Source organism: Streptomyces pratensis, assembly GCF_037137275.1.
Lineage (GTDB): Bacteria > Actinomycetota > Actinomycetes > Streptomycetales > Streptomycetaceae > Streptomyces > Streptomyces pratensis_B.
This window is the reverse complement of the sequence record NZ_JBBBEN010000089.1, coordinates 228,807-276,805: the sequence shown is the minus strand read 5'-3', so window position 1 is coordinate 276,805 and position 47,999 is coordinate 228,807. Positions and strand designations below refer to the sequence as shown.

Here is a 47,999-nt window from a genome sequence, read left to right as displayed (position 1 = left end):
AGGAGAGCCGGCGTGAGCTTGAGGATCGTTGTCTGTGTGAAGTACGTGCCCGACGCGACCGGTGACCGGCGTTTCGCCGATGACCTGACGTTGGACCGTGAGGATGTGGACGGTCTGTTGTCGGAGCTGGACGAGTACGCGGTCGAGCAGGCGTTGCAGATCGCGGACGGGGCGGACGGTGCGGAGGTCACCGTGGTGACGGTGGGTCCGGAGGATGCCAGGGACGCGTTGCGCAAGGCGTTGTCGATGGGGGCGGACAAGGCGGTTCACGTCGAGGACGGTGCTGTGCACGGCAGTGATGTGATGGGGACGTCGCTGGTGCTGGCGAAGGCGGTGGAGAAGAGCGGGTATGACCTGGTGGTCTGTGGGATGGCTTCCACGGACGGGGTGATGGGGGTGCTTCCGGCTCTGCTCGCGGAGCGTCTGGGTGTTCCGCAGGTGACGTTGGTGTCGGAGGTCGCGGTGGCGGGGGGTGTGGTGACGGGGCGGCGTGACGGTGACACGGCGACGGAGTTGCTGGAGGCGTCGTTGCCGGCGGTGGTGTCGGTGACCGATCAGTCCGGTGAGGCTCGTTACCCGTCGTTCAAGGGGATCATGGCGGCGAAGAAGAAGCCGGTGGAGTCGCTGGATCTGGAGGATCTGGGTCTGGAGGCCGGTGAGGTGGGTCTGGCGGGTGCGTGGACGGCGGTGGACTCGGCCGTGGAGCGTCCGGCGCGTACGGCGGGCACGGTCGTGACGGACGAGGGCGAGGGCGGCCGGCAGCTCGCGGAGTTCCTCGCGGGCCAGAAGTTCATCTAGTGCCCGGGCCTGTTCCCGTGTCCGTGTCGGGGTCTGTTCCGGTGTCCGTGCCCGGTTCGGCGCCGGTGTGGGTGGGGTGGCCGGGTGCGGGTGTGTGTGCGGTTGTGTCTTGTCTTCCTGTGTCTTCTCTGTCTGGAGTGCGTTGTCATGGCTGAAGTTCTGGTTCTGGTCGATCATGTGGACGGTGCGGTGCGCAAGCCGACCCTGGAGCTGCTGACGCTGGCCCGTCGGGTCGGTGATCCGGTGGCGGTGGCGCTGGGTGCGGGGGCGCGGGAGACCGCCGGGGTGCTGGGTGAGCACGGTGCGGTGCGGGTTCTGGTGGCGGAGGCCGCGGAGTTCGGGGAGTATCTGGTGGTGCCGAAGGTGGACGCGCTGCAGGCTGCTTTCGGGGTGGTGGCTCCGGTGGCGGTGCTGGTGGCGTCGTCGGCCGAGGGCAAGGAGGTCGCGGCGCGTCTGGCGTTGCGGGTGGGGTCGGGTGTGATCACCGATGCCACGGATCTGGAGGCCGGTGAGCAGGGTCCGGTCGCCACGCAGTCGGCGTTCGCGGCTTCGTTCACGACGAGGTCCCGTGTCTCGCGGGGGGTGCCGGTGATCACGGTCAAGCCGAACTCGGCGCCGGTGGAGCCGGCCGCGGCGGCCGGTGCGGTGGAGGAGCTGGCGGTGTCGTTCGGTGACGCGGCCAGGGGCACGAAGGTCACCTCGCGTACGCCGCGGGAGTCCACGGGGCGCCCGGAGCTGACCGAGGCCGCGATCGTGGTGTCCGGCGGGCGGGGGGTCAACGGTGCGGAGAACTTCCCGCTGATCGAGGCGCTCGCCGACAGTCTGGGCGCGGCGGTGGGCGCTTCGCGCGCGGCGGTGGACGCGGGCTGGTACCCGCACACCAGCCAGGTCGGGCAGACCGGCAAGTCCGTCTCCCCGCAGCTGTACATCGCCTCGGGGATCTCCGGCGCGATCCAGCACCGGGCCGGGATGCAGACCTCCAAGACCATCGTCGCGATCAACAAGGACGCCGAGGCCCCGATCTTCGACCTCGTCGACTACGGCGTCGTCGGCGACCTGTTCACCGTCGTCCCCCAGCTCACCGAGGAGATCAACACCCGCAAGGGCTGACCCCGCACCCCCTCGCACCACCCTCGCCCTGGGCCGCACGGTGAACCCCACCGCGCGGCCCAGCGCCGTACCAGGCCACCATTGACGCACACCCCCCAGACTTATAACTTCACTATACGGATTGTTGATTCCGGGAAGCGGAAACAATAAGAGCGTGGAGGATGCGGTCATGGGTCAGCAGGAGAAGGTGGCAACGAGCCTCGCCGGTGCGGTCAGCGAGGAGATCAGCGCCTCCCTCGCCGAGGTCGACGCGGAGCTGGCCCGCCGCTACCCGGGCGATCCCGGCACCCGCCAGCCCGTGCACACCGTCTACGTCCCCGGCGACGCCCTGGAGCCCGGCACCCTCCGCTCCTGGGGCGACCAGGCGCTGGCCGCCCTCGACGAGCACGCCCCCGACGCCTCGTCGTTCGCCGCCGTCCTCGGCCTCCCCGAGGAGCTGGCCGGGCCGGTTCACGACCGCGTACGCGCCAAGCTGGAGCGCGAGCCCGTCGAGGACCTGCGCATCGACTTCGAGGACGGTTTCGGCCCCCGCCCGGACCAGGAGGAGGACGAGGTCGCGGCCCGCGCAGCCCGCCTGGTCTCCGAGGCGTACGCCAACGGCACAGCGGCCCCGTACACGGGCATCCGGATGAAGTGCATGGAAGCCGGCGTGCGCGACCGGGGCATCCGCACAACGGACGTCTTCCTCACCGGGCTCATGGAGGCCGGCGGCCTGCCCGAAGGGCTCGTGCTGACCCTCCCGAAGGTCACGTACCCGGAACAGGTCACCGCCTTCGTCCGGCTGCTCGAAGCCTTCGAGAAGGCCCACGGACTCGACGCCGGACGGATCGGCTTCGAGATCCAGATCGAGACCAGCCAGTCCATCCTCGCCTCCGACGGGACGGCCGCGGTCGCGCGCATGATCGACGCCGCGCGGGGGCGGGCCACCGGGCTGCACTACGGCACCTTCGACTACAGCGCCTGCGTCGGGGTCAGCGCCGCCTACCAGGCCGGCGACCACCCCGCCGCCGACCACGCCAAGGCGGTCATGCAGGTCGCCGCGGCGGGCACCGGCGTCCGGGTCTCCGACGGCTCCACCAACGTCCTCCCCGTCGGTCCCACCGCCCAGGTGCACGAGGCCTGGCGGCTCCACTACGGCCTCACCCGCCGCGCGCTGGCTCGCGCCTACTACCAGGGCTGGGACATGCACCCCGGCCACCTGCCGACCCGTTACGCGGCCGTCTACGCCTTCTACCGCGAGGGGTTGGAGCCGGCGGCCGCCCGGCTCGCCGCCTATGTCTCCAAGGCGAGCGGTGACGTCATGGACGAACCCGCCACCGCCAAGGCCCTCAGCGGATATCTGCTGCGCGGCATCGACTGCGGGGCGCTGGACACCGCAGAGGTGGCCCGGCTGACCGGGCTCACCCGCGCGGACCTGGACGCGTTCTCGTCGCCGCGCCGGGGCGATCTGACCGTCACGGCTCCGTAGGCGCCCCTGCGCGGCCGCGGCGCGGCCCCTGCCGTGGCGTGCCGCGGGCGGCGGGGTCAGGCGGGCGGGAGTTCGCCCGAGCCGCGCGGGATCAGCCGCGTGGGCAGCTCCACCCGCGACGGAGGGTGGGCCGCGCCGTCGAGGCGGCGGAAGAGGTGCTCGGCGGCGGTCCTTCCGACCGCCGCCGCGTCCTGTGAGATCACGGTGATGCCGAGCAGGTCGGCCAGTTCGATGTCGTCGAACCCCACCAGCGCCACCGGCCGTTCCCGCTCGGCGATCACCCGGACCGCCGTCACCGTCACCCGGTTGTTCCCCGCGAAGAGCGCGGTGACCGGCTCGGGCCCGGCGAGCATCGCCTCGACGGCGGGCCGGACCCGGGCGGGGTCGGTGGAGCCCAGGGAGACCCAGGCCTCCTCCTCGACGGTGATGCCCGCGTCCGCCATGGCGGCGCGATAGCCGCGCAGCCGCTCGGTGACGGTGTGAATCCGCGGCTGGTCGCCGATGAAGCCGATCCTGCGGTGGCCGTGCGCGATGAGGTGGGCCACGCCCTCCCGGGCGCCGCCGAAGCTGTCGGAGAGCACCATGTCGGCCTCGACGTGGCCCGCCGGACGGTCCACGAAGACCGTGGCGACGCCCGCCTTGATCTCCGGCTCCAGGTAGCGGTGGTCGTCGCCGGCGGGGATCACGATCAGTCCGTCCACCCGGCGGGCGCACAGCGCGAGCACCAACTCCTGTTCCCGCTCCGGGTCCTCGGCGCTCGAACCGTTGATCAGCAGCGCGCCGTGGGCGCGGGCGACCTCCTCCACCGCGCGGCTCAGCGGACCGTAGAACGGGTCCGCCAGATCCTCCAGGACCAGCCCGATGGACGCCGTACGCCCCTTGCGCAGCACCCGGGCGCTGTCGTTGCGCCGGAAGCCGAGCGCGTCGATCGCCTCCTGCACGCGGCGCTCGGTGTCGGGCGTGACGCCGGGTTCGCTGTTCACCACCCGGGAGACCGTCTTGAGGCCCACTCCGGCGCGGGCCGCCACGTCCTTCATGGTCGGCCGGTTGCCGTAACGGTTCTCGGAGTGACGGGCGGTCCGGTCCACGTGTGCTGTCCTGTCGTCGGCTGCGGCGGGGCTTCGGGAGCCCCGGCCGTCGCCCCGCGGGGCGACGCGAGGGTGATGGGAGGCTGTGGCGTCGAGCATAGGCCCTGGACAACGTTGTCAACAGGGGAAAGAGCGTGCAGACTGTGGACGGAACCCGCAGGTCCCGTCCGTTCGCCGATCCGGAGAGCCCACACCGATGCATACCGACCTCGTCGCCGCCCTCGACATCGGCGGCACCAAGATCGCCGGCGCTCTGGTGGACGGCGCCGGGTCCCTCCTCGTGCGGGCGCAGCGGCCGACGCCCGCCCGGGAGGGGGCCGAGGCGGTGATGGGCGCCGTGGACGAGGTCCTGGGCGCGTTGACGGCCTCTCCGCTGTGGGACGGCGTGGGCCGCGTGGGCATCGGCAGCGCGGGCCCGGTCGACGCGGCCGCCGGCACGGTCAGCCCCGTCAACGTCCCCGGCTGGCGGGGCTTCCCGCTGGTGGAGCGCGTGCGCAAGACGACGGGCGGACTGCCGGTGGCGCTGGTCGGCGACGGGGTCGCGATGACGGCGGCAGAGCACTGGCTCGGCGCGGCCCGCGGCTATGACAACGCGCTGTGCCTGGTCGTGTCCACAGGGGTCGGCGGCGGACTGGTCATCGGCGGCGCCCTGCGCCCGGGCCCCTCCGGCAACGCCGGGCACATCGGCCACATCAGCGTCGACCTGGACGGCGGTCCGTGCCCCTGCGGGTCGCGCGGCTGCGTCGAGGGCCTCGCCAGCGGGCCCAACATCGCGCGCCGTGCTCTGCGGGCCGGCTGGCGGCCGGGACCGGACGGCGACACCACGGCCGCCGCGGTGGCCGCCGCGGCCCGCGCCGGGGACCCGGTCGCCGCAGCCGCCTATGAGCGCGCGGCGCAGGCGCTGGCGGCCGGGATCGCCGCCACCGCCACTCTCGTGGACCTCGACATCGCGGTGATCGGCGGGGGAGTGGCCGGGGCCGGCGACGTGCTCCTGGCCCCGCTGCGCCGCCATGTCCGGGACTACGCGACCCTCTCCTACCTCCGCCGGCTGACCGTCGAGCCCGCAGTGATGGGCGCCGACGCGGGACTGGTCGGTGCGGCGGCCGCGGCGATCGCCCTGCGCTGAGAGCCCGCCGCCGGGTCGGCGGTCCGCTGCCGAGCCCCCTGACTCCCGACTGGGCCGTCGCTCTCCCAGGCGGCCGGCAGGCGCCCCCCACGGCACCGGTGGAGCCGCGCGGCCGCCCTCGGCGTACCGTGCGAAAGCCGCCAACCGTCGCGGATCGCCGCGTCCGGGCAACGCCGTCGCCCCAGCGGGGTTTTCACGGCAGGGTGTTGCGGGCAAGCCACAGGAGGCTACGGAAGAGGGGGAACCGTGATCGTCTGGATCAACGGTGCGTTCAGTGCGGGCAAGTCCAGTACCGCGGGCGAACTGATCGATCTGATCCCGCACAGCACGCTGTACGACCCGGAGACGACCGGCGCAACGCTGCGCGGTCTGCTGCCGCAGAAGCGACTCGCCGAGGTCACCGACTTCCAGGACCTGCCGATCTGGCGGCGGCTCGTGGTGGACACGGCGGCGGCGCTGCTCGCCGAGGTGCCGGGCGTCCTGGTCGTGCCGATGACGCTGCTGCGCCAGGAGTACCGCGACGAGATCTTCGGAGGGCTCGCCTCCCGGCGCATCCCCGTCCGCCACGTGCTGCTCTCACCTGAGGAAACGATCCTGCGCGACAGGATCGCGAAGCGGAGGGAGTTCCCCGGGGACGAGGATCAGAGCGAGCGCGTGCGGCAGTGGGCCTACGAGCACATCGGGCCGTACCGCGACGCGCTCGACTGGATCGCCCGGGACGCCCACGTCGTCGACAACAGCGCCCTCACCCCCCGCGAGACCGCCCAGCGGATCGCCGAGGCCGTGCGCACCGACAGCGCCGCACCGTGCCCCATCGTCCAGAGCCCCGAGCCCACCGCGGAGACGGTCGCCGCCGGGGTCCTCCTCTTCGACGAGGCCGACCGGGTGCTGCTCGTGGACCCCACGTACAAGCCGGGGTGGGAGTTCCCCGGCGGGGTGGTCGAGGCGGGCGAAGCCCCCGCCCAGGCCGGTGTCCGTGAGGTCGCGGAGGAGATAGGCCTGCGCCTCGACCGGGTGCCCGCCCTGCTGCTGGTCGACTGGGAGAGGCCCTGCCCGCCCGGCTACGGCGGGCTGCGCTTCCTCTTCGACGGAGGGCTGTTGCGGGCCGAGGACGCCGGCCGGCTGCTGCTGCCCGGCTCGGAGCTGCGCGGCTGGCGCTTCGTCACAGAGGAGGAGGCCGCGGCGATGCTGCCGCCCACCCGGTACGAGCGGCTGCGCTGGGCCCTGCGGGCGCGCGAGCGGTCGACAGTGCTCAACCTGGAGGCCGGGGTCCCGGTGGGCTGAGGGGCGAGCAAGGGGGCGCGGCGGCGCTCCCGCGAGCTCAGCAGGCCGCGGCCGCCGCCTTCATCGCCGCTGCGGCGTCCTCGGTGAGCGGATCGCCGTGACCGAAGCAGACGGTACGGGGTGCGAGCGCGGCCAGCCTCCGGAAGGCGTCCCGCGCCAGGCCCCGGTCCACGTTGAACACACCGAGCATCACCCGCTCCACCGCCGCGACGCAGTCCCCGGTGAACAGCACCCCGTGGCGCGGCAGGTGCAGGGCGATGGAGCCGGGCGTGTGGCCGGGCGCGTGGACCACCCGGGCCCCGCCCCCGAACGGCAGCACCTCACCGTGGGCCACCTCGCGGTCCACCGGGGTGGGCGGGGCCTTCGGCACCGTCAGCCCGTGCTCGTACAGAGGCCGCTCCCAGTCGAGCAGGTCCGGCTCCGGCACGGGGCGCTCGCCCCGGATCACAGGGGCGTCCAAAGCGTGGGCGACGATCTCGGCGCCATGGCGGTCCGCCAGCTCCCGCGCCGCGCCGTAGTGGTCGCGGTGGCCGTGGGTGAGGACGATGCGGCGGATGAGGGACGGTTCGAGGCCGAGCGCGCGCAGGGCGTCCTCGATCGCGCGGGCGGCCTCGACGTCGCCCGCGTCGATCAGGGTGAGGTCCCTCCCGTCGCGCCAGACATAGGACTGACCGATCCGGAAGCGGAACATGTGCAACTGGGGGAGCACCTCGACGACATCCACGCGGCGAACCTACGCAGCAGAGGAAGCCCGCCGCACGGAACTACGCCGGGGGCGACTTCGCCCGCGGCGTAGCGGCCCGGGGAGCCTCCGAGGAGGACCCCGTCCGCCCGAAGGGCCGTCGAGAGCCCCGCCCCGGCCGCCGACGGGCCGCCCCATCTCGTCGCGCCGCAAGACCCGCGGCCCTGCGGCGGCCGGGGCGGGCCCGTGCGGGGAGGTCCGAGGCGCATGGCCGGACGGGGCGGGGCCGCGGGGCGGACGGGCGCCGCCCGCGCGGGCGGATGTGCGCGGGCGGCGCCCGACCAGCGCTGTCGGGCGGTGGCGGGGTCAGACCTTCTTCGACTCCGCGTAGTTGCGCAGGAACAGCGCCTCGGCCACCGACATCCGCTCCAGCTCCTCGGGCGACACGCTCTCGTTCACGGCGTGGATCTGCGCCTCGGGCTCGCTCAGGCCGATCAGCAGGATCTCCGCCTCGGGGTACAGACCGGCCAGGGTGTTGCAGAGCGGGATCGAACCGCCCATCCCGGAGGCCTGCATCTCCTGGCCCGGGTAGGCCTCGCGCATCGCGTCCGCCATCGCCGCGTACGCCGGGCTGGTCATGTCGGCGCGGAACGGCTGCCCCTGGCCGACCTGCTCCACCCGGACCCGCGCGCCCCNCGGAGCGCGCGACTCCAGGTGTGCGGTGAGCAGCCTCGTCGCCTCGGCGGCGTCATGGCCGGGCGGCACCCGCAGGCTGATCTGTGCCCGCGCGCTCGCCTGCACCGACGGTGTCGAGCCCACCACCGGCGGGCAGTCGATCCCGATGACGGTGACGGCGGGCCGCGCCCAGATCCGGTCCGCGACCGTGCCCGTGCCGATCAGCTCGACTCCGTCCAGCACCTTGGCGTCCCGGCGGAACTCCTCCTGCGGATACTGGAGGCCGTCCCAGTCGGCGTCGCCGTCCAGCCCGTCGACCGTCGTGCTCCCGTCCTCGGCGCGCAGCGAGGCCAGCAGCTGGATCATCGCGGCCAGCGCGTCGGGCGCCGCGCCGCCGAACTGCCCCGAGTGCAGGTTCCCTTCCAGGGTGTCCAACCGCACCCGCAGCATCGTCATCCCGCGCAGCGTCGCCGTGACCGTCGGCAGCCCGACGCGGAAGTTGCCGGTGTCACCGATGACGATCGTGTCGGCGGCCAGCAGGTCGGGGTGCGCCTCGGCGTACCGTTCCAAACCGCCGGTGCCCTGCTCCTCGGAGCCCTCGGCGATCACCTTGACCGAGACGGGCACGCCACCGTTCGCCTTGAGGGCGCGCAGCGCGAGCAGGTGCATGATGAACCCGCCCTTGCAGTCGGCGGCGCCCCGGCCGAACCACCGGCCGTCGCGCTCGGTGAGCTCGAACGGAGGGGAGAGCCACGCCGACTCGTCCAGCGGCGGCTGCACGTCGTAGTGCGCGTAGAGGAGCACGGTCGGGGCGCCGACCGGGCCGGGCAGGAAACCGTAGACGGACTGGGTACCGTCCGGGGTGTCGAGCAGGGCGACATCCGTGAAGCCCTCGGTGCGCAGCGCGTCGGCGACCCAGTGCGCCGCCGCCTCGCACTCGCTCTTGGGGAACACAGCCGGGTCCGCCACCGACTGGAACGCGACCAGCTCGGCCAGCTCCGCCCGCGCACGGGGCATCAGCGCGGCGATGGTCTCGGAAATCGGACGGGCGGTCATGGGCACGCTCCTCGTGGGTGCGACGTCATGGGTGGCGCGCGGTGTGGACGCGACCGGGTACGGCGCCGCTGGTGTGGCGACATGAGTACGACGAAAACATGGTCGATCCTCCCACAGGAGGGCTTGGCCGGAACGCGCCGTAGGATGCCGTGAGCAGCTTGGGGCCACTGGTCGGATCGGGAGCAGAAGCACATCGTGAGCAGCGAGAACGCAGACGCCGGACGTGAGCCGGAAGAGTCGTCCGTCTGGGACGTCGTCGTGGTCGGCGCCGGGCCGGCCGGCGCATCGGCGGCGTACGCGGCAGCCGTGGCGGGCCGGAGGGTCCTGCTGCTGGAGAAGGCGGAACTGCCGCGCTACAAGACCTGCGGCGGGGGGATCATCGGTTTCTCCCGCGACGCGCTGCCGCCGGGGTTCGACCTGCCGCTGAAGGACCGCGTCCACGCGGTCACGTTCTCGCTCAACGGGAAGCTGTCCCGTACCCGCCGCTCCCGGCGCATGCTCTTCGGGCTCATCGACCGCGCGGAGTTCGACGCCGGGCTGGTGGAGGAGGCGCAGAAGGCCGGCGCGGAACTGCGCACCGGAGCCTCGGTGGTGCGGGTGGAGCAGCACGGCCCCGCCGTGCCCGACCGGCGTACGGTCGCCGTGGTGCTTGCCGGTGGGGAGACGGTGCTGGCGCGGGCGGTCGTCGGCGCGGACGGCAGTGCCGGCCGCATAGGGGCGCACGTCGGAGTCAAGCTCGACCAGGTCGACCTCGGCCTGGAGGCGGAGATCCCCGTCCCGGCGACCGTGGCAGAGGACTGGGCGGGCCGGGTGCTCCTCGACTGGGGCCCGATGCCGGGGAGTTACGGCTGGGTCTTCCCCAAGGGCGACACGCTGACCGTGGGCGTCATCTCGGCGCGCGGCGACGGCGCGGGCACCAAGCGGTATCTGGAGGACTTCATCGCCCGGCTGGGTCTCGCCGGGTTCGAGCCCGCCGTCTCCTCCGGGCACCTCACCCGCTGCCGCAGCGATGATTCGCCGCTCTCGCGCGGCCGGGTCGTGGTCTGCGGGGACGCGGCCGGACTGCTGGAGCCGTGGACCCGGGAGGGCATCTCCTTCGCGCTGCGCTCCGGCCGGCTCGCGGGGGAGTGGGCGGTCAGGATCGCCGAGTCCAACGACGCGGTGGACGCCCGCCGGCAGGCCCTGAACTACGCCTTCGCCATCAAGGCCGGCCTGGGCGTGGAGATGGGCGTCGGCCGCCGGATGCTCAAACTGTTCGAACGACGGCCGGGGCTGATGCACGCGGCGGTCACCGGCTTCCGTCCGGCCTGGAAGGCGTTCGCCGGGGTCACCCGCGGGACGACGTCGTTGGCCGAGCTGGTCCGTACGCACCCGCTGGCGCAGCGGGCGATGTCGGCGATGGACCGTTAGGGGGCGTCCGGTGGATCGCGTACGGCGTGACGGTCGCGCCGTCCGGGCCGGCACGGCTCCCGGCCGGGCTTGGAGGCCGCGCCGCCCCTCGGGCAAGCCCCCGGAGACGTGCCGATACGCCCCGGGCCGGCTCCTTCGAACGGTGCGCCCCCCCCGGTCACGGGCCGGGCGCGCGTCTCCCGGGCCGGTCAGTCGACGACCGTGATCGGTGAAGACGGGGAACTCCGAGAGGAGGACACCGTCCGGCTCTCTCCGCTCAAGCACCGCAACCTGAACCTGCTCGGCCGCTACAGCTTCACCGCCTCGACCCCCGCCGCCGGCGTCCTGCGCCCTCTTCGGGACCCTGGTGCGCCGGAGCTGGACGAGGACGAGACCGGCTGGGAGTGAGTCGGGTCCGTCGCTGCCTGCTTCTCTGTAGGCCGCCGCCCGGCGCTCAGAGGAGAGCGCCGCCGGAGACCTCGATTCGCTGGGCGGTGACCCAGCGCAGGCCCTCTGAGGCCAGCGTGGCGATGGCGTCGCCGATCTCCTCAGCCTCGCCGACGCGGCCGAGCGCGGTCTGTCCGGCCAGAACCTGGCGCATCTCGGGGTCGTCCCGCATCGCTCCACCGTTGAAATCGGTGGCGGTCGGCCCCGGGGCGATGGAGTTGACCCGGATTCCGCGTGGGCCGAGTTCTGCGGCGAGGGTGCGGCTCAAGGCTTCGACGGCGGCCTTCGAGGCGGAGTAGACCGAGGTGGCGGGGCTGGTGTGGCGGGTCAGTGACGTCGAGACGTTGATGACGCGGCCGCCCTGGGTCAGCAGCGGCACGAGTGACTGGATGAGAAAGAACGTGCCCCGGACGTTGGTGCCCATCACCGTGTCGAAGTCGTCGATCGTGACGTCCTCCAGCGGTCCGAAGATCCCCACTCCCGCGTTGTTGACCAAGATGTCGAGCCGCGAAGTACCCCAGCGCTCCAGCTGCTCGCTCAGTTCGGAGGTGAAGGACGCGAAAGAGGAGACGTCGCTGATGTCGAGCCGGAGAACAGCGGCAGTCCCACCCACCGCCTGCACCTGTTCCACCGTCTTCTCAGCCCCGGCCGCATCGCCGCGGTGGGTGACCAGGACCCGCACCCCGCGTCTGGCCAGAGCGATGGCCGCGCCGCGTCCGAGGCCGCGATTCGCACCGGTCACCAAAGCGATCTTGTCGATCGTCATGAACTGTTCCTCCACCGCGCGGCTGCCGGAACTCACCCGGGTGCCGCAAATAGGAGGCGAGTCAATCGACTCGCCTTTCTCTCGTACCGTAAGCAGGACTGTCGAGGCGAGTCAAGTGACTCGCCTCGGGGCTGCGGCATACTGTCCGCATGGCAGCAGAGCTCTCCGCACACCACCGCAGACTCGCTCAGCAGAAACGCGAGGCGATCACCACCGCAGCCACAGAACTGTTCCTGGACCGTGGCTACGACGGCACCTCACTAGCCCGGATCGCCGAAGCGGCCGGGGTCTCGAAGTCCACCCTGTTCAAGCGGTTCCCAACCAAAGCGGCCCTCTTCGAGGCCATCGTCACCGAGTCCTGGCAGCGTGACGCGGGCGACGGTGCCGCGCGGCCGCAGACCGGAGATCTGCGCTCCGGACTGACGACCGTCGGCCACCGCTATGCCGACCTGGTAGGCCGGCCCGGCATGACAGCCCTGTTCCGGATCGTCATCGCCGAACTGCCTCGTTTCCCCGAACTGGGACGGATGCAGTTCCAGCTCGGCAAACTGCCCTACTTCACCTCCGTTCAGCACTACTTGGAATCCGAGCACGAGGCGGGCAACGCTGATGTCCCGGACGCCGCGAGCGCCGCGAACCAGTTCCTCGGCATGATCGCCAACTACGTCCTGTGGCCCCGCATGCTGCTGACCGACTGGAACCCAGCAGCCTCCGACATCCACGACGCCGTCGAACAGGCCGTCCAGACCATGCTCGCCAGATACGCCCCGGCCCGCCGGCCTGACCCGAAGCCGGAACGTTGACGCTGGCGCGCAGTGCTCGACATCCGCGACGCGTCCACTCAGCGACGTGCGTCGGTAAACGGCGTTTGCCGACAGGTGGTCGGCGTGTCCAGTGAACCCGTGAAATCGGGGGGCGCGGCGGCTCGAATCCCAACAGATCCGATGGTGATCGCTGACAGGGTTTGACGACAGGCAAGGTCCGATCCTCCGCGCGGAAGGCGCCCGCAGTGGCGAACCTGGTCCACAAGCGGGTCTCGACCGACCAGCTCGGCCGACCTGGAGCCTGCCGAGCGGGCCGCGCTCGACGAGGGGGCGCCCGTACGGCGAGGCCAGGGCTGCCCCAGCGCGTGACCGCCGTCCCCGCCGTGCACCGTCAGCTCCTCGACCGCTGTCGGCCGCTCGACGGCGGCCAGGGTTTCCCGGCTGTTCGGGCCCGGCGCAAAACCCGTCGTGAGTACGAGAACCGCGTCAGCACGCTCGCGCCGATCGGACCGTGATCGTTCTCAGCGCCAACGGCTGTACCGATGTTCCCCGAGGCCGGACCCCGCGCCGGGCGAGGCGGTCGACCGTCTGGTCGGGACGGTGGGTGGACGGGACCGCCCCCAGGGGCACTACGGGCCCGGTCCCCCGAGTGAGGCTCATCTTCACCGGCGCCGTCCGTGTCGCGTTCCACGCCGCCGCGCTCGCCGCGCCTCCCCTCGGCCCCGGACTCCGGCCCGACGCCGAGCGGACGGCCGCCGCCCTGGCCCCGATCCCTCGGGGCGAGGGCGGTCCTGGCCGTCGCCGGGGCCAGCTGCCCGGGCTGGTCTCCTTCGGTCTCTTCGGCCGGTTCCACCGGGTGGCCGAGGCCTGCGAGCCGGCGTTTCGGCAGGTCGCCGGGGGGCCGGCCCGCCCGGTCGCCTGCCCGGCGGACGTACAGGCCGACCCGTACGGCAGGGTCCGGACCGCGCGCGACTCCGTGCTTCCCGCGGAGTGCGGGCGAGAGCGTTCGCGCACCGCCGCCGAGATGCCCCGGGCGGGGACGGCGGTTATGCGTCAGGGCGGCCCGGCGGCGATGGGGTCGGCAGCGGGGCGGCCTCCCGCTGCGGGAAGCGCCACAGGACATGGGCCACCCGAGCGGCGAAGGCCAGCACCGCGGTCGTGGTGGCGACCCCCAGGACCACCCGCCGCGCGGTGGGGCCCAGGTCGAAGAAGAACAGCCAGGGCGCGAGAACGCCCGCGAAGGTGAGCGCCGCCAGGAAGGCCGCACTGACCAGCGCATAGCCGATCTCGATCGTCATGGCGTCCTGCTCTGCCCGCGTGCGCCGCCCTGCGGGGCGTGGGACGGGTCCGGGCGGCCCCGCTGCTCCGCCCCGCCTCACCAGGTCACCGCGGAGTGGTCCGACCAGAGGCGGGCCACCGATCGGTCGCCCCGCAGGGTGACGGCGGTGAGCGGCAGCCGGTTCCATAGGACGAGGCAGAGGCCCTCAGCCGTGCCGCTCAGCTCGCAGTCGACGCGCTCCGGGCCGGTCGGGGAGCCCGGGCCCGCCGAACGCACCGTCCGAGGAGGCTCGTCGGAGAGGTGTACGGTCCAGGCCGCCTGCGTGTCCGTGGCCCGCACCCGCAGGGTGCGAGGGCTCCGGGAGCGCACCTTGCTCTTGGGGCGGGCGTGGAAGCCGGTGAGCAGTTCGTCGATGCTGTCGACGGCTTGGTCCGCCGGGAGCGGGGTCAGCGGCCCGCCCAGCGCCGACTCCGCGTCCACGCGGTGCACGGTCGTCTCGTGCAGCTGGCGGCGGGACCAGAACGCCAGCGGCGAGGGGGCGGGCAGGAACGCCCAGCAGCTCAGGTCCCAGGGGGCGTTCTCCAGCGACCGGACCAGATGACGGTGGCCCTCACGGAACCAGTCGAGGAGCTGGGCTCCGTCCAGCGAGGGCTCGCCGTCTCCGGGGCGGTACGCGGTGTGCCCCTCGGTGATGAACGCGGCCGCCCACCGGTGCACCATGCCGGTGTGCCGCAGGAGATGGCGTATCTGCCAGCCTGGACAGGTCGGGACGGACGCCCCCGGGCCTGCCCGGTCGGCCGCGGCGGCGAGCAGTCGCCCTTCCTCGGACAGCGACAGGATGTGATCGGTGGTCTTCATGACCGTGATGGTGTCAGGCGCCCTGCGGGTGTGCGGGCCGGGTGGGGCGGGCTTTGCGGATCAGCCGGACGAACCAGCCCAGGATCAGGGACTGGACGAGGACGGAGACCACCAGCGCGACGACGAGGAACCACGTCGGGCCGCCCGCCTCGGCTCCCGCCAGCGAGCTGCCGAAGAAGAACAGGAAGACGGTCGGGGCCGCCAGCAGGAACAACCAGACGCCGGAGAACGAGGCGTCCTCGTGGGTCACGAACAGGAGGTCCACCGTGACGAAGACCGTCGCAGCGGCCACCAGGCCGAGGTAGATCAGGGAGGCGGGGTTCCGGAAGGTCAGTTGAACCAAGGTGCTCAGGTGCGGGTGGTCGGTGAGTCGGTGGCTCATGGAATGCTCCCTCGTTCGGTCGAGGCTTCCATCCTGCGCCGGGGGAGGGGGGCTTCGCCTGAGTACGCCTACTCAATCGATCTTGTGTGCGTACCGGGGCGGGTGTGTGCGAGGTTGCGGGCCCCGTAGCCCAGGACGGCGGCCGCCGCGGCCAGGACGGCCACCGTCGTCAGCGCCGTCGGCAGGGAGAACCAGTCGGCGAGGAAGCCGATCGCGGGCGGGCCCAGCAGCATCCCGCCGTACCCGAGCGTCGACGCCGCGGCGACTCCGCCCGGCCCCGCCAGTTCGCCCGCGCGTCCCACCGCGACGGGGAAGATGTTGGCCAGTCCCAGGCCGGTGATCGCGAAACCGGTCAGGGCGAGCCAGACGGTGGGGGCGAGCGAGCCGAGCAGCATCCCGGCCGCGGCCGTCGCCCCGCCGAGGACGAGGGTGAGGGTCTGGCCTAGCCGTTCCAGAAGCAGGGTCCCGGTCAGCCGGCCCGCCGTCATGGTCAGGGCGAACAGGGCGTACCCGGCGGCGGCGAGCCCGGGAGGCGCGCCCAGATCCTGCTCCAGGTGCAGCGCGCCCCAGTCGGCCAGGGCCCCTTCGCCGTACGCCGTGCACAGGGCGATCACGCCGAAGAGCACGACGACGCGGCGCGCCCGCGGTGACAGCCGCTGCCGGGGACGCGCAGGGCCGTCGGCGTCCGGGGCGGCGTGGGGCGGCCGGTGACGCAGCAGCGAGGGGCCGGCGAAGGCCGTGACGAGCAGGCCGGTTCCGGCGAGCAGGAGGAGATGGGCAGCTGCCGAGAGGCTGCCCGCCACCAGCCCGCCGAGCCCGGCGCCGACCATGCCGCCCAGGCTGAACGCGGCGTGAAAGCTCGGCATCACGGGCCGGCGCAACACGGCGACCAGGTCCACCGCGGCGCTGTTCATCGCCACGTTCATTCCGCCGTACGCCGCGCCGAAGACCAGCAGGACGAGCCCGAGCGAGAGCGCCGAGTGGGTCTGCGCCGGAAGGGCGATGCTGAGGGGGAGCAGGACGCCGCAGGCCGCGGTGACGGCGTGGCTGCCGTAGCGGCGGCAGAGTCGGCCGGTGAGCATCATGGTGATCACCGCGCCCGCGGAGACGCCGAGCAGGGCGAGGCCGAGGGTGGAGGCAGAGGCGCCGGTCTGCTGCTTGATGGCCGGGATACGCACCACCCAGCCGGCGAAGAGGAACCCGTCGAGGGCGAAGAACACGGTCAGCGCGGTACGGAGGCGGGCCGACGCGGGCGGGGCGGTGTCTTCGCCGTCTCCCCCGGGAAGGGCCGTCCCTAGTTTGTTTAGTAGCGGCACAAACTCAGCATACGGGCGCTGCCGCGGCGCACGCAACCGAGCTGCCCGCCGCCGGGCCACGGCACCGCCACAGTGGTCGGCGCGGGGTCCTCGGCGTCCGGGCCATCCTCCGGATCATGGGAGACTCGCCCCCATGAACGGCAAGGCGACCACCACCCGGACGAAGCTGGAGAGGGGCCGCAGCGCGCTCGGGCCCGCGCTGGAACTGGTCCACACCGGACGGGCCCCCACCCGGGCCGTCCTCACCTCCGAACTCGGCGTCACCCGGGCGACCGCCGGGGCCGTCGCCGCGGAACTCGAAGCGCTCGGGCTGATCCGGGTCGACTCCAACCCCGGGTCCGCGGCCGGCTCCCAGGGCCGACCCTCGCACCGGCTGGCCGTCCTGGAGACCGGACCCGTCGTCCTCGCCGCCCAGGTCCACGCCGACGGTTTCAGGGCCGCGCTCGTCGGACTCGGCGGCCGGATCGTCGCCACCTCACCGGGCTGCGTCGCGGTGATGGCCGACCCGGCCCAGGTGCTCGGCGAGGTCGTGGACGCGGGGGCGCGACTGCTGCGCGAGAGCGGCCTGCGCTGCGTCGGCGCCGGTCTCGCCGTGCCGTCGGCCGTGGCCGAACCCGAGGGGACCGCCCTCAACCCTCTGCACATCGCCTGGCCCGCGGGCTCCCCCGTCCGGGACATCTTCGCCGCCTGCGTACGGGAAGCGGGCATCGCCCGACCCGCCTTCACCGGTAACGACGTCAACCTCGCCGCACTGGCCGAACACCGCCACGGGGCCGGGCGCGGCGCCCAGCACCTGCTCTGCGCCGCCACCGGCCACCGAGGCGTCGGCGGAGCCCTCGTGCTCGACGGTCGTCTGCACAGCGGAAGTTCCGGCCTCGCCCTGGAAGTGGGGCACCTCACCGTCAACCCCGAGGGCCGGCCCTGTCACTGCGGCGGACGCGGCTGTCTCGACGTGGAGACCGACCCGCTGGCCTTCCTCACCACGGCCCGGCGTGAACCGGGCCCAGAGGAGTCGCTCCTCAAACAGGCCGGCGATCTGCTGCGCACGGAGTACGAGGACACTGCGGTGCGCCACGCCGCCGAAGCGCTGATCGACCGTCTGGGACTGGGCCTCGCCGGACTGGTCAACATCCTGAACCCCGACCGCATCATCCTCGGCGGACTCCACCGTGACCTGCTGGAGGCGGACCCGGAACGGCTCCGGGCCGTCGTCGCCGACCGCAGTCTGTGGGGGCGCAGCGGCAGTGTGCCGATCCTGCCGTGCACCCTCGCCCACAACAGCCTGGTGGGCGCCGCCGAGCTGGCCTGGCAGCCGGTACTCGACGATCCGCTCACCGCCCTGACGTGAGGACCTGGTGTGAGGACGCGGGGGCGGGGGCCAGCCCTCCTCGCCCCCCCCGTGCCCCGGGCCGTCAGTCGTCGGTGACGGAAACGGCCCCCACCGGGCAGGCCCGCACCGCCTCCCGCACCAGGGGATGCTCCCCGGCCGTCTGCGCACGGCCGGGGAGCACCTGGCTCAAGCCGTCGTCGTCCTGGGTGAACACGTCCGGCGCGGTCAGCGCGCACATCCCGGCCCCCACGCAGCGGTCCGTGTCGACATCGACGCCCACGCCGCTCACCAGGCCACGGGCAGCTCGACCATGCCCTGGATCGTGTCCCCGGGTTTGTGCGGGATCTCCTGCGCCGGCGCGGCGAGCCTGAGGCCGGGCAGCCGTTCCAGGAGCGTGCGCAAAGCGATCTCCAGCTCGGCGCGGGCCAGATTCTGGCCCAGGCACTGGTGGACGCCGAAACCGAAGGCGAGATGGTGACGGGCGGACCGGTCCCAGTCGAGCGTCTCGGGCCGCGCGAACACGTCGGCGTCCCGATTGATGAGCGAGGTCGGGAAGACGACCCCCTCGCCCCTGCGGATCGTCGTCCCGGCCACCTCGATGTCCTCGACCGCCAGCCGTTGCAGCCCGTCGGCGATCGACAGGAACCGCAGCAGCTCCTCGACCACCACGGCCGTCGTCGTCCCCCCGGTCCGCAGGGCCGCGAGCTGCCTGGGGTGGCGCAGCAGAGTGAACGTGCCGAGCGAGATCATGTTCGCCGTGGTCTCGTGCCCCGCGACGAGCAGGATCGCGGCGAACGCCACCAACTGCTCGCGGTCGACCGGGCCGTCCGGACCGTCCCGGTGGATCAGGTCGTCGAGGAGCCCGTCCCCCGGTTTCGTCCGCTTGCGATCGATCAACGATCCCAGGTACTCCTCGAGTTCGTCCATGGCGGCGTCCACGTCGGCCGCACCGGGGCCGCGCAGGAGCCGCCGCGAGCATTCCTCGAAGAAGTCGTGGTCGGCGTAGGGCACGCCGAGGAGCGCGCAGATCACCATCGACGGTACCGGCAGCGCGAACGCGCTCACCAGTTCCGCCGGCGGCCCCTGCCGCTCCATCGCGTCCAGCAGCCGGTCCACCGTCTCCTGGATGCGGGGGCGCAGGGCGTTGATCCGCTGCACGGAGAAGCTCGGGATCAGCATCCTGCGCTGGGCGTTGTGCTCGGGGTCGTCGACGCCCACGAGGGCCACGCGCCGCTGCCGCGCGTTCGCGAACCGCTCGGCGGGAGAGGGGAAGCCGGGGTGGCGGCGGTCCGTGGAGAGCCGCGGATCGGCCAGCAGCCGGCGGGCCTCGGCGTGCCCGGTGACCGCCCAGACCGGCCGCCCGTCGAAGAGGACGACCCGGCTCAGCGGCCCTTCCCCGCGGAGTGGCTCGTACCCGGCGGGCGGGTGGTAGGGGCATTCCCGGTCCTGCGGGAAGGGCGTCGAGGGCAGCGATGAGGTGGCGGAGCCGGGGCTCCGGCGAGCCGCTTCCGTCGTGGGTTCGGTGAGGGGTTCGGTCATGGTTCGGATCGCCTCGCAGGGGTCGACCGTACGCGCGGAGCCGATCGTTCCGCGTCTTTCGACCATGGGATGCCCCAGGCGTCCATGCGGTCCATGAGGAGACCGGCCAGTTCCCCGAGCCGCGATTCTGGCCGGTGTCTTTCGCACAGGTGCGCGCCCCCGCGTATCTGCTCAGCTCCCGCGGGCGCCGAAGGGCGGACGGCAGGGCCTCCACCGGCCGGAACCCGCGGAGAAGGAGACCGGAATCCGGCCGTCCGTGATCACCCGTGAAGCGTCCCCCGGCACCCGGCCCGCGCCCACGGCGCCCGGATCGGTCACGTCCCCAAGGCGTCCGCCCCGGCTTTGGCCAGGTGCCGCGGACCTCCAGCGACCCGCGGACGGCCGCCTCCGGCCCAAGCGGGCTCGGACCGGGCGCGGCGCCCCGCGAGGGCGCGGCTGCCCCTCGGACGTGCGGACGCCAGGGAACGGCTCGGCGCGCTGGGCAGGCGGGAGGGCGCACGCCTGCCCAGCTACGCGGACGGGGGAGGAGGGGCGCACCCCCACGGGGTGCGGCCGGCGCTCGGGCCGAGCAGGGCGACGTGCTGCCCGTTGACGCCCCGCGCCCCCGGAGCGCGCGCGGGCGGCGTCCACCGTCCCGGGCCAGGGCGGCACGGGCCACGCGAGGCGGGCGCATCCGGTGCCGGGCGCGGCGGCCGGCACGGAGACCGCGTACGGGCGCACAGGTACAGCGCTCCGCTCACGCCGCTGCCCCTCCCGGACAGGCCGTGCCCCGGGCCGCCCCCTGGTCGGCGGCGGCCGGACGGGGGCCTCAGCCGACGACGGCCGACCGGGCGGGCGGGGCCGTGACGTCCTCGGCGGTGATGCTCAGGGAGCCGGACGGCCCGTCGGTCATCGATCCGTACACCGCCAGTGGCGGCAGCGTCGTGGCGCGGGCAGCCGCCGGAAGGGTGAACCAGACCGCCTTCCCGGCCGAGCCGATCGGCCGCACCCCCCAGCTCTCGCTGACGGCGGCGATCAGGGCGAGGCCCCGGCCGGACGTGGCGAACGAGTCCGCCACGTTCACCGTGGGCAGTCGCGGGTCGTGGTCGTGGACGGAGACCGTCAGCCGGTCGAGCAGCAGCTCGATGTCGACGGTGCATGACTTGTCCGGCTGTGCGTGCCGGTGAACATTGGTGAGAAGCTCGGTGACGCCCAGGGCCGCCTGGTCGATCAGGGGATCGAGATGCCAGTAGCGCAGTTGCGCCGAGATGATTCTGCGGACCTGACCGATCCGCGACGGCAGGGCCTGGAGCTCCACCGTGCAGTGCCTGCTTGGCTCGCTGATCACGGCTGCGACTCCCCGAAATAGGTCCGGAAGAAGGCGAACGAACGGAGGCGGCGGACGACTGATGACCGAATCCGCTCTGCACTTGTCGTGTCTGCTCGTGTCGCGCGACCCACCCGCGGAGCGGATCGCTCTGTCACCGGTGATGCACCTTCAGTGACATGGGACCAGCGTGGCCCAAGGCCCACGGCTCCGCAACTCGCGGCGGAGCGGCGCGCTCGGGGGCCGGCCCGCCGGAGTGCGGAGCCGGGACCTCGGCGTGCGCGGAGGCAGGTCAGCCCATCCGGCCGCGCGCACTGCGCAGCGCCTCCAGGAAGCGCCGCACCGGGGCCGCCCCGGCCCCGTCGGGCCTGCGCTCGCGCTGCCCCATCGTCAACCGGTAGCGCACCCCGTTCACCCGGGCGATGGCCGAGTCCGCCGCGGCGAACCACCGCTTGCCCGCGCTGACCGTGCCCACCGGGGCGCTGTCGATCTCCCGCCCGCTGCTCGTGAGCAGTGACAGCCGGCCGTCCTTGACGACCACCTGACCGGCCCTGGTCAGCGACCGGGTGAACCGCTCGATCCGGACCCCCGACGCACTGAACTCGACGTCCGCCATAGCGCCCCCGCCCCCTTCTCCACCACTCCCTGCTGTGCAGTGTGCCCTGGCGCCGAACGGATCGCCAGGGCGCACAGGCGCACCGCGCGCGACCGCGCGCAACGACGGTGACGGCCCGTGCTCCGGGCGCGGGCCAAAGGCACTGCTATGGGCCACCAAAGGAAACGTTTGTGCAGGTGGGACGCCTATCGTGGAGGAGGAAACACCGGGAGCACGATGACAGGAGCGCGCTGATGGACACCAGCAGGCACGGACGTGAGCGTGGGGCCGCGGCGACCGCGGACGTCGACCGCAGCGACCCGGAGTACCGGGCCTGGCTGAAGGAGGCCGTCCGCAAGGTACAGGCCGACGCGAACCGTTCGGCCGACACCCATCTGCTGCTCTTCCCGCTGCCCGGGGCATGGGGGATCGACCTCTACCTCAAGGACGAGTCGACGCACCCGACCGGCAGCCTCAAGCACCGTCTCGCCCGCTCCCTCTTCCTGTACGGGCTCTGCAACGGCTGGATTCGGCCGGGCAAGCCGGTCATCGAGGCGTCCAGCGGTTCGACCGCCGTGTCGGAGGCGTATTTCGCCAAGCTGATCGGCGTCCCCTTCATCGCGGTGATGCCGCGGACCACCAGCCCGGAGAAGTGCCGGCTCATCGAGTTCCACGGGGGGCAGTGCCACTTCGTCGACGACTCGCGGACGATGTACGAGGAGTCCGCCGCCCTCGCCGCCGAGACCGGCGGCCACTACATGGACCAGTTCACCTACGCGGAGCGCGCCACGGACTGGCGAGGCAACAACAACATCGCGGAGTCGATCTACCAGCAGCTCCGGCTGGAGCGCTACCCGGAACCCGCCTGGATCGTCGCCACCGCCGGGACCGGCGGCACGTCGGCGACCATCGCCCGCTACGTCCACTACCTCCAGCACGACACCCGGATCTGCGTGCCCGACCCGGAGAACTCCTGCTTCTTCGACGGCTGGACCCGGCACGACCCGCTCGCCGCCAGCGACTGCGGTTCCCGGATCGAGGGCATCGGCCGCCCCCGCATGGAGCCGAGCTTCGTGCCCGGCGCCATCGACCGCATGATGAAGGTCCCCGACGCGGCCAGTGTCGCCGCCGTCCGCGCCCTGGAGCGCGCCATCGGCCGCAAGGCGGGCGGCTCGACCGGCACCGGGCTGTGGAGCGCGTTCAAACTGGTCGCCGAGATGGTGGAGCGCGGCGAGAAGGGCAGCGTCGTCACGCTGCTGTGCGACCCGGGCGACCGCTATCTGGACAAGTACTACTCCGACACCTGGCTCGAGGAACAGGACCTGGACATCGCCCCGTACACCGCCGCCCTCGACGACTTCCTCGCCACCGGGGCATGGCCCAGCTGACCGCTCACCACCGGCGGGGCGGCCGGCGGGCGCACGGAGCTCCGGAAGGCCCGGCCGGCCCCCTTCTGCCTGCCGGGTCCGGCACGAAGCGGGAACAGCCGCCCTCCTTCGGCGGCGGGGGCAACCGCGGCGTGAGCGGCCGGACGCCCCTCAGCGGCCGGACCGTGGGCCGTCCGTACCACGGCCGGCCGCCCGGCCGCGCCGCCGCCGCTCATCCGCCGCGGCCGCCTCGGTGATGTTGCGCGCCATCCCGCCGAACACGACCGAGTGGAACGGCCACACGCTCCACCAGTAGGCATGGCCGAGCAGCCCGTGCGGGTGGAACAGGGCGCGCTGCCCGTAGACCGTCCGGCCGCGTGCGTCGCCGCGCACCGACAGCTCCAGCCAGGCCAGGCCCGGCAGCCGCATCTCCGCCCGCAGCCGCAGCAGCTCGCCCGGCACGATCTCCTCCACCCGCCAGAAGTCCAGCGAGTCACCCACCCGCAGCCGCTGCGCGTCCCGCCGCCCACGCCGCAGACCCACCCCGCCCACGAGCCGGTCGAGCCAGCCGCGCACCGCCCAGGCCAGCGGGAAGGAGTACCAGCCGTTCTCCCCGCCGATGCCCTCGATCACCCGCCACAAGGCGTCCGGGGCTACCGGCACGGCCGCCTGCCGCTCGTCGCGGTACAGGCTGCCGCCCGCCCAGTCGGGGTCCGTGGGCAGCGGGTCGCTCGGCGCCCCGCGCACCGACGCGGTGGACCAGCGGGTGGCCACCTGCGCGTCCCTGATCCGCTGGAGCGCCAGACGCAGCGCCCGGTCGAAGCCGATGGTCCCGTCCGGCGGGTCGGGGACGTACCGCTCGATGTCGTGCTCGTGGCAGACGACCTCGTGGCGCAGCGACTCCGTGAGCGGCCGGGCGATGGAGCCGGGCACCGGGGTGACCAGCCCCACCCAGTGGCTGGAGAGCGCCGGGGTGAGCACCGGCACGGGCAGGATCAGCCGCCGCGGCAGCCCCGCCACCCGGGCGTAGTGCTGCATCATGTCCCGGTACGTCATGACGTCCGGGCCGCCGATGTCGAAGGTCCGGTTCACCTCCGCGGGCAGCGTCGCGCTCCCCACCAGATAGCGGATCACATCCCGTACGGCCACTGGCTGGATGCGCGTCCGCACCCAGCTCGGTGTGATCATCAGCGGCAGCCGCTCCGTCAGATAGCGCAGCATCTCGAACGAGGCGGACCCGGACCCGATGACGATCGCCGCGCGCAGCACCGCCGTCGGCACCCCCGAGTCGAGCAGGAGACGTCCCACCTCCGTCCGGGAGCGCAGGTGCGGCGACAGCTCCTTCTCCGGCACTCCGGCCGGGGTCAGTCCGCCCAGGTACACGATGCGGCGCACCCCGGCGGCCCGGGCCTGCTCGCCGAAGGTCCGCGCGGCCCGGCGGTCCGTCTCCTCGAAGTCGGAACCCGAACCGAGCGCGTGCACCAGGTAGTACGCCACGTCGACGTCCCGCATCGCCTCCGCCAGGGACGCCGCGTCGGTGACGTCGCCCCGGACCACCTCGACCCGGTCCGCCCAGGGGTAGTCGCGCAGCTTCCGCGGCGTTCTGGCCAGCGTGCGCACCCGGTGCCCGGCGTCCAGCAGAGCGGGCACCAGCCGGCCGCCGATGTAACCGGTGGCGCCGGTCACCAGAGACCGCGGCGGTGAGCCGTCGAAGGGGCCGGTGTCGTCAGGACGGTCCGCGAAGTCTGTCACTCGTCCGAGTCTGGCACCGGAAGGCCGCGAGGACCGGCCGGGGACTCCGTACGGCGGCATGTCGTCCACCGGTACGGGGAGGGCCGGGGCCCGAGGTGGGGCGGCGGCCCGGGGGCGGCCGTCCTACGGGGCGCCGGAGCCGGCGAGCAGGGCGTCCAGGGCGCCGCCGAACAGCCGCCGCCCGGCGGCGGCGAGCAGCGGATCGCCCCACCGGGGGACCATCCGCACCCGCAGCTCCTCCACCCACACCACATGGGAACCGGAATCCGTCGGCAGCACGTCGATCGAGGCCCGGCCCAGCACCACCGTCCCCCGCTTCTCCAGTCGGCACACCCCAGCCCGGCCACCGGCGGGCGGGGCCCACCGCACCACTTCCATCGGATCGTCGAACGCCAGCGGCCCCAGCCCCGTACGGGCCACGAAGACCGTGCCCACCCGCGTGGGACGGCCGGTTGGCACCGAGACCGACGTCAGCGGCACATGCGCGGCATGCCGTTCCCAGTCGGTCACCCGACGCCACGCCTCGGCGACGGGGAGGGGGGAGAAACGCTCGATCCGGAAGACGGCCACCCTCTGATCCTAGGGCGTTCGTCCGCCACCGCTCGCCGAGCGGACATCGCGCGGCCCGGTGGTCTCAGCCCTCGGGGGCCGGCACAGCGCGGGAGGGGGCGCCGCCCGCCACCAGCAGACCCGGCAGGCGCTCTTCGATCTCCTCGCGGGCCCCGGGAGCCAGCCCCGCGTCCGTGACGAACGTGTCGACCTCCGCCAACTCCGCGAAGGAACTCAACCCAACCGTCCCCCACTTGGTGTGGTCGGCCACCACCACGACCCTGCGCGCCGCCCGCACCAGACGGCGGTTGGTCTCGGCCTCCGCGAGATTGGGCGTCGACAGGCCGGCCTCGGCCGAGATCCCGTGCACGCCGAGGAACAGCACGTCGAAGTGGAGGGAGTCGATGGCCCGGTCCGCGACCGGCCCGACCAACGAGTCCGACGGGGTGCGGACTCCGCCCGTGAGCACCACCGTCGCCGCGCCGGGACGCGTGGCGCCTCCGGCGGCCGGACGCTGCGCGTCGTGGAACACATCCGCCACCCGCACCGAGTTGGTCACCACGGTCAGATCCGGGACGTCCAGCAGATGCCGGGCCAGCGCGAAGGTCGTCGTACCGCCCGAGAGCGCGATCGCGCTGCCGGGGACCGCCAACGCCGCCGCCGACCGGGCGATCTCCTCCTTGGCGGTCAGCTCCAGCGCCGACTTCGCCTCGAATCCGGGCTCGTGGGCACTGGCCTCGACGACCGGCACCGCACCGCCGTGGACCTTCTCGATGACGCCCTGCCGGGCCAGCGCGTCCAGATCCCGGCGGATCGTCATGTCGGAGACGTTCAGCCGGCGGGTCAGCTCATTGACCCGGACCCCGCCGCGCCTGCGCACTTCGTCGAGGATCAGCGCGCGCCGCTGCTCCGCGAGCAGGTTCTGATTCTCGCTCAACGCCGGGCCCGTCCCTTCCCTCTGGCCGTGCGGTACGGTCCGCAGCGGTCTGCGCATCACGCTCATCCTGTCACGCAGGCATGCCCGGCGTACCAGGGGGGAGATTCCGAGGAACCGCTCACGCACACGCGCCCGGCCCGTGGTCCCTGGTCCGGGCCGCCGGTGGGAACCCCGCTCCTCAGGCCATGGCCGCCCGGTCCCGCTCTGCCCGCTCCTGCCACGACTTCACCGGCCGTGAGGCCGACGCCCCCGAAGGAGAGTCCCCCTTGGCTCCTGCCGCCCCGCCTGCGCGCCCGTGCCCGCCCCCGCCCCCGCAGAGCACCGGAACGGCCCTGGAACTGCTCGTCCACGGAGTCGGCGGCGCCACCCCGCAGGAGGTGCTGGGCGACCCCCGTACCGTCCGGATCACCGGGGACGCGACCGCCGCCGTGTACCGCCGCACCGAGGACGTCCAGGGCGAGAAGGACCCCGAGCGCCACCGGCGCGGGCCCGTCGCCGAGGCCTACTGCTGGTCCGGCCTCACCTCCGGCGACGGCTCCCGCGCCCTGTGGCTGCTCCTCCTGCCGTTCATGGTGGTCAACCTCGCCCACTGGATGCGCCCCACCGCCCCCGACGGCGCCCGCGCCGTCCGGCTGTACGGCGTGCTGGTGCGGCTCGTCGCGCTCAGCCTGACCGTGCTGCTCACCGCCGCGGCCTGCGAAGTCGCCCTGGACCTGGTGGCCTGGCAGTGCGCCGGCACGGAGAGCTGCTCGAAGAGCCGCTCCTGGCTCGGCTTCCTGTCGGCCCACCAGGACGGCTGGTGGGCCCAGCCGGGACGCCGGCTGGCGCTCGCGGCCGTCGTGCCCGCGGCGCTGGTGGGGCTCCTGTGGTACCTCTCCCACCGCACCTGGAGCGCGTACGAGTCCCAACGCCCCCTGACCGGCGCGGACGTCGAGGGGCACGAGCCCGGCGGAGCGGAGGGAGCAGGCGGTGAGAGCGACGCCGGGGGCGGTGAGCGTTCCGGCCGCGGCCCGGACCCGGGCGGGCTGCCGGTGCCTTCCCCGGACCGCCCCGCGCTCAGCAGCGCCGGTTTCTGGTACGGGCGCAGGCTTGTGGCCCGCCTGCGCGCCGCTCACACGGCAGCCGGGTTCCTGACCGTCGCGGCGGCCGTCACCGGCGCCGCGGCCCGCCACGACCGGACCGTCGGCAGTCCGGTGCCGCAGACCTTCGGCATGGCCGTCGAGGGCGCCATCGTCCTGTGCGCCCTGGTGGCGGTCTGGACCGTCTGCCGCCGGGGCCGGAGCGAACGGGTCCGCGACACCGTGCTCGACCGCGCCCTGATCACCTACCTGCCCGGCTCCGCGCTCCTCCTGCTCGCCCTCGCCGCGGTGCACGCTTCATGGTCCCGCCCGGCCTGGCAGTCCTCGGGCAGCCTGCCCGGGGAGACCGCCTTCCGGCTCCTCGCCCTCGGCCAGGGAGTCCTCGTCGTCGCCCTCGCCCTGGTCGCCCGCGCCCTCTACCGCCGCACCCCCGAGCCCCGCACCATCCTGTACGGACTCGGCGGCCCCGCCGTCGCGATGCTCGCCTGCGCCCTCGGCGGCGTGATGACCGGCGGGGTGGCCCAGCGCGTCGCCGACTGGCTGGACGGGCCCGGCACGCCGGGAGCGTACCGCGCGGACCTGGAGGGCCCGCCCGTGCTGCTCAGCTGGCAGGCCTCCGCCATCCCGGTGCTCCTGCTGCTCCTGCTCATACCCGTCCTGGTGCTTCTGGCCCGTACCGCGCGCACCGCCCGCCGGCTGGCCCCGCTCATCGAAGCGGAGTACGCCCCCGAGACGTCCGACGAAGGGCGGACCCGCCGCATCGCCCGGATTCGCGCCACCGCCGCCCTCACCGACTCCGCACCCGAGATCGTCGGCGTCGTCTCCGCGGCCACCCTGCTGCTGGGGGCGGCCGCCGTCGCCGGGTCCTGGCAGAGCGGCACGGTGCCCGGCCGGGCCACGGACGGGAGCGGACCGCTCCTCGAATCCATCGCAGAGGCCGCGCAGTCGACCGGCTCGTGGCTGGTCGGCTTCGGCTTCGTCCTCTTCGTCGCCGGCGGCCGGCGCGCCTACAAGGACGCCTCGGCCCGCCGCACCATCGGCATCCTCTGGGATGTCGGCACCTTCTGGCCGCGCGCCGCCCATCCCTTCGCACCTCCCTGCTACGCCGAGCGTGCCGTGCCCGACCTCGCCTCCCGGATGGTCGCCTGGACGACGACCACGCCGCAGGGCCGGCTCGTGATCTCGGGCCACTCGCAGGGCAGCGTCCTCGCCGCCTCCGCCGTCTGGCAGCTGCCCGACGTGACGCGTCGCCGGGTCGCGCTGCTCACCTACGGATCACCGCTGGAGCGGCTCTACGGGCGCTGGTTCCCGGCCTACTTCGGGCCCGTGCCCCTGCTCGGGCTGCACCGTTCGGTGCACTGCTGGCGCAACCTGTGGCGGGCCAGCGATCCGATCGGCGGCCCCGTCCGTATCTGCGAGGACCCCGACCCGGGCGTCGACCGGGGCCCGCTGAAGGACCCCCTGGTCTACGGACGCACCGCGGAGCTTCCGCTGCCCGAACCGATCCTGGGCCACTCCGACTACCAGGCCGACCCGGTCTTCGCCCAGGAGAGGGCGGCCCTCCTGGACGAACTGGGCCCGCTTCTGCCCCGGCAGACGGGGGGCCGACCGGCCGGGCAGCCGTAGAGGAGCCGGCCGGGCAGCCGGGGCGGCAGCAACCGAGGCGGGCTCAGAGGGGCAGCTCGGGGAGATCCTCCGGGTAGAGCAGGGTCAGGTCGTCCGTGCTCGTCTCGGCGAGCTGGGCGACCCGGCCGGCATGCCGCTCGACCATCGACTCGAAGGTCTGACGAGCGGTGCGGCCGTTGCCGAACGCGGGCCCCTTGGGGAGCTCCGTGAAGTACTTCAGCAGTGCCTCCCCCGTCCCGGCGGCCAGGCTGTACTCATGCTCATCGGCCTGCTGCTCCACGATCCTCAGCAGCTCCTCCGGACGGTAGTCGCTGAAGGTGATGGTCCGGGAGAAGCGCGAGGCCACCCCCGGGTTGACGGTGAGGAACCGCTCCATCTCGTGGGTGTAGCCGGCGACGATCACGACCACCGCGTCCCGGTGGTCCTCCATCAGCTTCACCAGCGTGTCGATGGCCTCCCGCCCGAAGTCCCGGCCGGAGTCCTCGGGAGACAGGGCGTAGGCCTCGTCGACGAACAGCACCCCGCCGCGAGCCCGGTCGAACGCCTCCTGGGTCCGGATCGCGGTCGAGCCGATGTGCTCGCCGACCAGGTCGACCCGGGACACCTCGACGAGATGGCCACGCTCCAGCACCCCGAGCGAGGCCAGGATCTCCCCGTACAGCCGGGCCACCGTGGTCTTGCCCGTGCCGGGGGAGCCGGTGAAGACGAGGTGGCGGCGGACCGACGCGGCCTTCAGCCCGGCCTCCTGACGGCGGCGGCCCACCTCGATCATGTCGGTCAGCGCCCGCACCTCCCGCTTGACGCTGTCCAGGCCCACGAGCGCGTCCAGCTCGCCGAGGACCGCAGAGGAGTCCCTGGCCGGCTCGGGCGGGGCGGCCGGCTCCGCGACGGGCGCCTCCGCACGCTGCCCCGGCAACGTCCCGAGCAGACCCGGCGTCGACTGGGTGGCCGTCAGCACGGCGGGCGGCGGGGCCGTCGCCGTGCGCAGGGCGCTCTCGTCGCTCGCGCAGTCCTCGACCACCGGGCCGGAAGCGCCGCCGTCCCCGGAGGCGGCGGTCTCGGGGAACTCGTAACCCCCCCGGGCACACCGCTCGGTGCGGCAGCGGGTGAGCGTGGTGCGGCAGCCCTCCATGATGTGGAAGCCGTAGCCCTCGCTGCCCGTCACCCGGCAGCTGTCGAAGGTGCCCCGGCCCTCCGCCGAGACGTAGAACCCCGCCTCGGCGGGTGAGGTGACCGTGCAGCGCTCGATGGTCGGATCGGCCCCCTTGGTGACGATCACCCCGGTCTGCGCCGCGTCGATGGTGCAGTTGTTCAACGTGCCGCCACTGCCGTGGTCGCGGAACCACGCGCCGGTGGACGCCTCCCGGATGCGGCAGTCGTCCAGTTGGGCGGTGGCCCCGTCGCTCACCGACACGGCGGTGTTGCGGATCTGCGAGAGGTCGCTGTCCACGACGTCGGCGCGCGAACCCCGGTCGAGGACGAACAGGGCGTCGGGCACGTCGTGCACCCGGCAGGAGTCCAGTATCACCGTCGCGCCGTCGCTGATCCAGACCGCCGGGTAGTCGCCCGTACTGTCGTGGATCTCGCACTGGTTGGCGTCGACCCGGGTCCCCGGGTCCCAGACCGAGAGCCCGTTGCGGCCGAAGCGGCGCACCGTGGAGCGGGTCAGCGTGAGCACCGAACGCGACCGCAGGTCCACGGCGTTCTCCGGGACGTCGTGGATGTCGCAGTCGGCGAGCGTCAGCACCGCGTCGGTGTCCAGCGTGACGCCGTCCGCGGACGTGCGGTGCACGCTGCAGTCGGTGAGATGCGCGGTGGCGCGGGCCGTGATCTGGATGCCGCTGCCCTTGATCTCGTACACCTCGCACCCGAACGCCTCGAGTCCGCTGCCCTCGCCGGTGACGCCGATGCCCGCGCCCGCGGCGTGGTGGACCCGGCAGCGGTCCAGACGCGGATGCCCGCCGTCGCGGACCGAGAACCCGGACTGGCCCGCCGAGAGGATCTCGCACTCCTCGAAGGACCCGCCCGCCCCGTCCAACACGGCGATGCCGACCCCGGCCGGATTGTCGACGGTGCAGCGCCGCACGGTCGGGCGGGCAGGCCCCCGCACCTCGATCCCGGCGGCGGACCTCGTCACGATCCGCAGGTCCGACAGCTCCGCCGTGCCGTCCTCGACCAGCAGGGCGGGGGCCGCGGAGTCCTGGCCCTCGATGTGGAGGTCCTGGACGACCGCGGAGGCGCGCACGGTCAGCGGTACGCCGTCGACCGGCGCGATCCGCACCGAGCCGACCGCCCCCTCGGGGCCGCGCAGCGTCACCGCGCGGTGGACGACGAGGTTCTCCCGGTAGGTCCCGGGCGCGACGGTGAGGACGTCGCCGTCGGCTGCCGCCTCCAGGGCCGCGGAGAGGGTGGCGTACTCGCCCGTGCGGCGGCGCCATCGCGATGTGCCGGTGTGCATCACCTGGACCGTGCCCTGTGCCATGCGTTGCTGTGCCCCCACCTCGTGCTGTGCGATGCCTCGGGTCCTTCCGCCTGCGGAGTGGGCGGGCGGGTCGGACCACCGTAGCGCGCGGGAGGGACGGCAGTTGACGCGTCGGCCCCGGAGCGGACCGGAGCGGTACTGCCGACGCCCGACGTGGTGACGCCCGCCCGTGGTGGCGGGCGGCCCGCGGTCACCCGCCCGTGCCGGTCCTGCCCCAGGCCGGGCCCGCCGCCGCCCACTCCCGGTCCAGCCGGGCGTACCGCCCGCGCACCATCCGCCCGACGACCAGGCGCCTGCCCGTCTCGACGCCTGCGGCGGCGAGCAGGAACGCACCGATGCCGCCCAGCACCGCGTGCGTCCGGGCCGTGCGCTCGTCCATCGGCGGCGGCACCGAAGAGCCCGCTCCGTCCGTCCAGATCCGCACAGAGGAACCGGGCCCGGCGGCCCTCGACGCGGTGGACACCCTCTCCGTGCGCCGACTGCCGTCCGGGGCGCGCCAGGAGGCCACGACCCAGGTGTGCCCGGCCCGTTCCGAGGCGACTTCGGAATCACCGGAGAGCAGGGCCCGGCCCGGCGCCCGGCCCACCACGGTCGCGTCGACCGCGTGACGCTCCTCGTGCTGGGCGCGCGCCGTCCGCCGGAGCGAGGCGTCGGCGAGCGATCCGCCCGCCCAGCCGGCCGCGGGCGCGCCCAGCACGAGGAGCAGCAGCGCGCAGAGCGTCACCCGTGCCTCGCGGCGGTCGGTGGCCCGGCGCAGCGGGTTGCGCCTCCCGCGCAGCAGCCCCCGCAGTCCCCACACGTCCGTGCTCCCCGTCCCCGGCGTCGGTCCCGGTGTCTCAGTCGAGAATCCGGACGGGGTCGCCGACCCGGATCACTCCCGTCCCCTCGGGGATCAGGTTCTGGCCGAAGACCAGCTGCTTGCCGAAGCGGCGGTGGCGGGCGAGCGTCAGCAGCGGCTCCTTGCCACGCTCTGCGGTCCGCTGGTCCGTCGTCGTGATCACACAGCGGCTGCAGGGCTTGGCGACCCGGAAGGCGACCTGGCCGACGGAGATCCGCCGCCATCCGTCCTCGGCCCACGCCTCGGTCCCCTCGACCACGACATTGGGCCGGAAGCGATCCATCGGCAGCGGGCCCTCCTGCGGCCGGTCGCCCGCGGCGACGAGGGTGTTGAGGGCGTGCAGTGAGGCCACGCTGGTCAGCAGCAGCGGGTAGCCGTCGGCGAGGGAGACGGTGTCCCCGGCCCGCGAGAACGCCGGGTCGACGGGCCTGCGGTACGACGGCTCGTCGAGATGGACGAGCCGGACCTCCGCGTCGAGGACCTCGCTGAACCAGTCGTGCGCCGCTTCTGCCGCCTCCGCCACGACCAGGGTGTCCCGGTGCAGCTCGACCGTGAGCAGGCGCTCCGGCTCCGGCGCCTCGACCCGCAGGGGCTGATGGCCCGGCGCGGACAGGGCCAGCGCGCCGCCCGGCAGCGGCTCGGCCGTGATCCGCGCCAGCAGGGGCTGTTGACGTTGTGTGAGGGCCCTCGCCGCTTTGTCGACCAGCATCCAGCGGCGGTCGCCGTGGAGTCCCCAGGGCTCGACGGCGACCGCGTCGGCGGCGCGGGCGGCCAGTGACTTGACGGGGTAGACATGGACGGACCGGAGCACGGAATAGCTCATGCGCCCATCCTGCCAGCCGTCTCCGCCACCGTGCGCGCGGTCCCGGAAGGTCCGCCGCGCATCCATGAGGCCGGCGCCCGGCGCGTCCCCCGCGACACGCCCGCCGCATGACGTCGAAGGCTCAGTACCCCCGGCTCTGGTACGGCCGGTTGTACGGGTCCTCGTACGGCGACGGGGCCGGGGCGGGGCGCGGCGAGGCCGGGCGCATCGACTCGTACCCGGTGCCGGGGGCCGGACGATGCGGCTGGGGCTGCTGCGGATAGCCGCGCGCCGCGGACTGCTGCTGCGGGATGTACGGAGCCGGGGCTTGCTGCAGGTGGGCCGGCTGCATCGGCGCGTGCTGCGCCGGGGCCTGCTGGTAGTGCGGCGCCGGCTGCTGCTGCGGATAGCCGTAGGAGCCCGTGGGCTGCGAGGGGGCCGCGGGCAGGGCGGGCAGCGCGGACGACAGGGCCGGAAGGTAGCTGCTGCCCGCGTCGTAGGCGGCCGGCACACGGATGGGGGCGATCTGGGGGGTTCCCCGCTCCGCGACCAGGGAGTCGTAGATCGGAGTTTCGGGGAACGACGCGGCGTAGTAGCCGCCGCCGAAGGTGGAGCGGGGGGACGTCATGCCACCTAAGTTAAGCCCACGATGTGCCGGTTGGGGAGCCCCGATCCCTGACGTATCCGATTTGCGCCGGTTCTCTGCGTCCGCCCCGCCAAAGCATCGATAAAGGTTCTGTTAACGGCAGGGGATTTTTCCCTCAGGATCATGGCTGACGGGAAGTGGTGGAGAGGCCGCAAAGGGCGACGTGCGCGTCACATCGCGTGCCGGGGCGGCGGCAAAGGCCAGATTCTCCCCGCAGGCCGGCCTCCGCCGTGCCGCGGACGACGCCGAGTGCGTGCCCGATGGCGCTGCCCAGGAAGCGGCGGTCGCGGGGCTCCTCCGGCCCCGGGGCCGTTACGGCGGGCGGGGTGCGGCCGTCCGGCCGTGACGGGCCGGGCCGAGTGGGGGAGTGGCGTCGGAGCGCACCCGCCATCCCCGCCTGCCCGCGATGCCGTGGTCGGCGGGGGATGGCGGCGGCGCCCGTGGTGAGCGTGGCGCTTTCGCGGGAAACACCGTCGTCGCGTGAGACACGAGCTGCGGACAGCCGGAGCGAGTGGTGATCAGAACGCCTTATGGTGGTGAATGACTTAAGGGTGCGAGGAGTTGTCGTCACGTCAGATCAAAGTGGCGCTATCCGGAGGCGAGTGAAATCCGGTCCATCCGGTTCCCTCACCGCCTCTCGGCCGATCTCGGGTGAGGGCGGCCCGGCTCGCAGTCCGAGGGGCGTCGGCCGGTGAGAGCCCCTTCTGCTGCCGACGGCTTCCAGGGGCCGCCCGGCCCTTCCGGTCCGCATGCCCCTGCCGGGGCGGGGCCGTCGGCGGACGCCGGCCCGGCGGCCGGGGTGGGCGGCCCGCCGCTGGGCCGCCACTCGTGAAGAGGACGGCGGCGTGCTGCCGGTGGCCCGGGGAGCGCCTCGGCCTCGGCGTGCGACTCCCCGGGCGCCGGGACGGGACGAGTGGGAGCGGGCCGCACGGAGCCGACGACCGCGCGTCCCCGCGGGGCGAGGAGTGCCGCCCCGGCCGTCTCCGCGTCGGCGGCGCACGGGGGCGTCCGAGCCGGCGGCCACGGGGGGCCACTCCACCCGGCCGGGGATTAGGTTGTCGGGAGATGCCTGCGGGCAGCCGGACTCGTGATGGGGGCGAGCATGACCATGCAAAAGGGAGCCAACGTTCCGGTGCCGTCGGACACCGTACGCGTGGAACTGGGATGGCGCGCCGCGCCGGGCGCCCCCGACGTCGACGCCTCCGCCCTGCTGCTGGCGGCGGGGAGGGTCCGCAGCGACGCGGACTTCGTCTTCTACAACCAGCCGGCCCACGGTTCCGGCGCGGTCCGGCACGAGGGCAAGCGGACGGCTGCCGACCGGACCACCGACACCCTCCTCGTCGACTTCCCCGAGGTCGAGCCCGCGATCGACCGCATCGTCGTGGCCGCCTCCGCGGACGGCGGCAGTTTCGGCCGGGTCGACGGACTGTACGTCCGGGTCGTGGACGCGGCGGGCGGGGCCGAGCTGGCGCGTTTCGACAGCACGGACGCCACGGTCGAGACCGCCTTCATCCTCGGTGAGCTGTATCTGCGCCAGGGCGCCTGGAAGTTCCGGGCGGTGGGGCAGGGTTACAGCACCGGGCTCGAAGGGCTGGCGAGGGACTTCGGCATCACCGTCGACGAACCCCGGCAGACCGCGCAGCCCCCCGCCGCGGCCCCCGGGCCCGCGGCGACCGCCCCCGCGGCCCCCACGCCCCAGTCCGCTCCTGCGGCTCCCCCCGCCCCCGCCCCGGCCTCCCCGCCCGCGCCTGTCCCCCCGCCGGTCACGCAACCCGTACGGCTGACCAAGGTCACGCTGACGAAGGAAGCGCCGTCGGTCTCCCTCGCCAAGCAGGGCGGTACCTCCGGCGCCCTGCGCGTCAACCTGAACTGGGAGACCCGCAAGCGGTCCAGGGGCTGGGGAGCGAAGCTGGGCCGGGCCGTCGCCCTGCACGCCGATCTCGACCTCGACCTCTGTGCGCTGTACGAACTCGCCGACGGACGCAAGGGAGTCGTCCAGGCTCTCGGGGACGCGTTCGGTTCGTTGAGCCGGCCGCCCTTCATCCATCTGGACGGTGACGACCGGACCGGAGCCGTCTCCAGCGGGGAGAACATGACGGTCAACCTCGACCGCAAGGAGTTCCTGCGCCGTGTCCTGATCTTCGTCACCATCTACGAAGGCGCCCGGAGTTTCGCCGATCTCCATGCCACCGTGACCCTCCAGCCGCAGAACGGCGCGGCGATCGACTTCTCCCTCGACGAGTGCACCGTTCCCTCCACCGTCTGCGCCCTGGCGCTGATCACCGACGACGGCGGGGACCTCACCGTGCGGCGCGAGGCCCGCTACCTCGTCCCGGAACGCGGGGTGAGCCCGCAGCGCACCATCGACGCCGCCTACGGCTGGGGCATGAACTGGACGCCCGGCAGGAAGTGAGCCGCCCCGGCAGGACCCGGCGCTCCCGCCAAGGGCCAGGCGCTCCCGGCCGAGCGGCGTCAGCGGTCGGGAGCGGCGTCCGGGCGGGGATAGGTACGCCCCTTCCAGGCAGCGCCCCGACCGCGGTAGTGCTGCACCGCCGAGTCCACCGTCATCAGCAGGTAGAGCATCGCCGTCAGCGGCAGCAGCGGCCCCAGCCACAGCGACTGGCGGTAGTACGCCAGCATCGGCAGGTACGTCGCCGTCATCAGCGCCCAGGCCGCGCCGCCCGCCCAGGCAGCCGTCCCCTCGCCCGTCAGCACCCCCGCCGCCAGGGTCGCGGGCGGCGCCGCGTAGACGAGCAGCAGCCCAGGGACCGTGCCGGCGAGCAGCAGCGGACTGTGCCGCAGCTGCGCGTACGCACTGCGCGCGACCATCCGCCACAGATCCCTCAGCCGCGGAGAGGGCCGAACGCTGTCCACCCGCTCCGCGAGCCCCAGCCAGATCCGGCCCCCGCTGCGCCGCACCTCCCGCGCCAGCGACACGTCGTCGATCACCGCCTGCCGAATCGACTCCGGAACCCGCGCCCGCTCGGCGGCCTCGGTACGCAGCAGGACGCAGCCGCCCGCCGCGGCCGCCGTCCGGGACCGGGCCCGGTTCACCCTGCGGAAGGGGTAGAGCTGGCCGAAGAAGTAGACGAACGCGGGCACCACCAGCCGCTCCCACACGCTCGCCACCCGCAGCCGGGCCATCTGCGAGACGAGATCGAACCCCTCCGGCCCCCCGGGGCCGGCCGCCGCCACCAGTTCGCGCAGGCTGTCCGGCTCGTGCGCGATGTCCGCGTCGGTCAGCAGCAGGAAGTCCGGTCCGTCCTGCCGTGCCACCGCGATCCCGTGCCGTACGGCCCAGAGCTTTCCCGTCCATCCGGCCTCCGGCTCGCCCGGCGTCACGACGGTCAGCGGGAGCCCGCCCCGGCGCGCGGCCAGCTCGCGGGCCAGCTGCCCGGTGCCGTCGCTGCTGCAGTCGTCGACGAGGACGATCCAGGCATCGCCCGGGTAGTCCTGGACCAGCAGCGACGGCAGGCTCACCGGCAGCATCTCCGCCTCGTCGCGCGCCGGCACGATCACCGCCACCGACGGCCAGCGCGCCGGGTCATGGCACCGGGGGAGCCGCTGGTCGGTCCGCCAGTAGAACCCGTGCCCCAGCAGCAACCACACCCACACGATCAGGGAACCCACGGCGATCCAGGCAACGGCGCTCATCCGCCGCAGTCTGCACCACCGAGGCCACAGCGCAAGGGCTGTCGACTATGGTGACCGGGTGAAGATCGCGCTCATGGACTCCGGAATCGGCCTGCTGGCGGCAGCGGCCGCAGTGCGCCGCCTGCGGCCCGACGCCGAACTGGTGATCTCGTCCGACCCCGGTTCGATGCCCTGGGGCCCGCGCGACCCCCAGGACGTCACCGCCCGCGCGCTGGCGGTGGCCCGCGCGGCTGCCGCTCAGCGGCCCGACGCGTTGATCGTCGCGTGCAACACCGCCTCCGTGCACGCACTGCCGGCGCTCCGCGCGGAGCTGGAGCCCGCACTGCCGGTCATCGGCACCGTCCCCGCCATCAAGCCCGCGGCGGCGGGCGGCGGCTCCGTGGCCATCTGGGCCACCCCGGCCACCACCGGCAGCCCCTACCAGCGCGGACTGATCGCCCGGTTCGCCGGCACGGCCGATGTCACCGAGGTCCCGTGCCCCGGCCTCGCCGACGCCGTGGAGCACGCCGACGAGGCCGGGATCGACCGGGCCGTCGCGGCGGCCGCGGCCCTCACCCCGCCCGGAGTCGGGGCCGTCGTGCTCGGCTGCACCCACTACGAGCTGGTCGCCGGTCGCATCCGCGACGCCGTGCGGCGGTCCGGCCGGCCGCCGCTCGCCCTGCACGGCTCCGCCGGTGCGGTCGCAGCCCAGGCGCTGCGCCGGATCGGCGCGGAACCCGCCCCTTCGGCCGAACCGGTCGGGGCCCTCACCGTCCTGCTCAACGGTCGGCCCGCTCTCCTGCCAGAAGCGGCCCTGGCCTACGCGGAGGGCCGGAACCTGACGGCCGCCGCCCCCGCCCGCTGACCCCGCCGCCCGTGGCGACGGGCTCGTCGCAGCCCGAGCCGGAAGCACACGGTCCGGTTACGCTGCTGCCTATGAGGGACCACCCCGAGCCCACGACGCACGGGTCGAGCCAGGCGCCGCCCGTGGTGTGGACCGGTCGCGCCACCAACCGGGCCCAGTGGCTGCCGGCCCTCGCCGGCGCGGGCTGTGTGGCGCTCGGCATCCAGCTCGCCGTCGGCTCCCCCTGGACCGCCGGCTTCGCTCCGCTGCTGATGTCCGTGGTCGGCTGCCTCGCCGCCGGGCTGCTGATCCTCTTCGGGACGATCGCCTTCGTCCATGTGGCCGTCAGGGTCGACGGGGACAGCCTGGAGGTGCGGTGCGGGCACGCCGGGCTGCCGCGTCGCCGGATTCTGCTCCGGCACGTGACCGGCGCGGACTTCGTGCCCCGGATCAACCCGCGCCAGTGGGGCGGCTGGGGCTACCGGTGGCGTCCGGAGCAGGGCACCGCGGTCGTGGTGCGCAAGGGCGAGGGCATGATCCTGCGCCTGGGCGACGGCCGGACCTTCACGGTCACGGTCGACGACGCGGAGACGGCCGTACGTCTCATCCGGGAACGCCTCCACCTGGCGTCGACCGGCGGGCCCTCCGGCGCCTGAGCGCCCGGGGCCGCGCCCGCCCGGCGCCCCGGTGGCCAGCCGGGCGCTCCTTTTCGGCCAGGGCCCGGCCCCTGCGACTCCGTCCTGACGAGGGCCCGCGCCTTCGCCCACCGTAGACTCCGCCGGGTGAGCGCCACCATCATCTCCGCCGACAATCCGCCGTCCGCCGGGCCGCGCCCCGAGCCGCTGCGGCGGCTCCTGCGCCCGGCCGCTGCCGTCCTGTCGGGCGTCCTGCTCTACGCGAGCTTCCCGCCCCGGCCGCTGTGGTGGCTCGTGCTGCCCGGATTCGCCCTGCTCGGATGGGTGCTGCACGGGCGCCGGGCGCGATCGGCCTTCGGCCTCGGCCTGCTGTCCGGCCTCGGCTTCATGCTGCCGCTGCTGCACTGGACGGGCGAGGACGTCGGCCCGGTGCCATGGCTCGCCCTCGCCGTCGCGGAGGCCCTGTTCATCGCGGTGGGCTGCCTCGGGATCGCCGCGGTGACCCGGCTCGCGTACTGGCCCGTGTGGGCGGCGGCCGTCTGGACCCTGGACGAGGCGGTCCGGGCCCGGATTCCGTTCGGCGGGTTCCCCTGGGGCAAGATCGCGTTCGGCCAGGCGGAGAGCGCCTTCCTGCCGCTGGCCGCGCTCGGCGGCACCCCGTTGCTGTCGTTCGCCGTCGTCCTGTGCTGCTTCGGGCTCTACGAGGCCGTACGGCGGTTCTCCGCGTACCGGGCCACCGGAAAGGTCCCGAGGGCGGCCGTCGCGGGAGCTGCCGCGAGCTTCCTGGTGCCGGTCGCCGCGGCGCTGGCGGCGCTGCCTCTGGTCGACGACTCGGCGGAGAACGGGACGGCCACCGTCGCCGCGATCCAGGGCAATGTGCCGCGCCTGGGTCTGGACTTCAACTCCCAGCGCCGCGCCGTCCTCGACAACCACGCCAGGCGCACCTCGCAACTGGCCGAAGAGGTGAGAGCGGGCACGGTCCGGCAGCCCGACTTCGTCCTGTGGCCGGAGAACTCCTCCGACCTCGACCCGTATCTCAACGCTGACGCTCACCGGGTCATCGACGACGCGGTCAGGGCGATCGGTGTGCCCACGGTCATCGGCTCGGTGGTCGAGAAGGGCCCGGACAGCCTGCGCAACACCTTGATCGAGTGGGACCCCGACCAAGGGCCCGTCGACACCTACGACAAGCGGCACATCCAGCCGTTCGGCGAGTACATGCCGATGCGGACCGTCGCCCGGTTCTTCAGCGAGGACGTCGACCGGGTGCAGCGGGAGTTCGTCCCCGGCGCCGAGGTCGGCGTCTTCGACCTCGCGGGGACGAAGGTGGGGCTCGTGACCTGTTACGAGGCCGCCTTCGACGACGCCGTCCGCGACACCGTCACCCACGGCGGCCAGATGATCGCCGTGCCCAGCAACAACGCCACCTTCGGCCGCAGTGAGATGACCTATCAGCAGCTGGCCATGTCGCAGGTGCGCGCCGTCGAGCACGGGCGGGCCGTCGTCGTGCCCGTCACCAGCGGGGTCAGCGCGGTGATCCGGCCGGACGGCACGATCGTCGAGCGGAGCGGCATGTTCACGCCCGACGCCCTGGTCGCGGAAGTCCCGCTGCGCTCCTCCCTCACCCCCGCCACCCGGATGGGCGCCCTGCCCGAGGGCGTCATCGTTCTGCTGGCCCTGGGAGGCCTCGGCTGGGCCGCGGCCTTGGCGATCCGGGCGCGCCGGGCCGCCGCGTAGCGCCTGGACCGGCCACGTAGGCTCGAAGCCATGGGCACCCCCGACTTCATCCGTGAGATCCGCGCCACCGCCGGGCACCAGCTGCTTCTGCTGCCCGGCGTGAGCGCGGTCGTCCTCGACGACGAGGGCCGCGTCCTGCTGGGACGGCGCGCGGACACGGGTGACTGGTCGATCATCGGCGGCATCTCCGAGCCGGGCGAAGAGCCCGCCGCGACCGCGGAGCGCGAGGTGCTGGAGGAGACGGGGGTGCACTGCGTGGCCGAGCGGGTGGTCCTCACCCAGGCCCTGAAACCGGTGCGGTACCCCAACGGCGACCGCTGCCAGTACCTCGACGTCACCTTCCGCTGCCGGGCCACCGGCGGCGACGCCCGCGTCAACGACGACGAGTCGCTGGAGGTGGGCTGGTTCCCGCTGGACGGGCTTCCGCCGCTCGGCGAGTTCGCCCTCTTCCGGATCAAGGAAGCGCTCACCGACGGCCCCGCCTGGTTCCAGCCCACCTCGCGCGAGCCCTGACCCCCTACTCCACGGTGAACGGCGCGGAGGCCCCGGTGAACGGCGTGATCTTCCCGAGCAGGCTCTTCGCGTCGCCGTGGTGCACGATCCGGTAGGAACCCGGCACGGTGTCGGCGCCGGTGTCCCAGGTGATCGTGGCCTTCGACGCGCCGGTCAGTCCGTTGGTGCGCGTCCACCGGTAGGCGGTTTGCCAGTCGCCGTCGTCCAGCACCCGCGTCCACACGCCGTTCTCCAGGCGCTGCACCTCCAGGAACGTGCCGCCCCGGCGGACGTCGTTCTTCGGATGCCCGGTGACGAACTCGGCGGTCACCGTCGCGCCGCGTGCATAGGAGGCGGCCGGCGCGGTGAGGACCGAACCGAACGTCTTGCCCGCCGGCGGGCTGTCGTACACGACCCCCGTCTGCAGAGTGAACTGCCGGGCCGACTCGTCCGGCGGCGCGGTCCCCCGGTCGAGCGCGGTGCCCTCGCGCAGCGACGCCGCCAGGCGCGCGTACTCCTGCTGGTATGCGGGGAGCGTGTAGCGGCCGTACAGGGTGGAGCCGCCCTCGTAGTTCTGGACGTCGTACTCCTCCGGCGTCGTCACGTACTGGCTGTAGGCGTTGGCGTACCCCTGGAGCAGGACGCGGTCGAGCGGGACGCCGAGCTGTTCGGCCACCGTGCGCCGGACCCGGAGGCCGGAGACGATGGTGAACTCACCCGGCGCGGCCACCAGGTACAGCTCGCCGATCTTCATGAGCTGAAGGGGCAGGATCTTCGGCGTGACCGGGTGGACGTCGCTCAGCAGACCCGTCGGGAGCAGGCTCGCCTTCGGGTACTGGCAGGTCGCGAGCCAGGACGGGGTGTCGAGGCGCAGGGCGTCGAGGATGCCGGCGACCGGGGTGCGCATCCCCTCCTCGAAACCGGGGATCGCCGGGCCGTCCTCGACACTGCCGGCCAGGGTGGAAGCGCCGACGACGGCGGGGCAGGTGCGCTGCTCCTTCCCGTCCGGGGTGTACTCCCCGCGCACGCGGACGTTCTCCATGTCGACGTAGGCGAGTCGGGAGTCGACGTCGCCGGTGACGGGCCGTGCGCCGCGGTGGATCTCGCGGGCCTTGTCGAGCTGGCGCTCCCCGATGATGCGGGCGTTCTCGAACTCGTCCTCTGTGGGGCCTGACCCCGGCTCCAGATGGAGGTTGGGGGACATGTCGCCGGCGTTGGTGTTGGGGAACGCCGAGACGAACCCCGGGGCGTCGTCGAGATAGCGCACGCCTTCGTGGTCGTGCTCCCAGGCGTAGGCGGCGTAGCCCTTGTTGTCAGGGCTGATCAGCGTGTTCTTGTTGGTGATCGAGGTGTTGTGGGTGGCGAACCAGCTGATCGCCCCCACGTCCTTGCCGCCCTGCCGGAAGCGCAGCACGGTCATCGCCGGGTCGATCGCGTCGGGGAAGGCGGCCCGGTCGGCCGCCGGGTTGCGGTCGAACGCCTCCCGGGAGCGGTTGACGCTGGCGTTGGTGAGGGCCCCCGTGCCCAGGCTCATCGTGCCGGGCCTCAGGTCCTCGTGGGCCTGTGCCACGGAGTCCGCTATGCCGTCGACGACGGACCGGTAGGTCTCCTTCTGGAAGCCGAGGACGGAGAGGTTGTAGGCGACGTGGTGGGAGTATCCGCCGGGCCCCGAGTGGGTGTGGGTCGCCGACAGCAGGACGTTCTCCTCGTCGTACAGGTCCCCGTAGCGCTCCTTCAGTTGCGCGATGACCCCCTGCTGGACGGACTGGAAGATCATCGCGAGGTCGGCGTTGACGTACACCACGCGCTTGCCACTCGCCCGGTCGACGACGACGAACGCGCGTGACCTCTGCCGCTGGTGGATGCCGGACGTCTTCTGGTCGAAGCTCGAGTAGCCCATCATCCCGGTCTCGGCGGCCTCTCCGGTGACATCGGCGATGCCGCGCCCGACGAGGTAGCTCCCCTCCGTTCCGGCGTCGCCGTCCGGGCGGGCCGCGGAGGCGGGAGAGGGCGAACCCAGGACGACCGCGCCCAGGAACGCGGAGAGGACCGCGAGGGAGAGCCTGCGCCGGGGGCGGCCGGCGGTGGGGGGTGGCATGGGACCTCCTGGAAAGGGGGCCGTCCGCACCGCAGGGCCTTGGAGCGAGGACGGGCGACCGTGTTCGCTGATTGGCATGCGCATGGCTTTCATGACTCTACCGGGCAGCGGTTCATTACTCGATATCGAGGGAGGGCCTTCATTCGTGCTCCAGAGCGCGCCTCGTGGTGCTGCGGCGCCTGAGGCGGCTCCGTGCACACGCGACGCGTTGCCGGAGGAACACGGACGGTGATGGGAGAGTGCGGGTGGAGCCGGCAGCCGCTTTGCGGCGCACCGGGGGCCTGTCCGGGTGTCGTAGGAGGTGAGGCCGCCGCTGCGTGCGACGGGAAGCCGGGGTACGGTCGCCGTCAGGGCTCGGACCACCCGGGAAGACGGTCAACCACCTTGTACGGACAGTGAGTAGAGGAGAGACATGAACGTCGACGACGAAGAGTTCCGCCGCAGGATCAGGTCGGACGTTCCCCACTCGGCGCGTGTGTGGAACGCGTGGCTGGGCGGCAAGGACAACTACCCGGTGGACCGGGAGCTGGCCGACGTGGTCAGTGCGGCCTACCCGCAGATGATCGACATCGCGCGCGCTTCGCGGGCGTTCCAGATCCGCGCGATCCGCCATCTCGCCTCGGTGGGCGTGCGCCAGTTCCTGGACGTCGGGACCGGGCTGCCGGTGGCGAACAGCACCCATGAGGTGGCCCAGAGCATCGCGCCCGAGTCGCGGATCGTCTACGTCGACAACGACCCCATCGTCCTCGCCCACGCAGAGGCGCTGCTGACCAGCGCGCCGGAGGGCCGTACGGCCTACGTGGACGCCGATCTGTCCGAGACCGACGCGGTGGTGGAAGAGGCGGCGAAGACGCTGGACCTCTCCCGGCCCGTCGCCGTACTCCTGCTGTCGACCCTGGGGCACCTGGCCCCGGCCGAGGGCGTCGAGGTCGTCCAGCGGTACCTGGCCCGGATGCCGTCGGGAAGCTACCTGGTGCTCTGCGACACGGTGAAGACGCCGCAGACGCTGGCCGCTCAGGAGGCGTACGCGTCGGGGGACAACCCGCCGTACTTCGTGCGGGAGCCGGAGGAGATCACCGGATGCGCCGAGGGGCTGGAGCTCCTGGAGCCGGGGTTCGTGTCGATCGACCGGTGGCGGCCGGAGGGCGATGACGCCGTGCCGGTCGACCAGTGGGGGCTCGTCGCCCGCAAGCCGTAGAAGACGAGGGAGCGGGGCCCCGGGGCCCGGTCGGTGGCGGCCGGGCCCCGCGTCGCGCCGGCGGTCACCCGTCGGCGGTCGTCGTCCGTGTCATTCGCCCCGTCGCCGGACAGCCGTGTCCTCGCGCAGCCGCCTCGTGTGGCGGGTGAGCGAGTCGACGCGATCGGCCAGCGCCCGGTGTTCCGGGGCGAGATGCGGGCGCAGCGCGATGAGCGGAAGGACGAGAGCGGCCGCGTCCTCGGCGCCGAGCGCCTGGCGGAGCCGGTCCAACGGGGGGCCCGCGGAGGCGGGGAGGTCGGGCAGCGCGGCGATCTGCCCGGCGAGCGACCGCAGGTCCGCCGCGTTCTCCCTGGCCCATGCGGTGATCGAGCGGTCCGCCGCCCGGCGGTCCCGGGTGGCCCGGACCCGCTGCTCCCCGGTGCTCCCGACGGAGCCGGGGCGCAGGCGCAGATAGCGGCGCTCGGCGGCCTGGCGGCTGGCCACGCCCAGTGGGTCGGCGAGCTCCGCCCAGCTGGCCCCCGCGGAGCGGGCCGTCTCGATCAGACCGGTCTCCCAGCCCGCGAGCCGCTCCCGCACGTCGCGCAGCAGGTGGAGCGAGGCGATGGCCCGGGCCCGTTCAGTGTCGGCGCGGGTCTCGGGAGGGGCGCCCTGCCCGTCGGCGTACGCGTCGTGGACCGTCTCGTGGATGGCTTCCAGGGCCGCGGAGGCGGCCGGAAAGGAGACGGCGTCCGGAGCGGAACGGGGGGCCGGGTCTGGCTGGACCGGTGTGGGCACGGGGACTCCCTGGCGTACGCGATGGCTGGTGTCATCCTTCCGGCGACAAAGTTGTTTGTCATCGAATGGATGACATGTTACAACGGTGTCAGGTGAAAAGCGTGGGCTCACCGCCCGAGCGACTGGAGGTGTTTCCGTCATGCTGATGCGTACCGACCCCTTCCGTGAACTCGACCGGATCACCGAGCAGCTTCTGCGTCCCGGCACCTGGTCGCGGCCCTCGGCGATGCCGATGGACGCGTACCGCGAGGGCGACGTGTACGTGGTGGCCTTCGATCTCCCCGGTGTCTCGCCGGACGCGATCGACGTCGACGTCGAGCGGAACATGCTGACCGTCAAGGCCGAGCGCCGGCCGGCGGTGAGCGCCGACGACGTGCAGATGGAGCTCAGTGAGCGCCCGCTGGGCGCCTTCTCCCGGCAGATCGTCCTCGCGGACGCTCTGGACACCGACCGCATCGACGCCGACTACGACGCGGGCGTGCTGACCCTGCGCATCCCGATCGCCGAGCGCGCCAAGCCCCGCAAGATCGCCGTCGGCGGGGAGTCCCGGCGCAAGGAGATCAAGGGCTGACCGAGCCCGCCCACACCAGTGGCAGGGGCCGGGACGGATCTCCCCCCCTTCCCCCCGGCCCCCGCCCTCGACCACCCGAGGGGGCAGCTGCGGTGACCCTGCGATGGGAGGCGTTCCTGGACCAGGTCCGGGAACGCGGAGAGTACGGCACCCGTACGGAGGCCGAGCGCGCCGCGCGCGTCGTCCTGGCCCTCCTCGGCGCCCACGTGGTGGGCGGGGAGCGAGCCGAACTGGCCGCCCGCCTGCCGGAGACCATGGCCCTGATCCTGCTCAATCCGCTACAGGCCGCCGAGCCCCTGTCCCCGGAACGGTTCGTGCGCGCCACAGCGGCCTGGATCGAGGGCGCCACGGAACAGACCGCCCTGTGGGACGTCGGAGCCGTCCTCAGCGTCGTGGCCGACGCGGCGGGCGAGGCGCTCACCCGCCGCCTCCTGCTGCAACTGCCGACGGGATACGACGCCCTCTTCGGGGCATGAGAACCACCTGTACATCTGTCCGCAGCCGCCCGCTTCCCACGACGCCGCATGGACGGCCCACGGGAGCGGGCGGCGCACCGATCACGAGCAGTACGACGAGAAGGGCTGCCGCAACGATGACCCACGAGCCTCGGAGCGCCGGCACGCCGGCGGACATGACGGTCCACCGCCTGCTGGAGAAGATCCGGTACGAGGGCGCCTACCCCACCCGCGAGCGGGCCGAGGACAGTCTCCGCGCCGTGCTGAGCGCTCTCGGCCGGCAGGTCACCGGCGAGGAGCGCGTCGCCCTCGCCGCCGCCCTGCCCAGGGAGGCCGCCCTCCTGCTCACCGCTGAAGCGCCCGACGTCCACCAGCTCAACGGGTCCGCCTTCGTGCGGGATCTCGCCGAGCGCACCGGGGGCACCCCGGCGACCGCCCGATGGGACGCCGGGGTCGTGTTGAGCGAGATCGCCGAGCTGGTGGGCAAGGACCTCGTCACCCGCGTCGTCAGCCACCTTCCGCCCGGCTACGCACTGCTCTTCGGTCGCGCGGAACTCCTGGCCCAGGCCGCCTGACGTCCACGGCTCCGGGGCGTCCCCACGGACGGGGGCGCCCCGGAGCCGTGCGCGGCGCCGGGCCCTTCGCACCGGCCCGCGCCGGACACGTGTGCCGCGTCCTCCGGCGCCCCGGACCGCTGACCCTGACCGAGAACCGGCCGCCGCGTCGTCGTCAGCGGCGGATCGTCACCGGGTCGATCTCCGCGTCGTTGTGCCGACGTGCCCAGTTCTCCAGAGCCACTCGGCAGGCGTGGTCGAGATGGCGCAGTCCGGTCAGGTCCAGCTCCATGGGCTGGTCCTGCGGAAGGCGCTCCAACTGTTCCAGGATGCGCGGCAGCCGGAGGAAGGTCGCGTTCCCCGAGAGTGCCACGACCACCCGCCCCCCGGTGAGTTCACGGGTGGTGAGCTGGACGTGTGAGGTCTCCCAGGCCGACTTGATCACCGCCAGCAGCAGCCCGAGCACGACCCCCTCGAAGAGGTTGGTCACCACGATGGCCAGGGCCGTGACCGCCAGCAGTACCGCTTCCCCCCGGTGTTCGCGCCACAGCGGACCGAACTCCTTCGCGGGTACCAGCTTGCACCCGGCGTGTACGAGGATGCCGGCGAGCGCGGCCAGCGGGATGACTCCGATGGCCGCCGGCAGCAGCGCGGCGAACAGCAGCAGCCACACGCCGTGGGCGACCCGGGACAGCGAGGTCGTCGCCCCGGCCTGGACGTTGGCGGCGCTGCGGACGATGACCGCGGTCATCGGCAGCGCTCCGAGCGCCCCGCACAGGGTGTTGCCGACGCCCTGCGCCACCAGTTCCTTGTCGTAGTCGGTGCGCGGCCCGTCGTGCATCCGGTCGACGGCCGCCGCGCTGAACAGGCTCTCGGCCGAGGCGATCAGGGCGAACGCCAGGACGGTGCCGATGACCGCCACGTCGGCCAGCCGGCCGAACTCCGCCCCGCCGGGCGGGTCGATGGCGTGCAGCAGCCCGTTCACGTCGACCACCGCGGGGCGCAGGCCGGCCAGGGCGGCGACGGCGGTGGCCAGGCCGACCGCGGCGAGGGGCGCGGGGACGAGCCGTACGGCGGCCGGGAGCTTCGGCCACAGCAGCAGCACGGCGATCGTCCCGGCGCCGAGGCCGAAGGCGGTCATCGCCTCCCCGTCCGAAACGATCCGAGCGGCGAGTCGCGGCAGCCCCGCCAGATTGGACAGGCCGCTGCCCGGCTGCTCGGTGTCGGCCAGGGCGTACACCTGGCCGAGCACGATGACCAGGCCGATCCCGGCCAGCATCCCCTGCACCACGGAGACGGAGATGGCCCGGAACCAGCGGCCGAAGCGCGCCGCGCCCAGCACCACCTGAAGCAGCCCGGCGGCCAGCACGATCGGGCCGAGCGTACCGAGGCCGAACTGTTTGACCGCCTCGTAGACGAGGACGGTCAGTCCGGCGGCGGGCCCGCTGACCTGGAGTCTGCTGCCGGGCAGCAGACCGACGACGATGCCGCCGACGATGCCGGTGACCAGGCCCAGTTCGGCCGGCACGCCGGAGGCGACGGCGATGCCGATGCACAGCGGCAGGGCGACGAGGAAGACGACGAGTGAGGCCAGGAGGTCACGTCGCACGACGTGGGAGTTCTTGAGTTCCTTCGCGGAGATCACGGGGTTTCCCTTGTGGGTGCGGTCGCG

Annotated in this window: 43 protein-coding genes; 20 read left to right on the top strand and 23 right to left on the bottom strand. The window is 73.4% G+C overall.

The window, feature by feature from the left end:
- Window positions 1-12 precede the first annotated feature (12 nt).
- The 3 genes from V9U70_RS15940 (at window position 13) to V9U70_RS15930 (ending at window position 3,376) form a co-directional block, all read left to right on the top strand.
- A complete protein-coding gene (locus V9U70_RS15940; RefSeq protein WP_336673358.1) occupies window positions 13-798 on the top strand; it encodes an electron transfer flavoprotein subunit beta/FixA family protein in 786 nt (261 codons plus the stop codon).
- A 147-nt stretch (window positions 799-945) separates the two neighbouring features.
- Window positions 946-1,908 carry an electron transfer flavoprotein subunit alpha/FixB family protein gene (locus V9U70_RS15935; protein ID WP_336673359.1) on the top strand — a complete coding sequence of 321 codons (963 nt, stop codon included), beginning with the start codon at window positions 946-948 and terminating at the stop codon, window positions 1,906-1,908.
- A 169-nt stretch (window positions 1,909-2,077) separates the two neighbouring features.
- Window positions 2,078-3,376, top strand: coding sequence for a DUF6986 family protein (locus V9U70_RS15930; RefSeq protein WP_336675819.1), 1,299 nt, complete (start codon window positions 2,078-2,080; stop codon window positions 3,374-3,376).
- Between the two features lie 56 nt (window positions 3,377-3,432).
- On the opposite strand, the gene V9U70_RS15925 is transcribed toward V9U70_RS15930, so the two are convergent.
- Window positions 3,433-4,464: a LacI family DNA-binding transcriptional regulator gene (locus V9U70_RS15925; protein ID WP_336675817.1), complete on the bottom strand. Its 1,032-nt coding sequence runs from the start codon at window positions 4,462-4,464 to the stop codon at window positions 3,433-3,435.
- 196 nt (window positions 4,465-4,660) lie between these two features.
- Here V9U70_RS15925 and V9U70_RS15920 point away from each other — a divergent pair, with 196 nt between their 5' ends.
- Entirely contained in the window at window positions 4,661-5,590 is a 930-nt protein-coding gene (locus V9U70_RS15920; RefSeq protein WP_336675815.1) for an ROK family protein, read from the top strand.
- 246 nt (window positions 5,591-5,836) lie between these two features.
- Complete coding sequence (locus V9U70_RS15915; protein WP_336675814.1) at window positions 5,837-6,874, top strand: NUDIX hydrolase; 1,038 nt, start codon at window positions 5,837-5,839, stop codon at window positions 6,872-6,874.
- 37 nt (window positions 6,875-6,911) lie between these two features.
- Here the strand turns inward: V9U70_RS15915 and V9U70_RS15910 are convergent, their stop codons facing one another.
- A complete protein-coding gene (locus V9U70_RS15910; RefSeq protein WP_336675813.1) occupies window positions 6,912-7,598 on the bottom strand; it encodes an MBL fold metallo-hydrolase in 687 nt (228 codons plus the stop codon).
- A 324-nt stretch (window positions 7,599-7,922) separates the two neighbouring features.
- Window positions 7,923-9,287 carry a dipeptidase gene (locus V9U70_RS15905; RefSeq protein ID WP_336675812.1) on the bottom strand — a complete coding sequence of 455 codons (1,365 nt, stop codon included), beginning with the start codon at window positions 9,285-9,287 and terminating at the stop codon, window positions 7,923-7,925.
- Between the two features lie 195 nt (window positions 9,288-9,482).
- On the opposite strand from V9U70_RS15905, the gene V9U70_RS15900 reads away from it, so the two are divergent.
- Window positions 9,483-10,697, top strand: a complete 1,215-nt coding sequence (locus V9U70_RS15900; protein ID WP_336675811.1) for a geranylgeranyl reductase family protein — start codon at window positions 9,483-9,485, stop codon at window positions 10,695-10,697.
- Between the two features lie 201 nt (window positions 10,698-10,898).
- Window positions 10,899-11,084, top strand: coding sequence for a hypothetical protein (locus V9U70_RS15895; protein WP_336675809.1), 186 nt, complete (start codon window positions 10,899-10,901; stop codon window positions 11,082-11,084).
- A gap of 46 nt (window positions 11,085-11,130) precedes the next feature.
- Here the strand turns inward: V9U70_RS15895 and V9U70_RS15890 are convergent, their stop codons facing one another.
- Window positions 11,131-11,889 (bottom strand): SDR family NAD(P)-dependent oxidoreductase, encoded by a 759-nt coding sequence (locus tag V9U70_RS15890; protein WP_336675807.1) that lies wholly within the window; start codon window positions 11,887-11,889, stop codon window positions 11,131-11,133.
- 149 nt (window positions 11,890-12,038) lie between these two features.
- Here V9U70_RS15890 and V9U70_RS15885 point away from each other — a divergent pair, with 149 nt between their 5' ends.
- Window positions 12,039-12,692, top strand: coding sequence for a TetR/AcrR family transcriptional regulator (locus V9U70_RS15885; protein WP_336675805.1), 654 nt, complete (start codon window positions 12,039-12,041; stop codon window positions 12,690-12,692).
- Between the two features lie 1,007 nt (window positions 12,693-13,699).
- Here the strand turns inward: V9U70_RS15885 and V9U70_RS15880 are convergent.
- From V9U70_RS15880 to V9U70_RS15865, 4 genes are all read right to left on the bottom strand, one after another.
- Window positions 13,700-14,032, bottom strand: coding sequence for a DUF6332 family protein (locus V9U70_RS15880; RefSeq protein WP_336675803.1), 333 nt, complete (start codon window positions 14,030-14,032; stop codon window positions 13,700-13,702).
- Window positions 14,029-14,790 (bottom strand): maleylpyruvate isomerase family mycothiol-dependent enzyme, encoded by a 762-nt coding sequence (locus V9U70_RS15875; protein WP_336675801.1) that lies wholly within the window; start codon window positions 14,788-14,790, stop codon window positions 14,029-14,031. The genes V9U70_RS15880 and V9U70_RS15875 overlap by 4 nt, the downstream gene beginning before the upstream one ends.
- 13 nt (window positions 14,791-14,803) lie before the next feature.
- Window positions 14,804-15,172, bottom strand: a complete 369-nt coding sequence (locus V9U70_RS15870; RefSeq protein WP_336675799.1) for an SCO4225 family membrane protein — start codon at window positions 15,170-15,172, stop codon at window positions 14,804-14,806.
- A gap of 68 nt (window positions 15,173-15,240) precedes the next feature.
- A complete protein-coding gene (locus V9U70_RS15865; RefSeq protein ID WP_336675846.1) occupies window positions 15,241-16,392 on the bottom strand; it encodes an MFS transporter in 1,152 nt (383 codons plus the stop codon).
- 229 nt (window positions 16,393-16,621) lie between these two features.
- Here V9U70_RS15865 and V9U70_RS15860 point away from each other — a divergent pair, with 229 nt between their 5' ends.
- Window positions 16,622-17,836: an ROK family protein gene (locus V9U70_RS15860; RefSeq protein WP_336675797.1), complete on the top strand. Its 1,215-nt coding sequence runs from the start codon at window positions 16,622-16,624 to the stop codon at window positions 17,834-17,836.
- A 64-nt stretch (window positions 17,837-17,900) separates the two neighbouring features.
- On the opposite strand, the gene V9U70_RS15855 is transcribed toward V9U70_RS15860, so the two are convergent.
- The 4 genes from V9U70_RS15855 to V9U70_RS15840 all read right to left on the bottom strand — a co-directional run bounded on the left by V9U70_RS15855 (window position 17,901) and on the right by V9U70_RS15840 (window position 21,279).
- Entirely contained in the window at window positions 17,901-18,107 is a 207-nt protein-coding gene (locus V9U70_RS15855) for a ferredoxin (RefSeq protein WP_336675796.1), read from the bottom strand.
- Window positions 18,104-19,357 carry a cytochrome P450 gene (locus tag V9U70_RS15850; RefSeq protein WP_336675795.1) on the bottom strand — a complete coding sequence of 418 codons (1,254 nt, stop codon included), beginning with the start codon at window positions 19,355-19,357 and terminating at the stop codon, window positions 18,104-18,106. The genes V9U70_RS15855 and V9U70_RS15850 overlap by 4 nt, the downstream gene beginning before the upstream one ends.
- Before the next feature lie 808 nt (window positions 19,358-20,165).
- Complete coding sequence (locus V9U70_RS15845; RefSeq protein WP_336675793.1) at window positions 20,166-20,684, bottom strand: ATP-binding protein; 519 nt, start codon at window positions 20,682-20,684, stop codon at window positions 20,166-20,168.
- A 271-nt stretch (window positions 20,685-20,955) separates the two neighbouring features.
- The gene (locus V9U70_RS15840; RefSeq protein WP_336675792.1) at window positions 20,956-21,279 is read right to left on the bottom strand and encodes a hypothetical protein; all 324 of its coding nucleotides are present in this window, start codon (window positions 21,277-21,279) and stop codon (window positions 20,956-20,958) included.
- A gap of 233 nt (window positions 21,280-21,512) precedes the next feature.
- Between V9U70_RS15840 and V9U70_RS15835 the strand changes: the two genes are divergently transcribed.
- Window positions 21,513-22,646, top strand: a complete 1,134-nt coding sequence (locus V9U70_RS15835) for a PLP-dependent cysteine synthase family protein (RefSeq protein WP_336675791.1) — start codon at window positions 21,513-21,515, stop codon at window positions 22,644-22,646.
- A gap of 150 nt (window positions 22,647-22,796) precedes the next feature.
- Here V9U70_RS15835 and V9U70_RS15830 read toward each other — a convergent pair whose 3' ends face one another.
- The 3 genes from V9U70_RS15830 to V9U70_RS15820 form a co-directional block, all read right to left on the bottom strand.
- Window positions 22,797-24,377 (bottom strand): SDR family oxidoreductase, encoded by a 1,581-nt coding sequence (locus V9U70_RS15830; protein ID WP_419723985.1) that lies wholly within the window; start codon window positions 24,375-24,377, stop codon window positions 22,797-22,799.
- Window positions 24,378-24,500: 123 nt separating this feature from the next.
- Window positions 24,501-24,947, bottom strand: a complete 447-nt coding sequence (locus V9U70_RS15825) for an SRPBCC family protein (RefSeq protein ID WP_336675790.1) — start codon at window positions 24,945-24,947, stop codon at window positions 24,501-24,503.
- 64 nt (window positions 24,948-25,011) lie between these two features.
- The gene (locus V9U70_RS15820) at window positions 25,012-25,863 is read right to left on the bottom strand and encodes a DeoR/GlpR family DNA-binding transcription regulator (protein WP_336675788.1); all 852 of its coding nucleotides are present in this window, start codon (window positions 25,861-25,863) and stop codon (window positions 25,012-25,014) included.
- 266 nt (window positions 25,864-26,129) lie between these two features.
- On the opposite strand from V9U70_RS15820, the gene V9U70_RS15815 reads away from it, so the two are divergent.
- Window positions 26,130-28,568 carry a hypothetical protein gene (locus V9U70_RS15815; protein WP_336675786.1) on the top strand — a complete coding sequence of 813 codons (2,439 nt, stop codon included), beginning with the start codon at window positions 26,130-26,132 and terminating at the stop codon, window positions 28,566-28,568.
- A 43-nt stretch (window positions 28,569-28,611) separates the two neighbouring features.
- Here the strand turns inward: V9U70_RS15815 and V9U70_RS15810 are convergent, their stop codons facing one another.
- The 4 genes from V9U70_RS15810 to V9U70_RS15795 all read right to left on the bottom strand — a co-directional run bounded on the left by V9U70_RS15810 (window position 28,612) and on the right by V9U70_RS15795 (window position 33,318).
- Window positions 28,612-31,050 (bottom strand): right-handed parallel beta-helix repeat-containing protein, encoded by a 2,439-nt coding sequence (locus V9U70_RS15810; protein ID WP_336675785.1) that lies wholly within the window; start codon window positions 31,048-31,050, stop codon window positions 28,612-28,614.
- A gap of 190 nt (window positions 31,051-31,240) precedes the next feature.
- Complete coding sequence (locus V9U70_RS15805) at window positions 31,241-31,849, bottom strand: Rv1733c family protein (protein WP_336675783.1); 609 nt, start codon at window positions 31,847-31,849, stop codon at window positions 31,241-31,243.
- 37 nt (window positions 31,850-31,886) lie between these two features.
- Window positions 31,887-32,711 (bottom strand): MOSC domain-containing protein, encoded by an 825-nt coding sequence (locus V9U70_RS15800; protein ID WP_336675781.1) that lies wholly within the window; start codon window positions 32,709-32,711, stop codon window positions 31,887-31,889.
- A 121-nt stretch (window positions 32,712-32,832) separates the two neighbouring features.
- Complete coding sequence (locus V9U70_RS15795) at window positions 32,833-33,318, bottom strand: DUF6643 family protein (RefSeq protein ID WP_336675779.1); 486 nt, start codon at window positions 33,316-33,318, stop codon at window positions 32,833-32,835.
- Window positions 33,319-34,426: 1,108 nt separating this feature from the next.
- Here V9U70_RS15795 and V9U70_RS15790 point away from each other — a divergent pair.
- Window positions 34,427-35,749, top strand: a complete 1,323-nt coding sequence (locus V9U70_RS15790; protein WP_336675778.1) for a TerD family protein — start codon at window positions 34,427-34,429, stop codon at window positions 35,747-35,749.
- Between the two features lie 59 nt (window positions 35,750-35,808).
- Here the strand turns inward: V9U70_RS15790 and V9U70_RS15785 are convergent, their stop codons facing one another.
- Window positions 35,809-36,990, bottom strand: coding sequence for a glycosyltransferase (locus V9U70_RS15785; protein WP_336675777.1), 1,182 nt, complete (start codon window positions 36,988-36,990; stop codon window positions 35,809-35,811).
- Between the two features lie 58 nt (window positions 36,991-37,048).
- On the opposite strand from V9U70_RS15785, the gene V9U70_RS15780 reads away from it, so the two are divergent.
- The 4 genes from V9U70_RS15780 to V9U70_RS15765 all read left to right on the top strand — a co-directional run bounded on the left by V9U70_RS15780 (window position 37,049) and on the right by V9U70_RS15765 (window position 40,698).
- Window positions 37,049-37,834 carry a glutamate racemase gene (locus V9U70_RS15780; RefSeq protein ID WP_336675776.1) on the top strand — a complete coding sequence of 262 codons (786 nt, stop codon included), beginning with the start codon at window positions 37,049-37,051 and terminating at the stop codon, window positions 37,832-37,834.
- A gap of 71 nt (window positions 37,835-37,905) precedes the next feature.
- Window positions 37,906-38,469, top strand: a complete 564-nt coding sequence (locus tag V9U70_RS15775; protein ID WP_336675775.1) for a hypothetical protein — start codon at window positions 37,906-37,908, stop codon at window positions 38,467-38,469.
- 126 nt (window positions 38,470-38,595) lie between these two features.
- Complete coding sequence (gene lnt, locus V9U70_RS15770; RefSeq protein WP_336675774.1) at window positions 38,596-40,185, top strand: apolipoprotein N-acyltransferase; 1,590 nt, start codon at window positions 38,596-38,598, stop codon at window positions 40,183-40,185.
- 30 nt (window positions 40,186-40,215) lie between these two features.
- Complete coding sequence (locus tag V9U70_RS15765; protein WP_336675773.1) at window positions 40,216-40,698, top strand: NUDIX hydrolase; 483 nt, start codon at window positions 40,216-40,218, stop codon at window positions 40,696-40,698.
- 4 nt (window positions 40,699-40,702) lie between these two features.
- Here V9U70_RS15765 and V9U70_RS15760 read toward each other — a convergent pair whose 3' ends face one another.
- Window positions 40,703-42,775 carry a neutral/alkaline ceramidase gene (locus V9U70_RS15760; RefSeq protein ID WP_336675772.1) on the bottom strand — a complete coding sequence of 691 codons (2,073 nt, stop codon included), beginning with the start codon at window positions 42,773-42,775 and terminating at the stop codon, window positions 40,703-40,705.
- A gap of 412 nt (window positions 42,776-43,187) precedes the next feature.
- On the opposite strand from V9U70_RS15760, the gene V9U70_RS15755 reads away from it, so the two are divergent.
- A complete protein-coding gene (locus V9U70_RS15755; protein ID WP_336675771.1) occupies window positions 43,188-43,973 on the top strand; it encodes an SAM-dependent methyltransferase in 786 nt (261 codons plus the stop codon).
- 90 nt (window positions 43,974-44,063) lie between these two features.
- Here V9U70_RS15755 and V9U70_RS15750 read toward each other — a convergent pair whose 3' ends face one another.
- A complete protein-coding gene (locus V9U70_RS15750; protein WP_336675769.1) occupies window positions 44,064-44,747 on the bottom strand; it encodes an HSP18 transcriptional regulator in 684 nt (227 codons plus the stop codon).
- A gap of 139 nt (window positions 44,748-44,886) precedes the next feature.
- On the opposite strand from V9U70_RS15750, the gene V9U70_RS15745 reads away from it, so the two are divergent.
- The 3 genes from V9U70_RS15745 to V9U70_RS15735 all read left to right on the top strand — a co-directional run bounded on the left by V9U70_RS15745 (window position 44,887) and on the right by V9U70_RS15735 (window position 46,348).
- A complete protein-coding gene (locus tag V9U70_RS15745; protein WP_336675767.1) occupies window positions 44,887-45,318 on the top strand; it encodes an Hsp20/alpha crystallin family protein in 432 nt (143 codons plus the stop codon).
- Between the two features lie 92 nt (window positions 45,319-45,410).
- A complete protein-coding gene (locus tag V9U70_RS15740; RefSeq protein WP_336675766.1) occupies window positions 45,411-45,794 on the top strand; it encodes a DUF2267 domain-containing protein in 384 nt (127 codons plus the stop codon).
- 116 nt (window positions 45,795-45,910) lie between these two features.
- Window positions 45,911-46,348, top strand: coding sequence for a DUF2267 domain-containing protein (locus V9U70_RS15735; protein ID WP_336675764.1), 438 nt, complete (start codon window positions 45,911-45,913; stop codon window positions 46,346-46,348).
- Between the two features lie 154 nt (window positions 46,349-46,502).
- Here the strand turns inward: V9U70_RS15735 and V9U70_RS15730 are convergent, their stop codons facing one another.
- The gene (locus V9U70_RS15730) at window positions 46,503-47,972 is read right to left on the bottom strand and encodes a SulP family inorganic anion transporter (protein ID WP_336675843.1); all 1,470 of its coding nucleotides are present in this window, start codon (window positions 47,970-47,972) and stop codon (window positions 46,503-46,505) included.
- Between the last annotated feature and the right edge of the window lie 27 nt (window positions 47,973-47,999).

Coding starts and splice junctions, on each gene's coding strand:
- V9U70_RS15935 (WP_336673359.1), top strand. CDS start 946: ATGGCTGAAGTTCTGGTTCTGGTCGATCATGTGGACGGTGCGGTGCGC.
- V9U70_RS15930 (WP_336675819.1), top strand. CDS start 2,078: ATGGGTCAGCAGGAGAAGGTGGCAACGAGCCTCGCCGGTGCGGTCAGC.
- V9U70_RS15920 (WP_336675815.1), top strand. CDS start 4,661: ATGCATACCGACCTCGTCGCCGCCCTCGACATCGGCGGCACCAAGATC.
- V9U70_RS15890 (WP_336675807.1), bottom strand. CDS start 11,889: ATGACGATCGACAAGATCGCTTTGGTGACCGGTGCGAATCGCGGCCTC.
- V9U70_RS15885 (WP_336675805.1), top strand. CDS start 12,039: ATGGCAGCAGAGCTCTCCGCACACCACCGCAGACTCGCTCAGCAGAAA.
- V9U70_RS15875 (WP_336675801.1), bottom strand. CDS start 14,790: ATGAAGACCACCGATCACATCCTGTCGCTGTCCGAGGAAGGGCGACTG.
- V9U70_RS15870 (WP_336675799.1), bottom strand. CDS start 15,172: ATGAGCCACCGACTCACCGACCACCCGCACCTGAGCACCTTGGTTCAA.
- V9U70_RS15860 (WP_336675797.1), top strand. CDS start 16,622: ATGAACGGCAAGGCGACCACCACCCGGACGAAGCTGGAGAGGGGCCGC.
- V9U70_RS15850 (WP_336675795.1), bottom strand. CDS start 19,357: ATGACCGAACCCCTCACCGAACCCACGACGGAAGCGGCTCGCCGGAGC.
- V9U70_RS15840 (WP_336675792.1), bottom strand. CDS start 21,279: ATGGCGGACGTCGAGTTCAGTGCGTCGGGGGTCCGGATCGAGCGGTTC.
- V9U70_RS15835 (WP_336675791.1), top strand. CDS start 21,513: ATGGACACCAGCAGGCACGGACGTGAGCGTGGGGCCGCGGCGACCGCG.
- V9U70_RS15810 (WP_336675785.1), bottom strand. CDS start 31,050: ATGGCACAGGGCACGGTCCAGGTGATGCACACCGGCACATCGCGATGG.
- V9U70_RS15800 (WP_336675781.1), bottom strand. CDS start 32,711: ATGAGCTATTCCGTGCTCCGGTCCGTCCATGTCTACCCCGTCAAGTCA.
- V9U70_RS15795 (WP_336675779.1), bottom strand. CDS start 33,318: ATGACGTCCCCCCGCTCCACCTTCGGCGGCGGCTACTACGCCGCGTCG.
- V9U70_RS15790 (WP_336675778.1), top strand. CDS start 34,427: ATGGGGGCGAGCATGACCATGCAAAAGGGAGCCAACGTTCCGGTGCCG.
- V9U70_RS15785 (WP_336675777.1), bottom strand. CDS start 36,990: ATGAGCGCCGTTGCCTGGATCGCCGTGGGTTCCCTGATCGTGTGGGTG.
- V9U70_RS15775 (WP_336675775.1), top strand. CDS start 37,906: ATGAGGGACCACCCCGAGCCCACGACGCACGGGTCGAGCCAGGCGCCG.
- V9U70_RS15765 (WP_336675773.1), top strand. CDS start 40,216: ATGGGCACCCCCGACTTCATCCGTGAGATCCGCGCCACCGCCGGGCAC.
- V9U70_RS15760 (WP_336675772.1), bottom strand. CDS start 42,775: ATGCCACCCCCCACCGCCGGCCGCCCCCGGCGCAGGCTCTCCCTCGCG.
- V9U70_RS15755 (WP_336675771.1), top strand. CDS start 43,188: ATGAACGTCGACGACGAAGAGTTCCGCCGCAGGATCAGGTCGGACGTT.
- V9U70_RS15745 (WP_336675767.1), top strand. CDS start 44,887: ATGCTGATGCGTACCGACCCCTTCCGTGAACTCGACCGGATCACCGAG.
- V9U70_RS15735 (WP_336675764.1), top strand. CDS start 45,911: ATGACCCACGAGCCTCGGAGCGCCGGCACGCCGGCGGACATGACGGTC.